This window comes from Arthrobacter jiangjiafuii (genome assembly GCF_018622995.1).
GTDB lineage: Bacteria > Actinomycetota > Actinomycetes > Actinomycetales > Micrococcaceae > Arthrobacter_B > Arthrobacter_B jiangjiafuii.
This window is the reverse complement of the sequence record NZ_CP076022.1, coordinates 3067375-3123707: the sequence shown is the minus strand read 5'-3', so window position 1 is coordinate 3123707 and position 56333 is coordinate 3067375. Positions and strand designations below refer to the sequence as shown.

Below are 56333 nucleotides of genomic sequence, written 5' to 3'. Positions count from 1 at the left end.
TACCGCTCTCCGCCTTGGTTTGGTGGCCGTCTTCTTCGCAGCATGTGTCTGGCTGGGCCTGGGCCTGGTGCTCTCGGCGATTGTCGGAGCCATCCTCGCCTGGTGCGTCACGTACCTGTTCTTCCGCGACATGCGCGATGCTGCCGCCCGGAACGTGCAGAAGCGCTTCCACGGCGACAACCCGCCCTCGCGCAACAAGGTGGAACTGGACGACGCCGGTGCCGAGGACAGCATGCTCGACGCCCACCCCAACGTCACCATCGACAACGACCGCAAGCCCCGCGAAAAGTAGGCCCCCGCGGGACGTGCTTGTCGCCGGTGGCCCGGCAGGCCTTAGGCGAGCAGCCGGGTCAGCACCAGGCCGAGGCTGAACAGCACGGCAAAGCCCAGGTTGATCAGGCCGGTCTGCTTCAGCACCGGGATCAGGCTGCGGCGTTTCTTCCCCTTGAGCATGAGCCAGCTGGGCATCAGGCAGGCCGGCAGCAGCAGCAGCACCAGCAGGACCCACGGGTAGTCAGCGGCCAGGAAAAGCGGCAGCAGGATCGCCAGCGCGAGCATCATGACGTAGCTGATGCGCGCGGCTTCGTCGCCCAGCCGCACGGCCAGGGTGCGTTTACCGGCCTCACGGTCGGTGGGAATGTCCCGGACGTTGTTGGCCATCAGCAGGGCCATGGCAATCAGCCCGGTCCCCACCGCGCCGATCAGCGCGGGAACGCTGACCTGTCCGGCCTGGGTGTACGTGGTGCCCAGAGTGGCCACCAGCCCGAAGAACACAAACACGAATACGTCGCCCAGGCCCATGTAGCCGTACGGGTTCCGGCCTCCGGTGTAGCCCCAGGCCGCCGCGATGCAGCCAACGCCCACCAGGATCAGGAACCAGCTCGAGGACAGGATGATCAGGGCCAGGCCAGCGGCCATGGCAGCCCCGAAGCAGCCGAACGCGGCGTATTTGACCTGTTCGGGGCTCGCGGCCCTGGACCCGGTCAGCCGCAGCGGGCCCACCCGGTTGTCGTCCGTTCCGCGGATCCCGTCGGAGTAGTCATTGGCGTAGTTGACGCCCACCTGCAGCAGCACCGCCACCACGGCCGCCAGCACTGCGTTCAGGGGCTTGAAGGATCCCAGGTCGTAGGCTGCCGCCGTACCGATAAGCACCGGCGCCACCGCCATCGGCAGAGTGCGGGGGCGGGCTCCTTCTAACCACTGCGCGGCTGTAGCCACAATCAACGTCCTCTTGTCTTAGTCATGGTTCTCTAACGATCTATTCTCCCGCAGCCTGAGCGGCGTGAAAGTGCGGCGCTCAGGGGTGGGTATGACCCGCGGCTGCCAGCAGGCGGCGGAGCCCTACCCGGTCGGTTTTGCCGTTGGGCAGCAGCGGCAGGGCCTCCAGCAGCAGCACCACCTTGGGCACCGCGGGCCCGCCGAGCACGCTGCGGACGATATCCTTCACCTTTTCCGGGTCCACGGAGCCGACGACGGCGGCGCCCACCACTGCGCCCCACTCCAGGTCGTCCACGCCCAGGACCAGGGCCTCGGAGACCTCCGGCAGCTGTTCAATCGCGGCGGAGACGGCAGCGGCGGAGATCTTGATGCCGCCGCTGACAATGACGTCGTCCAACCGTCCCGAGACACTGACCCGCCCATCGGCCACGCTGCCCGTGTCATCCGTGCGGAACCAGCGCTTGCCGGAGTTGAAGCGGAAGCGGTCGGCGGTCAGCTCCGGCTGGCCCATGTAGCCGTCCGCGAGGATGTCCCCGGCGATCCACAGTGCCCCGGACTCGACGGTGACATCGACGCCCGGCAGGGGGACGCCGTCGTACACGCAGCCGCCGCAGGTTTCACTCATCCCGTAGGTGGTGACCACGTTGATGCCCAGGGCCGCGGCATCGGCGAGCAGCCCGGCGCCGGCGGGCGCGCCGCCCAGCAGGATCGCGTTGAAGCGGCGCAGCACGCGCACCGTCTCAGGCTCGGGGTTAGTCAGGAGCCGGTGCAGCTGGGTGGGCACCAGGGAGGTGAAACGGTTCCGGTCCGTCATGTCCGCCGCCGCGGCGGTGAAGCGCGCAGCGCTGAAGGATCCGGAGGTGTCCATGAAGACCGGCTGGGTTCCTGCGTAGAGCGACCGGATCAGCACCTGGACGCCGGCTATGTAATGCGCCGGCAGGGCCATCAGCCACTGGCCGTCCGCCTGCAGCGCCATGGCGGTGGCCATGGAGGAAGCGGCGAGGGCATCGGTGCTGAGCATCGTCTGCTTCGGGGTGCCGGTGGAGCCGGAGGTGCTGATGACCAGGGCTATGTCGTCGTTGGGCAGTTCGCCGGGGAAGCCCTGGTGCGGGTCGGCATGCGGTGCCACCGCGGGGCCTTCACCGGCGAGGGCTGCGGCCAGCGGGGCCAGCAGTTCCTCGGCGTTGAAGCCGGCGGGGGTGTGGACGGTCAGCAGTTCCATCTAAAGGCCTAGAAGTAGTAGGGGAAGGAGGACCAGTCGGGGTCCCGTTTTTCGAGGAAGGCTTCCTTGCCCTCCACCGCTTCGTCCGTCATGTAGGCCAGCCGGGTCGCTTCGCCGGCGAAGACCTGCTGGCCGGCCAGGCCGTCGTCGGCCAGGTTGAAGGCGAATTTCAGCATCCGGATGGCCTGCGGGGACTGCCGGGCGATGTCCGCGGCGTATTCCAGCGCCACCTTCTCCAGGTTCTCGTGGTCCACTGCCTCGTTCACGGCGCCCATGGCCACCATGTCCTCGGCGGAGTATTCCCGGGCGAGGAAGAAGATCTCGCGGGCCTTTTTCTGCCCGATCTGCCGGGCCAGCAGCGCTGACCCGTAGCCGGCGTCGAAACTGCCCACCGTGGCATCGGTCTGCTTGAACTTGCCGTGCTGGCGGGAGGCGATGGTCAGGTCCGAGACCACGTGCAGGCTGTGCCCGCCGCCGGCGGCCCAACCATTGACGACGGCGATAACCACCTTGGGCATGGTCCGCATCAGGCGCTGCACCTCCAGGATGTGCAGCCGCCCGGCCCGGGCCGGATCGATGGTTTCGCGGGTTTCCCCCTCCGCATAGCGGTAGCCGTCGCGGCCGCGGATCCGCTGGTCGCCGCCGGAGCAGAAGGAATGCCCGCCGTCCTTGGCGGAGGGGCCGTTGCCGGTGAGCAGGACGGTGGCGACGTCGGGGGTCATCCGGGCGTGGTCCATGGCCCGGTACAGCTCGTCCACGGTGCCCGGCCGGAACGCGTTGCGGACTTCCGGACGGTTGAACGCGATGCGTACCGTCGGCAAATCGCGCACGATGCCGCCGTCGGCCGCGCGCTCCACCTGACGGTGGTAGGTCATGTCCTGCAGGTCCTCAAACCCGGAGACAAGACGCCACTGCTGCGGGTCGAAAATATCGGACACCTGTTCTGGAAGTTCTATGCTCACGGTTTCGAGTTTATCGCTCCACCCCAAACCGGCCGCCCGGACGGTCTTTTGCCCGTGAACCCTGTCCCGGCGCCCCTGTCAACGTTTACCTTGGCAGCATGTCTGTCTCCCCGGGGATTGATGGCCCCGCATCCGATGCTCTGCTCAAGCTCGGCCGGTTTTTCAGCCGCTGGGATGAGACCGCCGACGGGCGGGCGGTGTTCCGCGAAGGCGGCCGGAAAGGCGATTCCTTTTACCGGAACCGGTGGAGCCACGACAAGGTGGTCCGGTCCACCCATGGGGTGAACTGCACCGGGTCCTGCTCCTGGAAGGTGTACGTCAAGGACGGGATCATCACCTGGGAAGCGCAGGAGACCGACTATCCGACGGTCGGTCCGGACCGCCCCGAATACGAACCCCGCGGCTGCCCCCGCGGGGCCGCGTTCTCCTGGTACACCTATTCACCCACCCGGGTCCGCTACCCCTACATCCGCGGGGTGCTGCTGGAAATGTACCGGGCCGCGAAGCGTGAAACCGGCGACCCGGTGCTCGCCTGGGAATCCATCATCAACGACCCCGTCCGGCGCCGCAGCTACCAGCGGGCCCGCGGCAAGGGCGGGCTGGTGCGCTCCAGCTGGGCCGAGGCGCTGGAGATGACCGCCGCCGCGCACGTCTCCACGGTGAAGAACTACGGCCCGGACCGCTGCACCGGCTTCTCCCCGATTCCGGCCATGTCCATGGTCTCCCACGCGGCCGGTGCCCGGTTCATCAACCTGATCGGCGGGGTGATGAACAGCTTCTACGACTGGTACGCGGATCTGCCCGTGGCCAGCCCGCAGGTCTTCGGTGACCAGACCGACGTGCCCGAATCGGGGGACTGGTGGGACGCAACGTATCTGATGATGTGGGGCTCGAACATTCCGGTCACCCGCACCCCTGACGCGCACTGGATGGTGGAGGGCCGCTACCGGGGCACGAAGGTGGTCTCGGTCAGCCCGGACTACGCCGACAACACCAAGTTTGCCGACGAGTGGCTGCCGGCGCAGGCGGGGTCCGACGGGGCCCTGGCGATGGCGATGGGCCACGTGATCCTGAAGGAGAACTTCGTGGACCGGCGGGTGCCGTTCTTCGAGGATTACGTCCGGCAGTACACCGACCTGCCGTTCCTGGTTGCCCTGGAATCCCGCACGGACGGCACCGTGGTGCCGGGCAAGTTCCTGACCGCCGCTGACCTCGGCGGCGGCGAGGCCAAGGCCTCCGATGCGGCCTTCAAGACGGTGCTGCTGGACCGCGACGCCGGCACCCCGGTGGTGCCCAACGGTTCGGTGGGCTTTCGGTACAACGACGACGACGCCGGCAAGTGGAACCTTGACCTGCAGGGTGTGGTGCCGGCCCTGTCCATCGCCGACGCGTCCTGCTGGGAGCAGCAGACCGCGAGGGTCGACCTGCCCGCCTTCACCGATCCCACCGGCGTCGGCTCGGTCATGCGCCGCGGCGTGCCGGTGACCACCGTTGCCGGGCGGACCGTGACCACAGTTTTTGACCTGATGCTCGCCCAGTACGGGGTGGCGCGGCCGGGCCTGGTTCCCGGGGAGCTGCCGGGGGAGTGGGCAACGGGGTACGACGACGCGCAAACCCCCTACACCCCGGCCTGGCAGCAGGAAATCACCAATGTCTCGCCCGAAGCGGTGATCCGCACCGCCCGGGAATTCGCGGCCAACGCCGAAAAGTCGAACGGCCGGTCCATGATCATCCTCGGCGCCGGCATCTGTCAGTGGTACCACGGGGACGTCACCTACCGTGCGATCCTGGCGATGCTGATGCTGACCGGCTGCCAGGGACGCAACGGCGGCGGCTGGGCGCATTATGTGGGCCAGGAAAAGTGCCGCCCGATCACCGGCTGGGCGGCGATGGCCTCGGCCGGAGACTGGAACCGGCCCCCGCGGTTCATGATCGGGACGGCCTTTTGGTACATGCATACCGACCAGTTCCGTTCCGACGGCTATTCCTCCGATTCCATGCAGTCCCCGCTGGCGCAGGGGCATCTGCGCGGAATGCACACGGCGGATGTCATCGCGAAGTCCACCCGGATGGGCTGGATGCCGTTCTATCCGCAGTTCGACGCGAAAAACTCGCTGGACGTGGCTGATGAAGCCATTGCCGGGGTGTCCCGCGGCGAGGCCGACGACGAGGCCTCCTGGGTGGCCCGGCGGCTCAAGGACGGGCGGCTGCGGTTCGCCATCGAGGATGTGGATGCGCCGGAAAACTGGCCGCGGACCCTGGTCCTGTGGCGCTCGAACCTGCTGGGCTCCTCGGCCAAGGGCGAGGAGTATTTCCAGAAGCACCTGCTGGGCACGCTGAACAACGTGATGGGGGCGGACCACGGCGAATCCCGGCCCGCCGACGTCGTGTGGCGGGACAACGCCCCGCAGGGCAAGCTGGACCTGCTGGTGTCGGCGGATTTCCGGATGACCAGTTCCACCCTGCTCTCCGACGTCGTGTTCCCGGCAGCCACCTGGTACGAGAAATACGACCTGTCCTCCACCGATATGCACCCCTACGTGCATGCGTTCACGCCGGCCATCGCGCCGCCCTGGGAGGCCAAGACGGACTATGACCTGTTCCGCCTGCTGGCCGAGGAGTTCTCCCGCCAGGCCGTCACCCACCTGGGCGTGCGCCAGGACCTGGTGGCCACCGCCCTGACCCACGACACACCCGGCGAGATCGCCCAGCCCGGCGGCCACGCCCCGGACTGGAAAGGGACGGATATCCCCGCCGTGCCAGGAAAAAACCTGCCCGATCTGAAGATCGTGGAACGGGACTACACGGCGATCGGGGAGAAATTCGTCGCCGTCGGACCGCTGGCGGACAAGCTGGGACTGACCACCAAGTACGTGAAATACGACGTGGCCAAACCGCTGGAGGCGCTGGCCCGCAAGCACGGGGTCTTCGACAGCGGCGCCGCCGCGGGACGTCCGGCGGTGGACACCGACGCGCGGATGGCCGAGGCGATCCTGATGCTCTCCGGCACCACCAACGGTGCGCTGGCCGTGCAGGGCTTCAAGACCCTGGAGAAACGCACCGGCGTGCCGCTGGCGGATCTGGCCGAGGGGGCGGAGGACAAGCAGATCACCTTCCGCGACACCCAGGACCGGCCGACGCCGGTGATCACCTCGCCGGAATGGTCCGGCTCCGAGACCGGCGGCCGGCGCTATGCCCCGTTCACCATCAACATTGAACGGCTCAAGCCCTTCCACACCCTGACCGGACGGATGCACTTCTTCCTGGACCATGACTGGATGCAGGACATGGGGGAGGCCCTGCCCATCTACCGGCCGCCGCTGGACATGCACCGGCTGTTCGGCGAACCGGCGCTGGGCACCCGTGGCGAACTCTCCGTGGCGGTGCGCTACCTGACCCCGCACAACAAGTGGTCCATCCACTCCGAGTACCAGGACAACCTGCTGATGCTCTCGCTCTCACGTGGCGGAACCGCGGTGTGGATGAGCACCCAGGACGCCGCGCTGATCGAGGTCAACGACAACGACTGGGTGGAATGCGTTTCCACAAACGGGGTGCTGGTGGGCCGGGCGATCGTCAGCAGCCGGATGCCTGCCGGTGTCCTGTACGTGCACCACGCGCAGGAGCGGATCATCGACACCCCGAAGTCCGAAGCAACCGGACGGCGCGGGGGTATCCACAACTCGGTGACCCGCATCCTGGTCAAACCCACGCACATGATCGGCGGCTACGCCCAGCTGTCGTGGGCGTTCAATTACCTCGGCCCCACAGGCAACCAGCGCGACATTGTCACGGTGGTCCGCAAGCGTTCCCAGAAGGTGGTCTACTGATGCGGATCATGGCCCAGACAGCAATGGTGATGGCGCTGGATAAGTGCATTGGCTGCCACACCTGTTCGGTGACCTGCAAACAGGCGTGGACCAACCGGGCGGGTACGGAATACGTCTGGTTCAACAACGTGGAGACCCGCCCCGGGCAGGGCTATCCGCGCCGGTACGAGGACCAGGAGAAATGGAAGGGCGGCTGGGAGCTGAACAGCCGCGGCAAGCTCAAGCTGAAGGCCGGCGGGCGGCTGGCCAAGCTTTTCGGGATCTTCGCGAGTCCGGTCCAGCCGGAGCTGAACGACTATTACGAGCCGTGGACCTACGACTACGAGAACCTCATCAACGCCCCTGCGGGCAACGACTTTCCGGTGGCCAAACCCAAGTCCCTGATCACCGGCGAGGATATGAAAATCGAATGGTCCGCGAACTGGGATGACAGCCTCGGCGGCTCGGAACGGTCCGGGCAGCAGGACCCGGTGCTGGAGAAGATGCGCCGGGACGCCGAGGAGAAGGTGAAGCTGGAGTTCGATTCCACCTTCATGTTCTACCTGCCCCGGATCTGCGAGCACTGCCTGAATCCCTCCTGCATGGCCTCCTGCCCCTCCGGTGCCATCTACAAGCGGGAAGAGGACGGCATTGTGCTGGTGGACCAGGACCGCTGCCGCGGCTGGCGGCAGTGCGTCACCGGCTGCCCGTACAAGAAGATGTACTTCAACCACCGCTCCGGCAAGGCGGAGAAGTGCACGTTCTGCTATCCGCGGATCGAGGTGGGCCTGCCGACTGTCTGCGCGGAAACCTGCGTGGGCCGGCTGCGCTACATCGGGATTTTCCTGTACGACGCCGACCGGGTCACCGCCGCTGCCTCCGTCCCCAACGAGCAGGACCTCTACGAGGCGCAGCTGGACCTGATGATGGATCCCAACGACCCGGCGGTGATCGCGGCCGCCCGCGCCGAAGGCATTCCGGAGGACTGGCTGGACGCCGCCCGGCGCTCTCCGGTTTACGCCCTGGCCAAGGAGTTGCGGGTGGCCCTGCCGCTGCACCCCGAATACCGGACCATGCCGATGGTCTGGTACGTGCCGCCGCTGTCCCCGATCGTGGATGTCCTCCAGGAACAGGGGCACGACGGCGAGAGCGCGGACAATCTCTTCGGCGCCATCGAGGCACTGCGGATCCCGGTGGAATACCTGGCGGAGATCTTCACCGCCGGAGACACCGACCTGGTCACCGGGGTGCTGCGCAAGCTCGCCGCCATGCGCGCCTACATGCGGGACATCACCCTTGGCGACGCACCCGATGAGCGGATCGCTGCCGACGTCGGGATGACCGGGGCACAGATCGTGGCGATGTACCGGCTGATGGCGGTGGCCAAATACGAGGAGCGCTACGTCATTCCCAGCGCCCATCTGGAGGATGCGCACAACCTGGAGGAGATCGGCTGCTCGCTGGATGTGGAGGGCGGCCCGGGGATGGGCCAGACCGGTGTCTTCGGTGAAGCATCCGGACGCCCCACCCCGGTGGCAGTGGAGAACTTCGCGGCCCTGCAGGCACGGCAGCGCGGCGAGGATCCCACCGGCAACGGTGACCTGGGCGGGCGGGTGAACCTGCTCAACTGGGACGGCCGGGGCGCGCCCAAGGGACTGTTTCCGGCGAACAACAACCGCGGGGCACCGGACCCGGACGCAGGTGAGGGCAAGGGCGCCGGGTATGACCAGGCCGAAGGGGACGGACCGGCGTCGGGCCCAGGCAGGCAGGACACTGGCAGGCAGGACACCGGCGGGCCGGACCCGGGCGGGGACCCGGGTGAGCCAGGCCGTGGCCCGGGCGGAGCGGGGCGGCCGTGAGCCTGCTGGAGAGACTGCTCGGCAAACCCGGAAAGGGCACCTACGAGCCGGAGCCGTACCGCGACACCGATCCGCGGCGCAGCGCCGTCGTCCGGCAGGCCGCGGGGCTGCTGCTGGAGTATCCGGATGAACAGCTTGTGCGCGTGGTTCCGTCGATGCGGGCCGCGCTCGCCGAGGCCGGTGCGGACGCCGGGCCGGTCGAGGAACTGTTCACCCAACTCACCGCTAACCCGTTGCCGGAGCTCCAATCGTCGTATGTGCAGGAGTTCGACCTGTCCAAGCGGCACAGCCTGCACCTGACCTACTGGACGGACGGCGATACCCGCCGCCGGGGCGAGGCGCTCGCAGCCTTTAAGGAGGTGTACCGGGCGCATGGAGCCCTGCCCGAGGGCTCGGAGCTGCCCGATTACCTGCCGCTGGTGCTGGAGTTCGCCGCGAGGGTCTCCCCGGAAGACGGTTACGAGCTGCTGCAGCGCTACCGGCCCTCGCTGGAGCTGCTCCGCCTGGCCCTGCGTGATGACGGCCTGCCCTATGCCGGAGTGCTCGCCCTGGTCTGCTCCACCCTGCCCGGGGTCTCGTCGGAGGACCGGCAGACCGTCATGCAGACAGCCGGTTACGGCCCGCCCACCGAAACGGTGGGCCTGGAACCCTACAGCTCACGGCTGCTGCCGGTGCATGAAAGGAACTCCCCATGAGAGCGCTGGTTGTTCCCCTTGATGTTCCCCGGGAGGTTCCTTTGGACGTTCCGCCGCCGGCCAACGTAGAGGTGGGGCTGGCCGACGTGATGCTGTGGGGCGTGCTGCCGTACGTGGTGATCGCCGTGCTGATCCTCGGGTCGATCTGGCGGTACCGCTATGACCAGTTCGGCTGGACCACCCGTTCCTCCCAGCTGTACGAATCCCGGCTGCTGCGCATTGCCTCGCCGCTGTTCCACTTCGGAATCCTGGCGGTCATCGTGGGCCACTTCATCGGGCTGGTGATCCCCAAGTCCTGGATGGACGCCGTGGGCATCAACGAGGACCGTTACCATTTCTTCGCCCTCAGCATCGGCTCCATCGCCGGCTTCGCCACCCTCGTCGGCATCGTGCTGCTGATCTACCGGCGGCGCACCACCGGGCCGGTCTTCATGGCCACCACCGTCAATGACAAGGTCATGTACATCTTCCTGGTAGCCGCGATCCTTGCCGGGCTGGCCACCACGGTGTTCTCGGTGTTTGACCACGGGATCGTGAACTACCGGGACACCGTTGCTCCGTGGTTCCGCTCCATCTTTATCTTCTCCCCGGACATCGCGGGGATGACGGCCGCGTCCCTGTCCTTCAAGATCCACACCCTCTGGGGGCTGGCCCTGTTTGCCCTCTGGCCGTTCACCCGGCTGGTCCACGCATTCACGGCGCCGCTGCAGTACCTGTTCCGCCCCTACATCGTGTACCGCTCACGGGGGAAGCGGCCCGCTGCAGGGGCTCCGACACCCCGTGGGAGCTGGGCCCCGGTGGGAACACCGGACCGCGACCGCAAAGGCACTCCGCGCGCCTGAACCCATCCGCGACTCGTACCGCCCCAGGGAAGGACCGCCATGTCAGCCGCAACGCCGCCCCCGGCCGCAGCCGACCTCAAATCGGGTCAGCTGCGCAACCTGATCGTCGCCACCATCGCCTCCACCGTGGGGTTCTGGGCCTGGACCATCATCGGGCCGCTCTCCAGCCGGTACGCCGCAGGCATGGAGCTGGGTGCCGGGCAGACCTCGATCCTGGTAGCCATGCCCATCCTGGTGGGATCCGTGGCGCGGATCCCCGTCGGAGCGCTGACCGACCGGTACGGCGGCCGGATCATGTTCACCGTGATCCTGGGGGTAACGGCTCCGCTGGTGCTGCTCACCGGAATTGTGGGGCAGCTGGAGAACTTTCCGTTCCTGGTGGTGATCGCGTTCTTCCTGGGCATTGCCGGCACCGTGTTCGCCATCGGCATTCCCTTCTGCTCGGCCTGGTATGACCGCAGCCGCAAGGGCTTCGCCACCGGAGTCTTCGGGGCCGGCATGGTGGGAACCGCGGTGTCGGCGTTTTTCACCCCGCGGCTGGTCAACGCGGTGGGCTACATGGGCACCCACATCACCATCGCCGTCGTCGTGGCCGCCATGGCGCTGCTGAGCTGGCTGATCCTGCGCGAGTCTCCGGCCTGGTCGGCGCCGACCGCGCCGGTGCTGCCCAAGATCACCCACGCCTTCACTCTCCGGGTCACATGGCAGCTGTGCTTCCTGTACGGCGTGGTGTTCGGTGCCTTCGTGGCCTTCTCGAACTACCTGCCCACCTATCTGGGCAACGTCTACGACTACGACGCGACGGCGGCCGGCACCCGGACCGCCGGGTTCGCGGTGGCAGCGGTCATCGCCCGCCCAATCGGCGGCACCATCGCCGACAAGGTGGGCCCGAAACTGGTCACCCTGGCCTCCCTGGCCGGAACGGTGGTGCTGGCCGTGATTGTCGCACTGCGGCCCGAGGAGGAGCGGGTGTACGGAACCGCGTTCATCCTGATGGCGTTGTTCCTGGGCCTGGGCACCGGCGGGGTGTTTGCCTGGGTGGGCCGTGCCGCTCCGGCGCAGGACGTAGGGACCATCGGCGGGATCATCGCCGCAGCCGGCGGGCTGGGCGGCTATTTTCCGCCGCTGGTCATGGGCGCCACCTACGATCCGGCGAACCGCAGCTATTTTGTCGGATTGATGCTGCTCGCGGCCTTTGCCGCCGTCGCGCTGCTGCTGACCTTTACCGTGCGCAACGGCGGCAAGGTGGATGAGCGGACCCGGACCTGAGAGGGCGGACCAGCGCCTGTCACTCCTGCGGGTGGGCCCATGCAACGACCCAGTAGGGACCGGCATCGGCGGTTTCCACAGTGACCGTCATATCTCCGACTGCCTCAGCGGCGAATTTGCTGGTGAGCCTGGACCCGGTGGGGTTGTCACAGGGGATGGTCGAACCACCCTGAGGATTGTTGAGCCTGATGGTTATCTGACTGCCAGGCGAGCAGGACGCGGACATACTCAGGGCTTCCCCGGGCTCCAATGTGCCCGAAACTGCATGGGCGCCGGCACCTGTACCTTTCACCGAAAGGAGGGCGCGTGCCGCCGTGGGATTATTGTCTTTCCCGCGGGGTGGTGCGGGCTCAATCAGTTCCGACATTTCAACCGCAGATCCCGTGGGGAATGGCGCCGGCGGGGCGGCGTTTGTGGCAGGCGCAGGCGTCGCGGGTGAATTGGAGGAACTGGAAGAATCTGCGCTGCTGGCGCTGCCGCCTTCGGCGCTCCCGGTCTCTCCTGCCGAACAGGATGACAGAGCAAGAGCCGCCGAACAGGCCAGTAGGGTCCAGCCGGCCCGAAAACCCGAGCTGTTGCCCCGGCGCCGCGGTGAATTGGAAGGACCGGCTACGTCAGTTGCGCTTTCTCTCAATGAGGTTTCCATTAATGAGCCTAAACACAATCGGCTGCTGCAAATCAAGCAATTCCGAAAACCAATCCAACATTCTTTGGGTTGTGCAGGAAGTGGATTTGCCGTATGCGCAGAGGGTGCAGAATGCGAATTCTGCCGCATAATTCACGCTATTTCACGGGTGGTTCAACCGCCTGTTGGCCGGTTGCCGGCGCCCCAACCGGGCTGGTCCCTTCGATGGTGATTTGCCGCCGGGTAGAGTCTGAGGATGGGTGCAATCGAGCTGATCCTCATCCGCCATGGCGAAAGTGCCGGCAACGTTGCCGCGACGCACGCCCAGCGCTCCGGAGCCGAAGTCATAGATGTCGGCCTACGCGATCCCGATGTCCCGCTTAGCGATGCCGGGGTTCAGCAGGCCCGGGCACTGGGCCGCTGGCTGGCAAACCTGCCGCCGGACCAGCACCCGGATTCCGTGTGGTGCTCCCCGTACCGGCGGGCCCGGCAGACCGCCGAACTCACCACCATGCAGGACCCGGGCACGCCACAGGACATTCGCCTGGACGAACGACTGCGCGACCGGGAGCTGGGCATCCTGGACCTCCTGACCTCCACCGGCGTCGAAGCCCGGTTCCCGGAGGAGGCACGACGGCGCAGCTGGCTGGGCAAGTTCGCCTACCGTCCGCCGGGCGGGGAATCCTGGGCCGACGTGGCCCTCCGGCTGCGCTCGGTCCTCCGCGACCTGGATGAGGAGGAAGACGGCAAGCGGGTGGCCATCGTCTGCCACGACGCGGTCATCCTGCTGATCCGCTACGTCTGCGAACGCCTCGATGAGCAGGAGCTGCTGGACATTGCCGCGAGCACCAGCGTCCGCAACGCTTCCATTACCCGTTTGGTGAGGCCGGGCGGGGTCGGACGCTGGAGCATGGAAAGTTTCAACGCCGTAGACCATCTGTCTTCCGGCGGAGCACCCGTTACCGAGCATGCAGGAGATGAAGACCATGTCCACCCCCGCTGAAGCCATCACGCCGGCACTGCTGAAGGCCTGGCAGGTGAACCGCGAGGCCTCGGACAAATCGGACCGCGGCACCGTTGTGGTGGTCGGCGGTGCCCGGCGCTCACCGGGGGCTGCCATGCTCACCGGGCGGGCCGCCCTCCGGGTCGGGGCGGGGCGGCTGACCCTCGCCGTCACGGAGTCCGTCGCCGTTGCCGTCGCGGTGGCCGTGCCGGAATCGGGGGCCGTGGCCCTGCCGGAGGACGACGGCGTGATCTCCGGGAAGCGGGCCCCGCAGGCTCTGGGTACCGATCTGGAAACGGCCGACGTCGTCGTCATCGGTCCGGGGCTGGACGACGCCGATTCGACCAGGCAGCTGCTGCGCGGCATCGCTCCGCTGCTGAACGATATCGCTGCCGTGGTGCTGGACGCCTACGCGCTGGGCGTGCTGCCCGGGCTGCCGGAGGTCTATGGGCCGTGGGCCGGGCGCCTGGTGTTGACACCGAACCGGAAGGAAGCTGCCCGGTTGCTGGAAAAGGATCCGGACGCGGAACTGGATCTGGCGCACGCCGCTGCGGACATTGCAGCCAAGTACCAGGCCGTAGTCGCCGTCCAAGGGCTGATCGCGGCTCCGGACGGCCGCCTCTGGGAGGTGCCGGCCGGCAACGCCGGGCTCGGCACGTCCGGCAGCGGGGATGTCCTGGCCGGTGCGATTGGCGGTTTCCTGGCCCGTCAGGCCAGCCCGGAACAGGCTGCCTGCTGGGGAACCTATCTGCACTCCACGGCCGGAGACCGGCTGGCCGCGGCGCAGGGTCCGCTGAGTTTCCTGGCCGGGGAGCTGCTGGACGCGATGCCGCGCGTGATGGCGGAGCTGACGGTCTAGCGGTGGCGAGTATGAACCGGGCTGCGATCGCGCCCCTGCCCTACACCTTCAGCCGACGGGACGGTTTCGCGGCCGGCTTCTACGTGGTGTTTGTCCTGATCTTCAGCTACGCCCCGGGTCTGGGCATCCCCGGGCTGACCCGGCTGATTCCCGATCCGCTGCTGGCCGGCTACGTGGTGAACCTGGTCTTCTACCTCTGCGCCGGCGCGCTGGCGGTCTGGGCCTCCTGGCGCTTTGCGGTGCGGGAGGCCCGGATCCTGGCCACCCGCCCGTGGCTGACCCTGGCCATCATTCCCGGCGGCGTGTTTGCCATGCTGCTGCTGACCGCCGTCGCCGTGCTGGTTTCCGGACCGCCCGAAACCGCGGTGAACCAGGAAGCGGTGCAGGGTCTGGTGGTGTCCCTGCCGCCGCTGCTGATCATCCCCCTGCTGGTGGTGATCGCTCCGTTTGTCGAGGAGTACATCTTCCGCCACCTGCTTATCGGCAAGCTCAGCAGATACCTGAACATCTGGGCCTGCTGCGCCATTTCCGTGGTCTTGTTCGCCGGCATCCATGTCGCGGGCAAGGAGGCGCTGGCACTGCCGGTGCTGATGCCGTACCTGGCCATGGGTGCGGTGCTCGTGGGGATCTACGTCTGGGCGGGGAAGAACTTCATCCTCTCCTATGCGGTCCACGCCGCGAAGAACCTGCTGGCCGTGCTGCTGACCTATGCCATTCCTGCGGAGCTGTTGGGCTGAAGCCGTTTCGCCTGCTTGTGAATCGGCGGCATGTAACCGCCGGACCCGCCCCCTCGATGGAAAACCCTGGGCTGCTCTCCGAGAGTAGGGAAAATGCCGTTCGCGCGCGGTTATTCCGGCGCGAGCCCGACAATCGGCAGGGGGTTCGAACGCGAGCCCGACAATCGGCATGTCCATATCACTGAGTGTGCAGCTCTGGCGGGATTCGGCTGAACTCGTGGATCGAGAGCGCAGATATGGTGGCCAATCCCGTATTTCACCCGCCGGAGCTGCACTCTCGATGCGTGATCCTCCGGGTTACCCGCCGGAGCTGCACTGTCGATACCCGTTCTCGGCGGCATCGACCCGTTACCAGGCATGATCTCAACACTCAGCCCGGGGAGGCGGGACGGGATGCGGGCACGTGCCGGCCCCAGCCCCAAGAAGCAGCACCGGCCTCAATGCGCCGTCACCTGTTTGACCGGCCTGCCGCGTTCTGCGATTGTTTACAGAACGATTGGTCGGTAAATCCGGCACGGGCAGGCGGGCAACCGCGGCCGGCAGGCAAGCGAGCACGGGAGCAGACATGGCTGAAGCGTTTCTGGTGGGCGGAGTACGGACTCCGGTAGGCCGATATGGAGGAGCGCTCTCCAGCGTCCGCCCCGATGACCTGGCGGCACTGACGCTGCAGGAACTCGTGGCGCGCGAGGGACTGGATCCCGCCGTCGTCGACGAAGTGATCCTGGGCAACGCCAACGGTGCCGGCGAGGAAAACCGCAACGTGGCCCGGATGGCGGCCCTGCTGGCCGGCTTCCCCTCGGACGTTCCCGGAATCACCGTGAACCGGCTCTGCGCCTCGGGACTCTCGGCCATCATCATGGCCTCGCACATGATCAAGTCCGGTGCGGCCGACATTGTTATTGCCGGCGGCACCGAATCCATGAGCCGCGCCCCCTGGGTCACCGAAAAGCCCACCAAGGCCTTCGCCAAGCCCGGGCAGACCTTCGATACCTCCATCGGCTGGCGCTTTGTGAACGAACGGTTCACCACCGGGGAGCTCGCCCGCGACGGCAAGATGACCTACTCGATGCCGGAAACGGCCGAGGAACTGGCCGCTGTGGACGGCATCTCCCGCGAGGATGCCGATGCCTTCGCCGTCCGCTCGCATGAGAACGCCCTGGCTGCCATTGCCGCCGGCCGGTTCAAGGACGAGATCGTTCCGGTCACTGTCCCGGGCCGCAAGGGCGACACCGTGGTCGACGCCGACGAAGGTCCCCGCGCGGGCACCACCGCCGAGGTCCTGGGCAAGCTGCGCCCGGTGGTCAAGCCCGGCGGCATCGTCACCGCCGGCAACGCCAGCTCCCTGAACGACGGCGCCTCCGCCATCATCGTCGCCTCGGAACGGGCGATCCGTGAATACGGCCTCACCGCCCGCGCCCGGATTGTCGACGGCGCCTCCGCCGGAGTGCCGCCGGAAATCATGGGCATCGGTCCGGTCCCGGCCACCCAGAAAGTACTGGCCCGCAGCGGCGTCAAGCTGGCCGACGTCGGCGCCTTTGAACTCAACGAGGCCTTCGCCACCCAGTCACTGGCCTGCATCCGCCGCCTGGGCGTGAACGAGGACATTGTGAACAACGACGGCGGCGCCATCGCCCTGGGGCACCCGCTGGGCTCCTCCGGTTCCCGGATCGCCATCACCCTGCTGAACCGGATGGAACGTGAGGGCGCCTCCCGCGGCATCGCCACCATGTGCGTGGGCGTCGGCCAGGGCACCGCGATGCTGATCGAGGCCGTCTAAGTGGGCGTCGACTACAGCTCCTTCACCACCCTGCAGGTCACCGAAGGCGAAGGCCGCGTCACCGCCGTCCTGAACCGCCCCGAGGTCCGCAACGCCATCGACTCCGCCATGGTTCAGGAGCTGCACCTGCTCTGCGCCGATCTGGAGGAAAACCCGCGGATCCTGATCCTGGCCGGCAGTAACGGCGTCTTCGCCTCCGGCGCGGACATTGGCCAGTTGCGCGAACGCCGCCGCGACGACGCCCTGCGCGGCATCAATTCGACCGTCTTCTCGCGGATCGCGCAGCTGCCGATGCCCGTCATCGCCGCCCTGGACGGCTACGCCCTGGGCGGGGGAGCGGAGCTGGCCTTCGCCGCCGACTTCCGCATCGGCACTCCGCGGCTGAAAATCGGCAACCCTGAAACCTCGCTCGGCATCATGGCCGCCGCGGGCGCCACCTGGCGGCTCAAGGAACTGGTGGGCGAGCCGCTGGCCAAGGACATCCTGCTTGCCGGGCGCATCCTCACCGGTGAGGAAGCCCTGGCCGTGCACCTGGTCACCGAAATCGTCGAACCCGAACAGCTGCTGGCCGCCGCTGACGCCCTTGCGGACCTGATCGGCCGCCAGGATCCGCTGGCCGTGCGCCTCACCAAGGCCGTGTTCGCCGCTCCCGCGGCAGCACACCCCGTCATTGACACCCTGGCGCAGGGGATCCTCTTCGAATCCTCCGCCAAGTTCGACCGCATGGACGCCTTCCTCGAGAGGAAAAAGAAATGACAGTTCCTTCCAACGTCGGAGTCCTCGGCGGCGGCCGGATGGGCGCGGGAATCGCCCATGCCTTCTGCACCGCCGGAGCCACCGTGGTGGTGGTGGAGCGCGACGACGACGCCGCTGCCGCCGCCTACGAGCGTGTGGCCGCCAACCTCGCCAAGAGCGTGGAGCGTGGAACCGTCACGGAACCGCTGGAGGTTCTGCTGTCCAGGCTGAGCGTCTCCACCGATTATGCCGATTTCGCCCCGGCCGGACTCGTGGTCGAAGCCGTTCCTGAGGACTTTGCCCTCAAGGCTGCCGCACTGGTTGCTGTGGAGGAGCAGCTGGCCCCGGACGCCTGGCTGGCCTCGAACACTTCCTCGCTTTCGGTCTCGGAACTTGCGGAGAAACTCCAACGGCCGGAGCGTTTCTGCGGCCTGCACTTCTTCAACCCGGTGCCGGCCTCGGATCTGATCGAAGTGGTCCTGGGCAAGCAAACTTCCGAAGAACTCGCCGGGGCTGCCCGGACCTGGACCCAGGACCTGGGCAAGACACCCGTCGTCGTGAACGATGCCCCCGGCTTTGCCAGTTCCCGGCTGGGCGTCGCCATTGCCCTGGAGGCCATGCGGATGGTCGAGGAGGGCGTGGCCTCGGCGGAGGACATCGATGCCGCCATGGTCCTGGGCTACAAGCACCCCACCGGCCCGCTGCGGACCACTGACATCGTGGGCCTGGATGTCCGGCTGGGCATTGCCGAATACCTGGCCGCCACGCTGGGCCCGCGGTTCGAGCCGCCGCGGATCCTGCGTGACAAAGTGGCCCGCGGCGAGCTCGGCCGCAAAACCGGCACGGGCTTCTTCGACTGGAAGTAAACCGGATTCCCTGCCCTACCGCCCGGAGGGGCGCCTAAGCCGGCGCGACGGGCTGCTGCAGCTCGGTGACCCAGTCTGCTTGGTCATCAGAGACAGCGCGGACGTACAGCTCCCGGCAGGGTCCCGAGGGAACCAAGCCGCGGGCAAAGATCTCGGCGTGGACCGCCTGCCAACTCTCGGCGATGTGCTCCATGGTGCCCAGATGGACGCCGCAGACCGCCGTCGGAACGGGCGGAAGGTTGATGGCCTCCACGCCGTCGGGCAGTTGCCCGGAGCACGCATAGCCGGCGACGATCCGCATCCCGTCTTCGCCCATCTCATACTGCGCTACCGGGGTGTCCATCGGTGCGCCGGTGGATTTCAACGCGCGGGCAACGCTGTCGAACAATGGCCCGACGACGCCGGGAACCTCGGGCTGTTCCGAGACTACGGCGCTGAGAGCAACCAGACGGAGAGCGGGGAGCGACTTCTGGACGATTTCGATCTGTGGCATGGCTTTTTCCTTTTCGATGAGGTGGAGCCTTCGTTCCACATCGATGAGCCGTACGGTTGCCGTCCGCTGCTCGTCCTCGACCTCCGCACGCCGGATCCGCAGCATCAGGGCAAGACGCTGTGCATCAACACCGGATTCAAGCATGGCGGCGATGTCCTCGAGCCCGAAGCCGAGGTGGCGGAGGGCAACGATCCGATGCAGCCGTTCGAGCTGGGACGGGTCATAGGAGCGGTAGCCGCTGAACTCATCAACATGGGCGGGAACGAGCAGCCCGGAGGTATCCCAGTGCCGAAGCATGCGATGGGTAACCTGGCCGATCTGCGCGAACGCCCCGATGGATAACATGCTTCAGTTCTCCCGTCTGCCACAGTGTCAGGGTCAAGTATCACCCAGAGATTTTCCGCCACGTCCCGTAGAGTCCGGGAAATGCGCAGCCACAGGGACCACGCTGGAGACATGGATGTGAACACCGACGTGGAGTGGGACGGGGCCGGCAATGCCCGTGATCTTGGCGGGATTCCGCTGGCAGGCGGCGGCACCGTGGCACCGGGCCGGGTGTTCAGGATGGGCCGGTCCGAGTGGCTGACCGAACGCGGCTGGGCGCAGGCCCGTGCCGCCGGCGTGCGGACCGTCGTCGACCTGCGCAACCCGGAGGAGCAGGGCCGGCGGGACACCGATCCGCAGGTGCCGGCTGGCGCCGTCGTCGGCCTCACATTCCTGACCCGCCCCACCCAGGAAGCGACGGACCCGGATTTCACGGCGCTGACCGGGCCGTACATGGATTCGCCCAAGTTCTACCGCGAGAACCTGCGGCGCTGGCCGGAGAAGATTGCCGCCGTCGCCCGCGCTGTGGCGGACGCCGACGACGGCGGCGTGGTGATCCATTGCTCGGCTGGCCGGGACCGCACCGGCCTGATCGCCATGCTGCTGCTGCAACTGGCCGGCGCGGAACCGGACGCTATCGCGGACGACTATGAGCGGGCGGTCCGCGGAATCAGCGCCTTCCACGCAACGCAGGCGAATCCACGGGAGAAGCCGCTGACCGCCGCACAGTTGGAAGACCGGGTGGCCGAGGGCCGGAAGGAACTGCTCCGTGCCCTGGACGGTTTTGACGCGGAACAGTACCTGCGCTCAGCGGGGCTTAGCCCAGCTGAGATCGGGCGTCTTCGGAGTCGTTTGCGCTGATCCGCTTACACGGATGCACCCTTTCCGGCGTCGCCAAGTAGAAAAAAGAGCGTCTGGCTTCACTGGTGAAGCCGCCCGGAACCAGCAGCGAGGAATAGCGCGCGCACCACTGCGCCTGCCCTCCGGATGCGGCCAGGGCCAACGCCAGCGCGGGAATGTCGTGGAACCACATCAGGCGCTGCTCACCGTCCACCACCAGCTGGATCAGGTCCAGTTCAACGTCGGCATAGGCCTGGGCATCCACCCAGTCGTCGAAGCCGGCCAAGCGCTTGCCGTGGATGAGATGCACGTTGTGGCCGGGCGTGTAGCTGATGCAGCGGGCGTCACTGGAAATGCTCACAGTGTGTTCCTTTTCAGGTTGTCCTTGCCTGCGCCGGGCGGCGGCAGGCCGCTTCGTCATCCGAACCACCCGCCGAACAATGGGGTTGGTGTGAGGCCAGTCGGAGCTTTTATGGCCGGATCAGATCCGGCCAACGGCCACCTCTCGTGAAGCTGAGACCACCTTAGCGCACGGCGCCGACACTGGGAACCGCCGTCGTCGGCCTGGCCATGAAGCCGACGACGGCGCCTTCCTCAGCGCCAGCCCGCCGCCGGAGCGACCAGCTTGACGATGTTCTCCAGCAGCTGGGTGTTGTAGTCCACGCCCAGCTGGTTGGGGACCGTGATCAGCACCGTATCGGCGGCCTGCACCGCTGCGTCGGCGGCCAGCTGGTCGGCAATCACATCGGGTTCGCCGATGTAGCTCTTGCCGAAGCGGGCCAGGCCGCCGTCGAGCCGGCCCACCTGGTCCCGGGAATCTGCCTGGGCGCGCAGTCCGAAATACCGGCGGTCGTCGTCGGATACCAGGGGCACCACGCTGCGGCTGACCGAGACCCGCGGCGTACCGGCATGGCCGGCATCCGCCCAGGCGGCGCGGTACAGCTCGATCTGCTCGGCCTGCAGCTGGTCGAACGGAACACCGGTGTCTTCGGTCAGCAGGGTGGAGCTCATCAGGTTCATGCCCTGCTCTCCGGTCCATTTGGCGGTGGCCCGGGTTCCGGAACCCCACCAGATCCGCTCGCTCAGCCCAGGGGATTGCGGTTCGATCGCCAGCGAACCGGAACTGCCGGTCATCACCGGGTCTGCGGCGGCCAGCCCGGCGCCGGCAATCGCGGCACGGAAGACCAGGGTGTGCTTGCGTGCCTCGTCGGCGTCGGTGCTGCCGTCGGACGGAACATAACCGAAGGCCTCATAACCGCGCAGTGCCGGCTCGGGTGAGCCGCGGCTGAGGCCGAGCTGCAGCCGGCCGCCGCTGATCAGGTCCGCCGCCGCGGCTTCCTCCGCCATGTAGAGCGGATTTTCATACCGCATATCAATGACGGCCGTTCCCAGCTCAATCCGGCTGGTCCGTGCGGCCATGGCGGAGAGCAGCGGGAACGGAGCGGCGAACTGCGGGGCGAAGTGGTGGACGCGCAGGTACGCGCCGTCTATCCCCAGCTCCTCCGCCGCCTCGGCCAGGTCAATGGTCTGCAGCAGGGCGTCGCGGGCGGTTCGTACAAAGGAACCCTGCACGTCCCGGTAATGTCCAAAGGACAGGAAACCGATCTTCTTCATGTTCAGGCACAGCGCCTGTTTCCCAGTGGATATTCCCAGAATCGAGGTTCACGCATGCACCTGACCATGGTTCCCGGCATCGGCGGTTCCAACGAAGGCCACTGGCAAAGCCTGTGGCAGGCCGGTGCGCCGGAGATGTCCCGGATTTCGCCGTCGTCGTGGGAGGACCCCGACCTGGAGAACTGGATGGACGCGCTCGACGACGCCGCCGGGTCTCGGAACGGCGACACCATCCTGGTGGCCCACAGCCTGGGCTGCCTGGCTTCCGCGGAGTGGCTGCTGCGCAATCCGGACGGTGCCCGGGGCGTGCTGCTGGTTGCGCCGCCGGACCCGGCCGAGCCCGCCTTCCCAGAGCTGGCAGGCTCGTTCCGGGACCCGAGGCTGGAACCGCTGCCCGTGCCAGGGCTGCTGGTGGCCAGCGAGAACGATCCGTACTGCACGCTGCCGGGAGCCCGGCTGCTGGCAGGTGCCTGGGACGTTCCGCTGATCGACGCCGGGGCGCTGGTCCACATCAATGATGAAAGCGGCGTGGGCGCCTGGTCGCAGGGCCGGAACCTGCTGACTGCGTTCGCGGCTGGGCTGGGCGTCAGCATTCCCCTCGGCTGAAAGTCGGGTAAGAATGGGCGCATGAAGCTTCCGGTAAATCCGCCCGTGGCCCCGATGCTGGCCAAAGCCGTAAGTGCCCTGCCTGAGGGGGATTACTCCTACGAGCCGAAGTGGGACGGTTTCCGGTCCATCATTTTCCGTGACGGGGATGAGCTGGAGATTGGCAGCCGCAACGAAAAGCCGATGACCCGGTACTTTCCGGAACTGGTGGCGGCGCTCAAGGAGAACCTGCCGGAGCGCTGCGTGGTGGACGGCGAGATCATCCTGATCAGTGCCTCCGGCAAGCGCCTGGACTTCGAGGTGCTGCAGCAGCGCATCCATCCCGCCGCCAGCCGCGTGAAACTGCTGGCCGAGCAGACACCTGCTGCCTTCGCCGCCTTCGACCTGCTGGCCCTGGATGACACCAGCTACCTGGACCGGCCCTATGCCGAACGCCGCAGCGCCCTGGAAGCGGCCCTGGCCGGCGCGTCCGCTCCGGTCTACCTCACGACCCGGACCACCGACCCGGCCACGGCGCAGCGCTGGTTCGGTGAATTTGAGGGCGCCGGACTGGACGGTATCGTCGCCAAACCCCTTGGCGGCGTGTACCAGCCGGGCAAGCGGACCATGGCCAAGTTCAAGCACCAGCGCACCGCTGACTGTGTGCTGGCCGGCTACCGGGTACACAAGAGCGGGCCGGACGCGGTGGGGTCGCTGCTGCTGGGCATCTACAACGACGACGGCGACCTCACGAATGTGGGTGTGGCAGGCGCCTTCAGCATGGCCCGGCGGCGGGAACTGTTCTCTGAACTGCAGCCGCTGGTCTCGGACTCCGCCGATCATCCCTGGACCGCGGACAAGCAGGATGCCGGAACCCGCACGCCCCGGAATTCCGAGGGGAGCCGCTGGAGCGGGGACAAGGATCTGTCCTTTGTTCCGCTGCGCCCCGAGCGGGTGGTGGAGGTCAAGTACGACCACATGGAAGGGGAGCGGTTCCGGCACACGGCCCAGTTCGTTCGCTGGCGTCCGGACCGGAGCCCGGACTCCTGCACGTACGGCCAGCTCGAGGAACCAGTGAAATTCGATCTGGGCGAAGTGCTCACCGTGCCTGCGGGATCGTAGCCGCTCCGGCAGGAACGCGCGGCCGGTCCGGGCGCGGGGCGGGTCCTAGCGGGTCCTGGCCCCGGTGAGACGGTCAGCCGCGACCGTGGCCGCGGCAGTCGTCGTCGCCCTCGTTTTGGTTCAGCAGATCCACTGCTTCCGTGATGGCCGCCAGATATCCCTCCCGGTATCCGGCGGCGTTGGGGTGCAGGGCAAAGGGTGCGCCAATGGGAAGGATCCAGGGATCAGCGGACCCGATGCCGTGGCCTGTGAACACCTCGGTGACGTCCACGAAAGTGCCGTCCTCCCCGACCTGCGCGGCGACCACAGCGTTGAGCGCGTCGGTGCCAGCGTTGAACAGGTTCTGGGCTTCGATGCTCAACGCGCCCGGAACGGTCCCATCGAACAGATACGGATAACCGGCCACAACAAGTTCGGCCCCCGGCGCCGCTTCCCGGATGGCGGTAAAGCTGGTTTGGAGCTGAGGCACGACGGCGGTCTCGGCGTAGGCTTGCGCCGCGGCAATGGCCGGGGCACAGGTTTGCGGCAGGACAGCTCCGGCGCAGGCAGCGACGACGGATCCGAACTGGACGTCGTTGCCGCTGATGGTGACGGTGACCAGGTCGGTCTGACGGTTCAGCAGATCGGCTGAGACAGCGGCTGTAATCTGCTCGGGCAGGTCTACCGGGCCGGCCGGGGGAGCAGGTTCGGTGGTGAGGGCCGTGGCGCCGGCGCAGGCCTGGAAGCTATCCAATTCCACACGCGGAAGGGCATCCAGCAGGGTGGGGTACCCCTCGGCGGTGCGGCCGCAGGCGTCCAGCACCGGCCCGCCACCGTAGCCCGACGCATAGGAATCACCCAAGGCCACATAGTCGACATTCCGGTCACGGTCCTTGCCCTGTCCGTCACCGTGCCCGTGCCCGTCACCGTGCCCGTCACCGTGCCCGTGCCCGTCACCGTGCCCGCGACCGTCGCCATGTCCGCGGCTCTCACCATGTCCGCGGCCCTCACCGCCGCGTCCGTACCCTTGGTAATGCCCGGCGTCGCGCCCGGCGTCGCGCGCGGCATCACGGCCGCCCTCGCGCGCGGCATCACGGCCGCCCTCGCGCCCGGCGTCCCATCCAGCGGACTTCCCGCCGCTCCATCCGGAGGCTGCGTGCCTTGTCTCGGCGGCCGTGGCCGGAGCCGCCAGCGCCGCCGTTCCCGGCAGGAGGCCGCTCAGCGCCACGACCATGACGCCGATACCGCCGGCACGGCGGAGCCTGCGGGAAGAGGATGGCGGGGACGGCTGGACGGGTTCAGCGGCCTCGGTCGCGGCCGGAGGTATGGACTTGGACATGATCGCTCCTCTGCGTGACGGATGTGCGCACCAAAGTAGTCCTGCCGCCCGCCCGCAGACAGCTATCGGGCTGTCAGGAGCAGCTCGGGAGCCCGGAGACAGGTAGATTTCCCGTCATCTGCTGTGTGTCGCACCACATCCTCCTGTACGCTGAATTGTATTACCGACCGTCCGGTCAGTTTATCGGCGGGCTCCAGCCCTTCCGCAACTGCCGCAAGACGGGACCGCCCGCCGCGGTCAGGATCAACGTTGTGAAAGGACCCGTCGAAGATGACCTCCACCGCCATTGACGTCCAGATTGTGCCCAGCTATGTCCGCGATTCCTGGTGGACGCCGGAGCGCTCAGAACTCACCGCCGCCCAGCCGGCCGAAGTCCGCGATGCCAGCACCGGAGAGCCGCTGGCCCTCGTCAGCAGTGCCGGGCTGGACCTGGCCGCCGCCGTCGAACACGGCCGAACGGTGGGCCGGGCAGGGCTGCAGCAGCTCACCTTCCACCAGCGCTCCCTGAAGCTCAAGGAACTGGCCACCTATCTCAACGCGCACCGCGACGAGCTCTACGAGATCTCCGCCCGCAGCGGCGCCACCGCCAAGGATTCGCTGGTGGATATCGACGGCGGCATCGGCGTGCTGTTCACGTTCGGATCCAAGGGCCGGCGCGAACTGCCCAATTCCACCGTGTTGGTGGACGGCCCCGCGGAAACCCTGTCCCGCGACGGATCCTTCCTGGGCGAACATATCTTCACCTCCCTGCCTGGTGTGGCCGTGCAGATCAACGCCTTCAACTTCCCGGTCTGGGGCATGCTGGAAAAGCTCGCTCCGGCCTTCATTGCCGGCGTGCCGAGCATCGTCAAGCCGGCCACGCCCACCGGATACCTCACGGCCGCGGCCGTGAAACTGATCGTGGACTCCGGGATCCTGCCCGCCGGGTCGCTGCAGCTGATTTCCGGCTCCGCCCGCGACCTGCTTGATCACCTGGACTACCGCGACTACGTGTCGTTCACCGGTTCCGCCTCCACCGCCAAGCTCCTGAAGGCCCACCCTCAGGTGGCCGAGGGCGGCGTCCGTTTTACCTGCGAAACCGACTCCCTGAACGCCGCGATCCTCGGCCCCGACGCCGTTCCCGGCACCCCGGAATTCGACGCCTTCGTGAAGTCACTGGTCACTGAAATCACCGTCAAAGCGGGCCAGAAGTGCACCAGCATCCGCCGCGCCATCGTGCCCGCCGCCCTGGTGGACGACGTCGTCGCCGCCGCAGCCGCGCGCATAAACGAGCGCGTGGTCCTGGGCGACCCGCGGGCCGAGGGTGTGACCATGGGCGCGCTTGCCTCCACCGAGCAGCTCGACGGCGTGCGGTCCTCGGTGCAGGCCCTGCTCGACGGCGGCGCCGCCCTGGCGTACGGCTCGCTGGATGCTCCTGAGGTCCTCCTCTCGGACGGTACCCGCGGTGTCGCGGCCGACGGCGCGTTCCTGGCCCCGATCCTGCTCACCTGGGAAGATGCCAACGCGGAGGCACTGCACTCGGTGGAGGCTTTTGGCCCGGTGGCTTCGGTGATCGGGTATGACGACACCGCGGACGCCGTGCGGCTGGCCGCCCTCGGCAGCGGCTCGCTGGTGGCCACCGTATGCACCAATGATCCGGACACCGCCCGGGAGCTGACTCTCGGCATCGCCGCGCACCACGGCCGCGTGCTGATCCTGAACCGCGAAGACGCCCGCACCTCCACCGGGCATGGTTCGCCCGTGCCGCACCTCGTCCATGGCGGACCCGGCCGGGCCGGCGGCGGCGAGGAACTCGGCGGCATCCGCTCGGTGCTGCACCACATGCAGCGCACCGCGGTGCAGGGTTCCCCGAACATGCTTACGGCGCTGACCGGAATCTGGCATACCGGCGCGGACCGCAACTTCGACGGCACCCATCCGTTCCGCAAGGATCTCGCGGAGCTGAAGATCGGCGATGCGGTCCGCTCGGAACTGCGGACGGTCACGCTCGAGGACATCACCGCCTTCGCCAACAGCACCGGCGACACCTTCTACGCCCACACCAACCAGGAGGCCGCGGAAGCCAATCCGTTCTTCCCGGGCATTGTGGCGCACGGCTACCTGCTGCTCTCTTGGGCCGCCGGGCTGTTCGTGGAGCCCGCGCCGGGGCCGGTCCTGGCCAACTACGGGCTGGAGAACCTGCGCTTCATCACCCCGGTGGCGGCCGGGGACTCGATCCGGGTAACGCTTACCGCCAAGAAGATCACCCCGCGCGAAACCGACGAATACGGCGAGGTCGCCTGGGATGCGCTCCTGACCAACCAGGACGACGAGATTGTCGCCACCTACGACGTGCTGACGCTGGTGGAGAAGAACCGCGGCTAGGGTCTGCCGAGACCGCCGGCGCCAGGGTTCTGGCCCCGGCGGTTTTGCGCAGCCTGGTCCGCTGGGTCTCTGCGGGTAGCTGGCGCGTAGTTACCGGAAAAAGACGGGTATTTGTGGAGCCCGAAAGACCCCGTTTTGGGGCTCTTTCGGGCTCTTTTCGGCCCGGAAATGTCAGAGGCAGATGAAAGCCTGAAGACATGGATCAGAACGGATCTTTTCCCGACACCGAGGCCGGTACCAACGCGGGCAATAACGCCGGCGACGTCGCCGGCGACGTCGGCGACGACGGCGGGGGTGGGGCCGACGGCGGTTGTGGCGGGGCGGGCGAGACCGCGGCGGAGCGCAGCCGGTCGGGTTTCGACGCCGGCCTGGATTCCTTCACCGGATCCTTGGTCCTGCAGGGCGTCGAAATCCTGGATGAGGAGCAAGCCGGTGCGGTGTTGTCCCGGCTGGACCACTTGATCTGCTGGGCGCAGGCGCAGCAGGCGAAAGTCCTGCACCGGATGGAAGTTATCTTCCGGGACGAAATCCTGTTCGCATCAGGGAAACTCGAGCCCGGTTTGGCGTTCAGTCTCGCCGCCGAAGAGGCAGCCACCATTCTCGGGATTCCCACGGGCACGGCGGCGATGCGGATGAGCGAAGCCGGAACCCTCTGTGAAACGCACACTGCCACGCTGGCGAAGTTGGAGTCCGGGGCGCTGAGCTACGGACACGTGCAGACGGTGCTGGATCAGTCCCAGAGCATTCCCGCCGGCGAACTGCCGGGGTTTGAAGCGGAGCTGTTGGGGGTGGCTGTTGCGGGGCAGACGGGTTCCCAGTTCCGGGTCAAGGCCCGGCGGCTGCGGGAGAACAAGTATCCGGAGACGATTCTGAAGCGGCAGCGCACGGCGTTTGAGAAGCGCCGTGTGGTGCTGGAGCCGGATTGTGACGGGATGTCCTGGCTCTCGGCGTTCCTGCCCGCGGAGAAGGCGCAAGCGATCTTCACTCAGCTTTCGAAGGCCGCCCGGGGTGAGCGGTCCGCCGGAGACCCGCGGATGGTGGATCAGCTACGGGCAGACATTCTCGAGGATTTGCTGCTGGACCGTGAAGGTCGGGCTACCTCGGGCGGCAAAACCCCCAGCGGCGGCGGAAAGACCAACAGCAACCGGGCACGGGGCGAGATTCTGGTGCTGATCAACGCCGAAACCCTCTTTGGTGCCGATGAGCAGCCTGCAGAGCTGCATGGCTACGGACCCATCAGTCCGAAAACTGCCCGCCGGATGGCCCGGGAGGCAGCGAAATGGACTCCGGTCGAGCGGGATCCCGAGACTGAGGAAATCCTGAGGGTGGGCCGACGACGAAAGATCCCGGCCGGACTTCAACGCTGGCTGCGCGCACGGGACGGAACCTGCAGGTTCCCGGGTTGCCGGTCGAACGCCGTGATTTCCGAGATCGACCACACTCGACCGTGGGCACAGGGCGGGGCGACGGACCATGACAACCTTGAGCATTTGTGCCGGCGGCACCACATGTTCAAGACCGAAGGGTTCTGGAAGGCCTGCCAGCCGGCAGCCGGGGTTATCGAGTGGACCTCACCGGGCGGACGGACCTACCGCACCGAACCCCACCTGCAACTGGCATCTGCTCCAGCCGGCCCCGGCGTTAACGGATCCGGCCCCTGCGCTACGGGTTCAGGCACCGGCGCTACTGGAACCGGGTCAACCCTCGGATCCCGGCCCGGCGACGATCCCCCGCCGTTCTAGCGGTTGGTCTTGGACAAGGAGACGTGAGACTGGCCTCGTGGGATTCCGTCATGGCAGCTGCAGCAGGTTGTATCCCAGCAGGAATACCCCGATCAGTAGCACGACAATGGCCGTGATCGTGCGGCCGTTGCGCTGCATCCAGGCAGCGAGTGCCCTGAGATGGTCCTGCGCCCGGTCGGGGGAGCGCAGCCAGATCCCAATGGGGACGACGACTGCGGATTGGGCCACCGCGGCATACGCCAGAACGAGCATGGCAGCCTCTATTGGCGGCTGTCCGCGGACGCCGATCATGGTTCCGGCAGCGACGGCCAGCAAAATGGCCTTCGGCCGCAGGTTCAATCCCAGACCCAGGACGGCGAACTCCCAGGCCCTGGCGGTTTCGATGCGGGTCCGCAGTTTCTCCATTCTGCCCTTGTTGGGCGGGGCCTGCCTGCGGAACAGATAGGTGGCGTAGAGCGTGAGCCCCACACCGACCAGGATGCCCAGGAAAGCAGGCACCGACACCTGGTCCAACCGCGGCCTTCCCGGCAGGAGGTATAGCCCGGCAGCGGAAAGGCCCACCACAATGACGGATCCGGCAATGCTGGCGCACAGGAACAGCACGGCGCGGCGCCGGGGCGTGGGCGAGAGCAGGATCATGATCGTGACGCTCACCGGAACCGAACTCATTGCCCCGGCCACGGCGACGGAGACCAGGCTGGTGAGAAGACTCAGCATGGGTCAGGCCGTTGAGGCCCCGCCGGGACGGGGCCGGGCTGCCCCGCGCCGCGCCCGTCGCCCCTGGCGGGACCGGTGCGCCCGGATGGCGGCGTCTTCCTGCTGAAGGAAAGGCTCCAGGTCCTTCCGGTCACCGGTCATTGGACGCCACCAGGACAGCGACGGATCGGAGTCCAGGAGGATGGTCCTCGCCAGCAGGGTCAGTGGCACCGCCAGAATGGCGCCGACGGGTCCCAGGACCACGGCCCAGAACAGCACGGAGACAAAGGTCAGCGTCTCGCTGAGGTTCACTGCATTGCCGACGAACTTGGGCTGGATGATGGATTGGATGACGGCGTTGATCCCGCCGAAGACGATGACGACGGCGATCACTGTCGGCCAGCCTCCGGTGAGGTAGCCGAAAAATAATGGAGGAATGATCGCGATGAAGTAGCCGATATTGGGGATGAAGCTGCAGATGAAGGACAGTAGCCCCCAGAGCAGCGCCCCGGGAACCTGCAGGATGAGCAGGACCAGCCAATTGAAGAGCCCCTGGGCGATCCCCAGGATCGTGGTGGCAACCATGTAGCGGCGGACCCCGGTGGCGAACCCGTCCAATGCGGAAACCAGATCGGGGCGGTGCGCTTTCAAATGGGTCAGCAGCGCCGGGGTCCGGGAACCGTCCACAGCCATGAGGATGAGCAGGGTCAGGATGATGACCAGGGCGCCCACCAGATTGGTGATGTTGCCCAGCAGTCCGCCGACAAAGCCCACCAGCCGGCCGGGATTAAAGCTGTCCTGGACGGACTGCACCTGCTCCGGGCCGAATCCCGCCGCACTGAGCCACCCCGAGACGGAAGAACCCGCCTGGCTGAGCTGCGGACCGAACTGCGGCAGCAGTGCGGAGAATTGCGCCAGTGCTGCAACGAAGACACCTGCGAACCCGGCCAGCAGGGCAAAAACCGCCGCGATGGTGATGCCGGTGGCAAATCCCCGGGGCATTCCCCGCCGCTGCAGCCGTTGCCGCAGCGGGTGCACGCAGAGGGTCAGCACAAAGGCGAGGAACGCGGGGGTGAAAATCCCGCTGACCGCGGCAAGGCCGAAAGTGGCAACAGTCGCGCCCGCCAGCGTCAGCAGAATAACGGCGCTGCGGGGAATGGGCGGACGCGGACCGGGTAGGGGGTGTCCAGCTGGTTCGGATGCCATGGGCCCTCCTTCAGCTCCTGGACACAGTCTAGGAGTTGGGAAAGGCGGGACAGAAGGGCAGCACCGGTTTCCGGCAGCACCGGCCCGTGTTAGCAGGGCTTATTTCAGCTGGGCTTAACTGCTGTGCAGCCCGTGGAAGACCATCAGGATGATGTCGTCCGCCAGCTTCTCCGGCGAAATGGGGCCTCCGGGCTTGTACCACTCGACAATCGAGTTGATCGTTCCGAACAACAGCCGCGTGGTGGTGCGCGGATCGATATCGCTGCGCAGCGACCCCTCGCTCCGGGCCGCGTCCACGAGCTGTGCCACCCGGTGGTCAAATTCGCGCCGGCGGGCCAGGGCATCCCGTTCAATCTCGGTGTTGCCCCGCAGTCGCAGCAGCAGGGTCACGAACGGCAGGCGTTCGGTGAGGACCTGGATGGTGCCCCGCAGTACGAACTCCAGCTGCTCATCGGCCGGACCGTTGGAAGCCCGGGCATCATCCAGCACGGCCTCCAGGCCATCCAATGCGTTGTCCAGGGCCAGGCGCAGCAGATCGCCCTTGGACGGCACATGGTGGTAGATCGCTGACTTGGTGATGCCCAGGTTCTCCGCCAGGATCCCCATCGACGTGGCTTCGTAGCCGTGCTTGTTAAAAACGTCGACGGCGATGGTCAGGACCGACTGCTGGTCATAGCCGGGACGGCCGCGGCGGGTGGCGCCGGCAGCTGCCCCGGAGGCGGCGGATGGTGTGGAAGGCATGGGTCCTATTTTTGCACGAACGTTCGGGCGGCCTGGACGTTCGTGGCCGGGTCCGCTTTGGCGGTTGGGTTCAGTTCCGGAGGAATCAGCTCGGCAGCAGGCCGGCTTCCTTGCTGCGCAGGTCGTAGATCCGGCGGAGCTTTCCGCTGGAGCGCGCAAGCGTCCCCGGTTCAGCGACCAGGACGGTGCAGGAAGAACCCACATGGATCTTGATCTGGGCCTTGAGCTCGGCTGCGGCGCTGCGGCAGTCATCGGAGCTGGAGTCTTCGCGGCGTTCAATCTTGACCGTCAGCTCGTCCATCCGGTCCGGCCGGGTGATCTCCAGCAGGAAGTGCGGGCTCAGTGCCGGGATCTTCAGGGCAAGCTCTTCGATCTGGCTGGGGAACAGGTTCACCCCGCGCAGGATGATCATGTCGTCGCTGCGTCCGGTGATCCGGCCCATCCGGCGCATGCCCGGACGCGCGGTTCCGGGCAGGAGCCGCGTCAGGTCATGGGTGCGGTAGCGGATGATCGGCAGGGCTTCCTTGGTCAGCGAGGTGAACACCAGTTCACCGTGCTCGCCGTCGTTCAAGACCCGGGTCTCATCGAACGGGTCAATGATCTCGGGGCGGAAGTGGTCCTCCCAGATATGGGTGCCGTCCTTGGTTTCCACACATTCGCCGGCAACGCCCGGGCCCATGACTTCGGACAGGCCGTAGATGTCACAAGCATCAATGCCCATCATGACCTCCAGCTCATGGCGCATTTCCTCGGTCCACGGCTCGGCACCCAGGACTGCGTTCTTCAGCGAGGTGGAACGGGGATCGATTCCGGCCGAGCGCATCGCGTCGGCGATCGTCAGCAGGTACGTGGGCGTGCAAAGAATGGTGTCCGGCTCGAAGTCCTGGATCAGCTGGATCTGCCGTTCCGTCTGGCCGCCGGACATCGGAATCACGGTGCAGCCCAGCTTCTCGGCGCCGGCATGGGCACCCAGGCCGCCGGTGAACAGCCCGTAGCCGTAGGCATTGTGCACCTTATAGCCGGGCTTCACGCCGGAGGCGCGCAGCGAGCGGGCCACCAGCTGAGCCCAGCGGTCCAGGTCGCCTGCCGTGTAGCCGACGACGGTGGGGCGGCCGGTGGTGCCGGAGGAGGCATGAATCCGCGCAACCTTATCCTGCGGTACGGCGAACATGCCGAACGGATACGTCTGCCGCAGGTCCTCTTTGGTGGTGTACGGGAACTTGGACAGGTCTGACAGTTCCTTCAGATCCGACGGGTGCACACCGGCGTCGTCGAACTTCTGCGTGTACAGCGGCACCCGCTCATACGCATACGCCAACGTGTGCTGCAGCCGGGTGAGCTGGAGGGCTTCAATCTCATCCCGGCTCATCCGCTCTTCCGGGTCGAGTGATGCCGGGTCGGCTGCGGTGGTGTGGCTGGCTGCTGCAGTGGTTTTCAAAACGTGCCCTTTGACTAGCGGACCGGGATGGGACCCGGAACATGGGGAGGGGTGGGGGAGGAAGGAAGCCGGGCGGAAAAATCAGGCCCGGGAGTGGTGGCGGGGATTGGGAATGGAACGGGAACGGCCGCGGAACTCGGCAACCACGCGGCTGCCCTCGGGACCGGACGCGGTGATGGTTATGTCGTACAGGCCGCTGCGGCCGGCCGAAATCCGGTGTGTGGCGGCTGCCCGTAGAATCTCGCCGGGCAGGGCGGACGAAATGAAATTGATGTCGGCGCCGGCGGCGACGGTAATCAGTTCCATGTCTGCCAGGCTGGCGGCATCTGCAGGGTTGCAGGCGAGGGCGAAAGCCGTGTCGGCGAAGGCAAAGACAATGCCGCCGTGGGCAATGCTGAAGCCGTTGAGCATGTCGGCGCGCAGCTCCATGCTGATGGTTGCCTCACCCGGCCCAAGATGCTCGACGGCGAAACCCAGCCAGCGGGAGACGGCGTCGTCCTCCAGGATCGGATGAGTCAGTGCGTCCTGCACCTGGGCAGTGACACCGGTGTCAGCCATGGGACCCTCTCGTTTTATTTACCGAATGTTCATTAGGTAATCCTGTGAGGGCCGTCACTGTCAAGCCGGAGGGAGCTGCATTGACGAACATGACGCAGCACTATGGGCGGGCCCGGGAACGCACCGCTTTCGGCGGGCCCGGGACAGCCCCGACAGCCGTGCCGTAGGTTGAAGGGGTGATGATTTTCAACGCCGCGGCCGCGGCTGGGGGAACGGCCGGCGGGGCTGTGGTGTCCGATGCTGCCTGAGTGGCTGGATCCGCAGGTATTCCTGGCTGATCCTGCGCTGGGTCCATGGGTGGTGCTGGTGGTCTGCGGCATCGTTTTTGCCGAAACCGGGCTGTTGGTGGGGTTCTTCCTGCCCGGAGACACCCTGCTGTTCACTGCAGGTCTGCTGGTGTCCACGGGCACCATAGACGTGAATATCTGGGTGCTGGGGCTGCTGATCTCGCTGGCGGCGTTTGTGGGCGACCAGCTCGGATACTGGATTGGCCGGCGGGCCGGCCCGGCGGTCTTTACCCGGCCGGAGTCACGGATATTCCGGCGCGAGAACGTCGACCGTGCCGAACAGTTTTTCGCCCGCCACGGCGGCAAGGCGATCACCCTGGCCCGGTTCGTGGGGATAGTGCGGACCTTTACCCCGGTGGTGGCGGGAGTCGGCCGGATGCGGTACCCCGCATACGTTGCCTATGACGCAGCGGGCGCCCTGCTCTGGGGGCTGGGCCTGACCCTGCTGGGCTATGTCCTGGGGAACCGGTTCCCGTTTATCCGCGACCATCTGGACCTGATCATCGTGAGTGTGGTGCTGCTGACCGTTCTCACCATCGTGCTCACGCTGCTGCGGAAGTCTCCGGAGCGGAAGTCCCCGGAGCGGAAGGGTGCAGCGAGGAAGCCTGCGCCGAAGAGCAAGCCGTTAGACAATCCGGCCCCGGAGCCGGGCGACTGATCGCCCGGCCACGGGGCCGGCGGAATGCGGTGAACTAAGCCGTCAGTTTCCGGTGCTGCCCTGGCTGGCAGGGGCTGGAATCGGCTCGGTGGCGCCCAAGGCGTCCAGTACAAAGGCGTAGTCCCAGGCCCGGTCCTTCCAGGCCTCGTACCGGCCTGAGGCTCCGCCGTGTCCGCCGTCCATCTCGATCTTCATGACGATCGGCTCGGATCCGGTGGTCACCTCGCGCAGCTTGGCCACCCACTTGGCCGGCTCCACGTACAGCACCCGGGTGTCGTTGAAGGAGGTCACCGCGGCGATGCGCGGGTAATCCACGGCCCGGACGTTCTCATACGGGGTGTATTCCTTCATGTACCGGTAGACCTCGGGGTCGGTGATGGGATTGCCCCATTCCTCCCACTCCAGCGCCGATAGCGGCAGCTCGGGATCCAGGATGGTGGTCAGGGCATCCACGAACGGCACCTGCGCCACGATCGCCTTGTACTTCTCCGGGGCCAGGTTCGCGACGGCGCCCATCAGCAGTCCGCCGGCGGAACCGCCCATCGCCGCGATCCGGGACGGGTCGGCCCAGCCCGAGGAGGCAATGTAGTCGGTGGCGGCCACGAAGTCGGTGAAGGTGTTCTTCTTCTGCAGCTTCTTGCCCTGGTCGTACCAGGTCCGGCCCATTTCGCCGCCGCCGCGGATGTGCGCGACGACGAAGAGCACGCCGCGGTCCAGCAGGGACAGCCGGGCCACGTTGAAGGCCGGGTCCATGCTGATCTCGTAGCTGCCGTAGGCGTAGACGAGGGCAGGGTTGGTTCCGTCCTGCTTGAGCTCGGCCCGGCGCAGCACCGACAGTGGAATCTTCGTGCCGTCGTCGGCCGTTGCCCAGGCGCGCTCAGCAACGTATTCGGACGGGTTGTAGCCGCCCTTGACTGGGGTTTCCTTGCGCAGCTCCAGCTCGCCGGTGGCCAGCACATAGTCGTAGACGCGCGGAGGCGTCAGGTAGGAGGTGTAGCTCAGGCGGATGATCGGGGAATCAAACTCGGCATTGGCCAGGTTCGCGGTGTAGAGCTCCTCGTCGAAGGCCGGCTCCACGGGATCGCCCTGCATCTCGGTGCCCAGCCCCTCCAGCGGGAGCACCTGCACCCGCTCGGTGGTGTCCTTGCGGACCGAGACGATGACATGGGTTTTGGTGACGGCCGCGCCGTTGACGCGGACGGCGTCGTCGTGCGCCACCACCGTGTTCCAGTGCTGCTCGGCCAGCGGCAGCGCGAAGTCCGCCTCGGCCACGAGCGAGAGCATGGAGTTCAGGGCGTCCTTGTTGTGCGTGATCAGGTAGTGGCGCTCGCCGGCCAGGGTCACGGGCTCGGCCTCGTACAGGATCCGCTCGCTGCGCGGGATCAGGGTGCGGACCTCGCCGGCGGGATCCTCGAAGTCCAGGACCCGGTACTCGGAGTATTCGGAGTTGCTGATCCCGATCAGCAGCTGCTTGCGGTCCGCGGAAAGGTCAAAGCCCGTCCACATGGCGACGTCGTCCTCCTGGTAGATGACGACGTCGTCGCTCACCTCGGTGCCGAGGGTGTGGGCCTTGATTTGGTACGGGCGCCAGGAATCGTCGACGACGGTGTAGAAGACGCGGGAGCCGTCGGGGGAGAAGGCCAGGGAGTAGAAGACGTTCTCCACGGTGTCCGGCAGCAGCGTGCCGGTGCGCAGGTCCTTGATGCGCAGCGTGAAGCGTTCGTCGCCGGCGTTGTCCTCGGAGTAGGCCAGCAGGTTTCCGTCCTCGGTCACGGCCAGGCCGCCAAGGGAGAAGAACGGCTTGCCCTCGGCCTCGGCGTTGCCGTCGATCAGGATCTGCTCGCCGGGCACCGGAACGCCGGGCTCGACGACGGGCGGGGTCCAGTCCGCGTCGAGGTCGCCGGTGTCCTGCGCGGCGGTGCGGCAGTGGATCGCATACTGCTTGCCCTCTTCGGTGCGGGTGTAGTACCACCAGCCCTTCTTGCGGGCCGGGACGGAGAGGTCGGTTTCCTCGGTGCGGTTCTTGATCTCGTCGAAGATGGCCTGGCGCAGCTTCTCCTGATGCGCGGTGACCTCTTCCATGTAGGCGTTCTCGGCCTTGAGGTGGGTTACGACGTCGGGGTTTTCCTTCTCCCGCAGCCACTCATAGTCGTCAACGAAGGTGTCTCCGTGGTGGACGCGTTCGGTGGGGACCTTTTTGGCAACGGGAGGGGTGGAAGAAGTAGTCATCTGACGAATATATCGACCTGCCTCCGGGGGGCGAAGGGCCCCACACCGTTTATGCTGGCGGCTTACCGTGCCGCGACAGGGAGAAACTCATGACAGCAGGGGAACCATCCACCACCGGCAGGGCCTTGGTGCTCGGCGGGGGTGGGCTGAGCGGGATCGGCTGGGAGATCGGCCTGCTGCTGGGGCTGGCCGAGCGCGGCCTGGATCTGGGGGCGGCCGACGTCGTTATCGGCACCTCCGCAGGGTCGGTCGTGGGCACCCGGCTCCGCAGCGGCGTAGCACTGGAGGACGCCTACCGCCGGCAATTGGCGCCGCCCGGGGACGAGATCCCGGCGGCGCTTGGCCTGCGCAGCATCAGCAAACTGGTGGGACCCAAGCTGCTGGGCGGGTCCGACGCCGCGATTGGCCGCCGCATCGGCCGGGCGGCACTGAGGGCAAGGACAGTGGATCCCGAGGTGCGCCTGGCTGTCATCGAAAAGCGGATCGGCGGCGGCGGCTGGCCGGAGGCGCCGCTGATGATCACCGCGATCGATGCCGTCAGCGGCGAACGCCGGGTGTTTGACCGCAACACCGGGGTGGGACTGGTGGATGCCGTGGCTGCCAGCTGTGCCGTGCCCACGGTCTGGCCGGCGATTCCGATCGGCGGACGGATGTACATTGACGGCGGCTCGGTGTCCTCGACCAATGCGGACCTGGCCGCCGGTTGCTCCGCCGTGGTTGCCGTGGCGCCCATCGCCCAGACGGTGCGCCGGCGCTGGGGGATCCGGGCGGAACTGGCCGCACTGGGGCCCGGTACCCGAAGCATTGCGCTCACGCCGGACCGGGCGGCGCGGGCAACCATGGGCCGGCACTCCCTGGATCCGGCATGGCGGGCCGCTGCGGCGCGGGCCGGTTACGCCGGCGCGGCCGCGGTCGCGGAGCAGGTCCGTGAGGTGTGGGGCTGACTCGGCGGCCTGACTCAGCGCAGCAGGAACCAGGCAGCCATGGCTGCGGCGCCCAGGAAGAGCATCCAGTTGCCGAGGACCTCCAGCACCGTCAGGCCGAAGGAGCGGTGCGGCGGCCCGGACAGCGGATCCACGACCGGGTCATCGGTAGCTCCTTTCCGGAACTGGCCCCACAGCGAGGTGGAGAGCAGTACGGCTCCGCCAATCAGGGCGATGGGCACGGCAGGGAAGGTAAAGAGCACAACATCCCGGGCCAGCAGTCCGAGCGCAAGCTGGGCCGCGAACACTGCAGCTCCGGATAGGCCGGCCCGCCAGGCCGAGCCACGCACCAGGAAGCCCAGCAGCAGGGGTGCGCACGCCGCCAGGGCCAGGGCTGTCAGCACCAGCAGCAAACCGGGCACGGTGACGGCAACTCTGGCATCGGTGGAACTGACCGCGGCGGCCACCGCAAAGAATCCCAGCAGGCCCAGGCAGGTGGGAACCAGCACTGCAGCCAGGGCGGAACGGGTCCCCGGAGTGCGGGGCAGGTCCAGGCTGGCCGCATATTCGCGCGGGTTGCCGAAGGCCGCCTGCGGTGAGTCGCCGGAATCGGCGAGGAATTCCCGGACAGAGGCCACGGCGTCGCCAATCGCGTCTCCCGGAACATCGAGCATCCGCAGCTCCACGGTGAAATCGTCGAACCAGCGCCGCGTGGCTTTGTCCGGCTTCGCAGCGGGGGCGCCGTCACGGGTTTCCATCGGTCATCCCTTCGGGGTCTTCATCATGTTCCTGCCGGTGCAGGTGGGTTTTCACGGTGCCGGTGAACAGGTCCCAGAGCTGCCGCTGTTCGGCCAGTTCCCGCCGGCCCTGCCTGGTCAGCGAGAAATACTTGCGGCCGGGACCTCCGTCGCCGGCCTGCCACTGGATAGTGACCCAGCCGGCAGCCTCGAAGCGGGTGAGCAACGGATAGAGCGTTCCGCCCTTCACGGTGCCAAAGCCTTGTTCTTCCAGGGCAGAGGCGATCGCATATCCATAGGTGGCTCCGCCGTCGAGCGCCTTCAGGACGCACAGGCCCAGGGCTGCCCGCATCCAGTCGCTGGGCCAGGAAGTTGTCTGCACGGCTAGATACTGGCATTAACTAGTTCGGCTGTCTATCTAGTGACACATCTTGACGTGTCGGCGCTCACACGCATATCCTGAACGAACGGTCGGTAATTCACCGGGGCGCCTTGCGTCCGGTATTCGTTCCGCCCGCCTTCGCCCCCGCACAGTGAGGTGACTCCCATGTCATTGCAGACCGATGCATCCCCCGACCTGCAGGCCGTTCCGTCCGCAGGCTCCGGTTTCCCCAGCGGCTCCGGCCCCGACTCCCAGGGCCCGGAGGCGTACTTCGAGCACCTGCTGGCGGAGGACTCCCGGATCGAGCCGCGGGACTGGATGCCTGAGGCCTACCGCAAGACCCTGGTCCGGCAGATCTCCCAGCATGCGCACTCCGAGATCATCGGGATGCAGCCCGAGGCCAACTGGATCACCCGGGCCCCCTCGCTCAAGCGCAAGTCCATCCTGATGGCCAAGGTCCAGGATGAGGCCGGCCACGGGCTCTACCTCTACTCCGCAGCCGAGACGCTGGGCACGCCGCGCGAGAAGATGACCGAGGACCTGATTGCCGGCAAGGCCCGCTATTCCTCGATTTTCAACTACCCCACCCTGAGCTGGGCGGACATGGGTGCCATCGGCTGGCTCGTTGACGGCGCCGCCATCTGCAACCAGGTCCCGCTGTGCCGGGCGTCCTACGGGCCCTACGGCCGGGCCATGGTGCGGGTCTGCAAGGAAGAGTCCTTCCACCAGCGGCAGGGATTCGAGATCCTCCTGGAACTGGCCAACGGCACCGAGGCGCAGCGGGAAATGGCGCAGGATGCCATCAACCGCTGGTACGCCCCGTCACTGATGATGTTCGGCCCGCCGGACGATGATTCGCCCAACTCCAAGCAGTCCATGGCCTGGAACATCAAGCGCTTTTCCAACGACGAACTGCGCTCGCGCTTTGTCGGCATGATCGTGGAGCAGGTCAAGGCGCTCGGCCTGACCCTGCCCGATGACCAGATCCGCTACAACGAGGACACCAAGCAGTGGGAGCATGCGCCGCTGGACTGGGCGGAGTTCAAGGAAGTCCTCGCCGGCCGCGGGCCCTGCAACGCGCAGCGTCTGGCACGCCGCCGCGAGGCACATGAGAACGGCGCCTGGGTGCGCGAAGCAGCAGCCGCTTACGCGGCAAAACAATCAGCGGCACAGGCACGAAAGACCGAGGTGGCTTGAATTATGGTTTCCGGTTCAACAACGGGCGACGACGGCGCCAAGCCCGTCGGCACGCAGACTTCCGCTGAAGCGGGGACGGCGGCCGAAGCCGCAGCCCTGAGCTCGGCCTGGCCGCTGTGGGAGGTCTTTGTGCGCTCCTCGCGCGGGCTGTCCCACGTCCACGCCGGGTCGCTGCACGCACCAGACGCTGACATGGCGGTCCGCAACGCCCGCGACCTCTACACCCGCCGCAACGAGGGCGTTTCGCTCTGGGTGGTGCCGGCGTCGGCCATTATTGCCTCCGACCCCGACTCCAAGGGACAGTTCTTCGAATCCCCGCAGGGCAAGGACTACCGGCACGCCACGTACTACACCAAGTCCGAAGGAGTGAAGCACCTGTGAGCTCCGACAGCGCCACCCGCATCACCCCCGGCAACGCCCTGCGGCCCGAGGACATCAGCGCTTCCGGCACCAAGGCGCCAGCCGACGCCGCCGAGTACGCGCTGCGCCTGGGCGATGACTCCCTGATCCTGGCCCAGCGCCTGGGCTGGTGGATTTCCCGCGCCCCCGAGCTCGAGGAGGATGTGGCCCTGGGCAACATCGCCCTCGACCTGCTCGGGCACGCCCGGTCCTTCCTCACCTACGCCGGCTCGGCCACTTCGAAGACCGAAGACGACCTGGCGTACTGGCGCCGCGAGGGCGAATTCCGCTCCGCGCACCTGTTCGAGCAGCCCAACGGGGACTTCGGGCTGACCATCGCCCGCCAGCTGGTGGTCTCCTTCTACCAGTTCGAGCTGTACACTGCGCTGCTGTCCTCCACCGACCCCACCCTGGCTGCCATCAGCGCCAAGGCCGTCAAGGAAGTCGACTACCACCGCGACCACAGCGCCCAGTGGATCCTGCGCCTGGCCGGCGGCACCGAGGAATCCCGCCGCCGCATCAGCCGCGCGCTGGAACTGACCTGGCCGTATGTGGGAGAGCTGTTCGAGGACGACGACGCCGTGCGCGCCCTCGCCGGGAACGGCGTCGCGCCGCTGCCCTCGGCCCTGCGCGCAAACTTCGACGCCGGCATCGGCGCCGTCCTGCGTGAAGCAGGGCTCGAGGTTCCGCAGGTTCCGGCCGCCCCGGGCGGCGGACGCCGCGGACAGCACAGCGAACACCTGGGATACCTGCTGGCCGAGATGCAGGTCCTGGCCCGCGAGCATCCCGGCGCCAGCTGGTAGCAGCCATGACCGATCTGGAGCAGACCGTCGACGAACTCCGTCCCGTTGATCCGGCCGGCGCCAAGGCCTGGGACATTGCCGCCACGGTGTGCGACCCCGAGATTCCCGTGCTGACCATTGAGGACCTCGGTGTGCTCCGCGGCGTGGAACTGACCGGGCCCGGAGCCGTCACCGTGACGATCACGCCGACGTACTCCGGCTGCCCGGCCATGGATGCCATCCGAGAGGATGTCACTGCTGCGCTGAACACCGCCGGGTACGGGCAGGTGCGGGTGGACCTGGTCCTTGCCCCGGCCTGGACCACCGACTGGATGAGTGAGGCAGGCAAGGCCAAGCTCAACGCCTACGGCATCGCCCCGCCCACCGGCAAGGCCGCCGCCGGTCCGGTCCGGCTGGGTCTGAGCGTGAAGTGCCCGCAGTGCTCCTCCCTTAACACCCGTGAACTCACCCGCTTCGGCTCCACCTCCTGCAAGGCCCTCTACGTCTGCCAGGACTGCAGCGAACCCTTCGACTACTTCAAGGTGCTCTAACCCATGACAACTTCCCTTCCCGCCGAGACAGCCCTCGAGCCGGGCGCAGCGCCTGCCGCCGCACCTTCAGCGCCTGCCGCCGCGCCGTCGTCGTCGGCCGCCGTGCCGACCCGCCGCACGGCGTTCCACCCCCTGACCGTCGCGGAAGTCCGTCGCCTGACCGAAGATGCCATCGAGGTCACCTTTGCCGTGCCCGAGTCCCTCGAAGGCTCCTACGATTACCTGCCCGGGCAGTACGTGGCCCTGCGCACCACACTGGAGGGCCAGGAGATCCGGCGCAGCTACTCCATCTGCGCCGAACCGAAGCCCGGTGAGATCCGGGTCGCCATCAAGCGCGACCTGGGCGGGCTGTTCTCCAGTTGGGCCAATGAGTTCCTCAAGGCCGGCGACGTGCTGGACGTGATGAGCCCCTCCGGCGGGTTTATTTCGAAGCATCCGATGAACGGGCTGAACCACCCCGAGGACATCGACCTCAGCACCGAGGACGTCTTCGTGGCCGTGGCCGCCGGCTCCGGCATCACCCCGGTGATCTCCATTGCCCGCACCGTACTGGCCGCCTCCGAAACCGTGCGGTTTGACCTGGTCTACGCGAACAAGGCCGCCATGGACGTCATGTTCCTGGAGGAGCTGGCGGACCTGAAGGACAAGTATCCGTCCCGGTTCGCGCTGCACCACGTGCTCTCCCGCGAACAGCGCATCTCGCCGCTGCTCACCGGCCGGATCGATGCCGAGAAGCTTGCCGCCCTGATCGACTCCGTGCTGCCCACCCGCAACGTGGATGAATGGTTCCTCTGCGGGCCCTTCGAACTCGTGCAGATGTGCCGGGACACCCTCGCGGACCGCGGGGTCGAGGCTGAAAAGATCCGCTTCGAACTCTTCACCACCGGGCAGCCCAACCGTCCCGAGGGGCAGGCCGGCCGGCCGGTTGTCGCCGACCCCGGGGCCGAGGCATACGACATCACGTTCCGGCTGGACGGACTGCAGGGCAAGGTCGCCAGCCCCACCCATGCCCGTGAAACCATCCTCAACGCAGCGCTGCGCGTGCGTCCCGACGTGCCGTTCGCCTGCGCCGGCGGCGTCTGCGGCACCTGCCGGGCCAAATTGGTCACCGGCACCGTGGAGATGGAAGAGAACTACGCGCTGGAACCGGACGAGCTGGAGAAGGGCTACATCCTGACCTGCCAGTCCCGGCCCACCAGCTCCGACGTCACCGTCGACTACGACGCCTGAGCCCCCACGCTTAAGCCCCACGCCCCCAAAGAAGCGGAGCATCCCTTGATTGAGCTGCACATCAACGACGGCATCGCCGAAGTAGTCCTGAACGCGCCGCAAAAGCTGAACGCGCTGAACGAGGAGGCGCTGGCGGAGCTCTCCCAGGCGTACGACGACGCCGAAGCGGCCGGAGTGCGAGCCCTCCTGCTGCGCGGCGAGGGCCGGGCCTTCTGCGCCGGCCGCGACATCTCCACCGTGGACCCCGCCAACGACGACGCCTACGCCTACCTGGGCGGCCTGGTCACACCGCTGCTGAAGAAAATGGCGGCCTTCCCGGCCCCCACCTTCGCCGCCGCGCAGGGCGCCTGCCTCGGCGTCGGGCTCGGGCTGCTGGTGGCCGCCGACGTCGTCTATGTTGCGGAGAACGCCAAGATCGGTTCCCCGTTTGCGAACCTCGGCGCCACCCTGGATTCCGGCGGCCACTGGCTCTTCACCGAACGCCTCGGCGCACACCGCACCCTGGACCTGATCTACACCGCTGACCTGATGAGCGGATCCGAAGCCGTGGCGGCCGGACTGTTCAGCCGGGCCTTCGCCGCCGACGAACTGCTGGACCGCACCCGGGAGATCGTGGCGCGGGTGGCCACCGGTGCGACCGGGGCGTTCCTTGCCTCGAAGGAGCTGGTGGCGCAGATCCGCGACTCCCGGGTGGGGCTGTGGACGGCCATGGAAGAGGAAAACAAGGCCCAGGGCGTGCTCTGCGGCACCGATGACTACGCCGAGGGGTTCTCCGCCTTCATCGAGAAGCGCAAGCCGGTCTTCCAGGGGTAGATGTGGGGTGCGCTGCCTCCCGGCCCGCGCCCGTACCGTCACCCTTTAATCGAATGACGGGACGATGCGGCGTGCATCGTCTTATCCGGCTATGAGCCCGACACTCGCCCGGGCAGGGGAGCAGGATCCCGACACTCGCCCGGGCAGGGGAGCAGGATCCCGATACCCGCCGAGATGCAGCCCCTGCCGCGGCGTTCGACAACGTGTAGAAATACCGGAACAATATGACGTGCCGGAGCATCCATCTGTTTGCCCGGTCCACGCCGACCGGGGAGGGACCATGAGCACGCGCACCGCACGCCTGGTCCGCGGCTGGGCCGCAGCCCTGGCCGCGACGGCCGTAGCCGCAGCCTCCCACGTCCTGGCCGGCGGCGTGATTCCGAACCCCTCCATTGTGCTGTTCTGCCTGGCGCTTTCCGCCATGGTCTCCTGCGCACTGGCCGGCCGGGCGATGTCCCTGCCCGGAACCGCCGGTGCAGTGCTGGCCAGCCAGGGCATCTTCCATCTGCTCTTCACTGTCGGCGGCGCGGGGCTGCCTGCCTCAGGTGCCGGCGCCCGCGTTGAAGGCGCCGCCCACGCAGCAGCCCATGCTGCCCATGCTGTGCATGCGGACCCGGCGGCCCTGGCCCAACTGGGCGATGCTTCGCAGGCCGGCGCCGGAATGGCTGCAGCCAGCCACACCTCTGCCCTGATGTGGCTCGGCCACCTGCTCGCCGCTGCGGCAACCGTGGCGCTGATCCGCTACGGTGAAGCCGCCCTGCTGCGCATCGTCGAGGCCATGCGGCTCCGGATCACCGCTATCCTCCCGCTCTTCCTTCCGCTGCCCCTCGGCCCGCGGATTCCCAAGCTTTCGTTGCTGGTTCCGGCCGCACCGCTGCCGAGCCTCGGAGTGCCCCTCTTGGCGATGAGGCACAGGGGGCCGCCTGCTGCTGCGCTGACGTTCTAGGTTCCGCGCAGTTCCGCGCGGGACCCTTCATCCAGCAGCAGCGGCCGGCACCAGCCCGGCACAGGAAGCAGTTATGTCTCTCTTGTCGTCCCCTCAGTCCCCTTCAGCACGGCCCCAAGCAGCACGGGCCCAGGCAACACAGCCCCGTTCATCCCGCAGGCCCCTGATGGTCCGGGCCCTGCTTTTCGCAGCCCTGCTTTTCGCCGGTTCCGGTGCAGCTCTGGCCACGGCTCCTGCAGCCTTGGCCCATGACGAACTGGTCAGTTCCACGCCCGCAGCCGGAGAGCGCCTTAACGCTGCGCCGGCGGAACTGGAGCTCACCTTCAGCTCGGCCCTGATGGACCTGGGCAACCAGATCCAGGTCCTGGATGCCGACGGTCGGAACTGGGCTGAAAGCGCACCCGTCCTGAACCGCGAAACACTCGTCCAGCCCCTGCCCGTGGATATGCCTGACGGGGAATACTCGGTGCGCTGGCGCGCGGTGTCCTCTGACGGCCACCCGATTACCGGAAGTTTCGAGTTCCTGGTTGGAGCCGACGCGGTGGCCGGGTCCGCCGCCACGGCCACGCCTTCGGAAGCATCCGAGGCGCCCGACGCCGGTGCCTCCGAAGGTGCGGAAGAGACCGACACTGCTGATGCCTCCGACGACGGCGGGCTCCCGGCCTGGCTGGTTCCGGGCATCCTCGGCGGGGTCACCGGTCTGCTGATCTACGCCGTGTACACCGTGGTCTCCCGCCGCAAGCGCAGCCGGACCGAGTAAACCCCGGCAGCCTTCAGCGCTGCCCGCCACTGCTGCGCATCCCAGGCGCAGCTTCCCCAGGAGACGCCCGCGCGGCGTTCCTCCACCTTGCGGCGCCCAAAACACCCGGTTCCCTGCGAACCGGCGCGCCCGACCACAGGAGTAGAACCATGTCCTTTCATCCTTCCCGTCATTCATTCCACGGCTCAGCGCTGCTGGTCCTTTCCGCGGCAGTCCTGGCAGCCGCCGTGACAAGCGGCTGCACCGCCTCCCCGGAGACACCTGATCCGGTATCGGCCACAGCGTCCGGCACCGCCTCCGCCGCGGCCGGCCCGTCTGCCGGGTCCCCGGACGGAACCTCGGACGGAACCTCGGACCAGGCAGCTTCTCTGAGCATTGCCCACCCGTGGGTGAAGGCAACAGAGGGCGCGATGACCGGAGCCTTCGGCAGCCTTACCAACAGCGGCACCGAGGACCTGCAGGTGGTCGCCGCATCATCACCGCAAGCGGCATCCGTTGAGCTGCATGAAACCGTGCAGCAGGCCGACGGCACCGCAGCCATGGCTGAGAGCGGGGACGGATTTACCATTCCGGCCGGAGAGACCTTCCTGCTGGAGCCCGGAGCGAACCACCTGATGCTCATGGGCCTCGAAAAGCCGGTGCTTGCCGGCGAGGAAATCTCCTTCACACTGACACTTTCCGACGGGAGCACCGTCGAGTTCACGGCTCCGGCGAAGGACTTCGCCGGAGCCAATGAGAGCTATCACGGAGGATAACCGTGACCAGCGATGACAAGGCCCCGGACATCACTGCCGCTGAACCCGGGGACGAGGACGCAGGCAGGGACGCAGACAGGGCTGCAGGCAAAGCCGGCGGCTCCAGCCGCCCGGGCCTGAACCGGCGGCACCTGCTGCTCGGGGGCGCGGCAACCGGACTCGGTGCCCTGGCTGCCGCAGGCATCCAGCTGACCGGAGGCCGCCCCGGTTCCGGGCGGTCCGCTGCAGAGGACGCGGAGCACCGAGCGGAGGCCGCCGGCGCTGGGCTCGATACAACCGGCGCCAACGGCACATCGGTAGTGCCCTTCTACGGGGTAAGGCAGTCGGGAATCGAGACACCGGCGCAGGCCCACGCCGTGTTCCTGGCCCTCGACCTGAAACCGGACCTGACGGCCCAGCGGCTGGCGGCACTCCTGCGGCTCCTCACCGACGATGCCGCCGCCCTGACCCAGGGGCGCCCGGCCCTGGCCGACACCGAACCCGAGCTGGCCGTGCAGCCGGCGCGGCTGACTGTCACCTTTGGGTTCGGGCCGGCACTGGTGGCGCTGGCAGCACCGGAAAAGTCGCCGCCCTGGCTGAAACCACTGCCCGCCTTCGGCATCGACCGGCTGAAGGCGGAGTACACAGGAGGCGACCTGCTGATCCAGATCTGCGCCGATGATCCGGTGGCGGTGGCCCACGCCCGCAGGATGCTGCTAAAGGACAGCCGTTCCTTCGCCTCCCTGCGCTGGGTGCAGCAGGGATTCCTGCACGCCTACGGGGCGGGAACGGCGGGTGCCACTCCGCGCAATCTCTTCGGCCAGAAGGACGGTAGCGGCAACCCCCGGGTGGGAAGCGCGGAGTTTGAACGCGTCGTGTGGGGAGATTCGGCGGTCAAGCCGTGGCTGGAAAACGGCACGTCACTGGTCATCCGGCGCATCGCCATGAACCTGGACACTTGGGATGAACTGGACCGCCGCGGACGTGAAGAGAGCGTGGGGCGAACCTTGGCCAGCGGTGCGCCGCTGACCGGCACGGCAGAACATGACGAACCGGACTTCGCGGCCCGCGGCCCGCTCGGTTTCCCGGTCATCGCCGATTCCTCCCATCTGCGCAGAGCCCGGCCGGAAGATGCGCGGCAGCGCATCTTCCGGCGGCCATACAACTACGACGACGCTCCCGCTGCGGCGGACGGCGCCCCGGGCGGAATCTCGAATTCCGGGCAGATCTTCGTGTCCTACCAGGCCGACGTTGACCGGCAGTTTGTGCCGATCCAGCAGCGGCTGGACCAGCTGGACATCCTCAACGAGTGGACGGTCCCCGTGGGATCGGCGGTGTTTGCGGTGCCTCCCGGCGTGTTCGAAGGAGGATTCGTCGGCGAGCAGCTGTTCTCCTGAGGCCAACTCGGCCCGGTTGAATCAGCGCTCCGCCACGGCTAGGTTGGGAGTAATGATCAGCATGCTGATGTTCCACTGCCGTGTTCCAAGCGGCGGAACCGGCACCTGGTTCAACAAGCACCTGGTTTCTACGGTGAGATGGAGGCAGAAATGACGGACGGCTACGATCCGAACAATGACCCGGCCAACCCCGACAAGCCCAAGGACGCAGGTAAAAACCTGCAGGACACCACGCGGGAAGGTTCCGGCAACGCCGCGCCCAGCACGGAAAAGGGCGCACATGCCAACCCGGATCCCGCGGCCGGGAACATCACCGGGCTCGAGCCCGGCGGGGGAGTGCCACCGGGGGAGACCCCGCCGGCCGAGGACCAGATGAGCATGGACCAGGGGCACGACGAGGACTGACGCCCCGCAACCCCACTGCCGGAACCCCAAGCCCGGAACGAAAGCGGCGGCCGCCACCCGGATTTCCAGGTGGCGGCCGCCGCTTCATTTCGTCCCGGGTTTGATGTGCCACCCGGGCCGGATTCGAGCCCCCGGCCTACCGGGAATCCAGATCCTCGAAGACCAGGAAGGTCTGGGTGTCCAGAATGCCGGGCATGGACTGCAGCTGGTCGAAGATCACCTGCCGCAGGTGCACATTGTCCTGTGCCCGCACCAGCAGGATGACGTCGAAGGACCCGCCCACCAGTGCAATGTGGTGGATTTCCGGGACCGCCCGCAGCTGCTCCTTCAATTCCCGCCAGGAATGCTGGCGCACCTTGAGCGTGACGTAGGCGGAGGACCGCAGTCCGGCCTTCACCGGGTCGACGACGGCGGTGAACCGGCTCAGCACGCCGGTCTCGGTCAGCCGCGCAATCCGTGCATAGGCGTGCGCCCGCGAAATGTGCACGGCCTCCGCCACTGCGGTCACGGATGCCCGACCGTTGGCAGTGAGCTCGGCCAGAATCCCATGGTCGATATCGTCCAGGCGCCGTACCCCGGCTGCTTCCATGACGTCCTTCGCCATAACGTCCACACCCCCTGAGAGTAATCCAGCTCACATCTTCAATCTGTCTGCCAGCGTAGCCGAAAAGGACGGCATCATCCACGATTACGGCATTAGGTGGATACGAATAAGGGTCCGTCAGCATACTGGCATAACAGAACATCCACGGGTGAAGGCGCCTGCGGAATGGCAGCTGATGGAGGCACCATGACTATCTCGACCGGCAACCCGCCCCCCGGCGCTATGCAGGATCCGCACCGGAACGCGCATCCCCAGGCCCCCGGCAGCGCAGGCCTGCTGCCCTCGGAACAGCCCGTCCAGCTCGTGGACCCCGACGGCGTGCACCGCCACGACGACCGCTATCCGCTGCCCGACGGCGAAGCCCTGCTGGCAGCCTACGCCCGGCTGGTTCTCGGCCGGCGTATCAATGACCAGGCCAACGCCCTGGTCCGGCAGGGCCGGCTGGCCGTCTACCCCTCCTCCCACGGCCAGGAAGCCTGCCAGGTGGCCGCCGCCGTCGTCCTCGAAGACCGCGACTGGCTTTTTCCCACCTACCGCGACACCGTCTCCGTGATCACCCGCGGCGTGGAACCGCTGCAGGTGCTGACCCTGCTGCGCGGCGACTGGCATTCCGGCTACGACCCCTACGAACACAACACCGCCCCGCAGGCCACGCCCCTGGCCACCCAGCTGCTGCACGCCGTCGGCGTCGCCCACGCCGCCAAGCTCAAGGGCGAGGACACCGTGGTCCTGGCCATGTGCGGCGACGGCGCCACCAGTGAGGGCGACTTCCACGAGGCGCTGAACTTCGCCGCGGTGTTCCATGTTCCGGTGGTCTTCTTCGTGCAGAACAACGAATACGCCATCTCCGTGCCGCTGAAGAACCAGTCCGTGGCGCCGTCGCTGGCGCACAAGGCGATCGGCTACGGGATGCCCGGCGAGCGGGTGGACGGCAATGACCTGGCCGCGCTGCTCGCGGTGCTCGGCTCCGCCGTCGACCGTGCCCGCGAAGGCCACGGCCCCTCCCTGGTGGAGGCCCACACCTACCGGATGCAGGCGCACACCAACGCCGACGACGCCACCCGCTACCGCACCCAGCAGGACGTTGAGTCCTGGGTGCCGCGCGATCCCATCACCCGGATGCGCACCTACCTGCGCGGGCTGCACCTGCTCGACGACGACGCCGAAGCCCGCTTCGCCGCCGACGCCGAGACCACCGCGGCCCACATGCGCGAGGGCCTGAACACCGACGTCGACCCCGACCCGCAGGAACTTTTCGCCCACGTCTACACGCAGCGCACCACGCAGCTCGCGGAACAGAGCGCCCAACTGCGCGACGAACTCTCGCGCACCGACGGCTGAAAGGCAGCAACCATGACTGTTACCCAGACCCGGGAAGCTCCCGCAGCCGCCGCGGCCCAGCGCGAATCGCTGACCTTCGCCAAGGCCCTGAACACCGCGCTGGCCGATGAAATGGCCGCCGATTCCGCCGTCATCATGTTCGGTGAAGACGTGGGCCCGCTCGGCGGCGTCTTCCGCATCACCGACGGCCTGACCGCCCGGTTCGGCGAGGAGCGCTGCTTCGATACGCCCTTGGCCGAGTCCGGCATCATGGGCATGGCCGTGGGGATGGCCATGAACGGCCTGCGGCCCGTGGTGGAGATGCAGTTCGACGCCTTCGCTTACCCGGCCTTCGAGCAGGTGGTCAGCCACGTCGCCAAGATGTCCAACCGCACCCGCGGCAAGGTCCGCCTGCCGCTGGTCATCCGGATTCCCTACGCCGGCGGCATCGGCGGAGTGGAACACCACTGCGACTCCTCCGAGTCCTATTACGCGCACACCCCGGGGCTGACCGTCGTCGCTCCCGCCACCGTGGCCGATTCTTACACGCTGCTGCGCGAAGCCATCCGGCTGAACGATCCGGTGGTCTTCCTGGAACCCAAAAAGCTGTACTGGACCAAGGAGGACGTGGATCTGGCGGCGCTGCGCAGCCGCTTCGACGCTTCGGGCGGTGATGCTTCGGGCAGCGCAGTTTCAGCGCCCGACGCCGGCCGCCTCCCGGGCGGGATCGGCACCGCTGCCGTGGCCCGGGCCGGTACCGATGCCACCCTGATTGCCTACGGCCCGTCTGTGTCCACCGCGCTGGCCGCAGCCGAAGCCGCCGCAGCGGAAGGCCGGTCGCTGGAAGTGATCGACCTGCGCTCCATCGTGCCGTTCGACGACGAGACGGTGACCGCCTCGGTCCGCCGGACGGGACGCGCCGTAGTCATTTCCGAAGCCCCCGGCTTCGCATCGGTGGCCTCCGAGATCGTCGCCCGCGTGCAGGAGCGCTGCTTCCACTCGCTGGCCGCACCGGTACTGCGGGTCACCGGCTTCGACATTCCCTACCCGGCGCCCAAGCTCGAGCACTGGTTCCTGCCCAGCGTGGACCGCATCCTTGACGCCGTGGACGAACTCCAGTGGGAGGACCGATGAGCGTGCGTACCTTCCTGCTGCCCGATCTGGGCGAAGGCCTGACCGAGGCCGAACTGGTTACCTGGCTGGTGGCCGTCGGCGACGAAATCCTGGTTGACCAGCCGGTCGCCGAGGTGGAAACCGCCAAGTCCCTGGTGGAGGTCCCGTCGCCGTATGCCGGCACCGTGGCCGTGCTGCACGGCGAGGCCGGGCAGACGCTCGACGTCGGGCGGCCGCTGATTTCCGTGGCTCCGGCCGGCGGGAGTGGTTTTGGCCAGGCACCCGATGCAGCTTCCGAGGCCGTTGGAGACACCGGCGCTGCCGCTGACACCGGAGCTGCGCCCGTGGGTCAGAGCGATCCTGCCGGCGAAGCCTACCGTCAGGAGGAGAAGGCAGGATCGGGCAATGTGCTGATTGGCTATGGCACTCCCGGCGGCCTGGCCGTGGCCCGTCGCACCCGCCGGTCCCGGAATGTGGCTGCCGCACCTGCCGGACCTGTAGCTATGCCTGCACCCGCAGCTGCGCCGGCCCCCTTGCCTGTGCCGGCTGCCCCGCCGGCCGAGGCGCCGCGGTGCATCTCGCCGCTGGTCCGCAAACTCGCCCGCGACGGCGGAGTCCGGCTTGGGGGCCTCAGCGGTTCGGGCGCCAATGGACTGATCCTGCGCAGCGACGTGGAAGCAGCCCTGGCTACAGCCATGCCGGCTGGATCCGGCACTTCCCCGAGCATCATCACCAAAACCGACACCGCCGCCGTCGACCCGCGCACCGGCCTGGCCATCGCCTCGCAGACACCGGTCAAGGGACTGCGCAAGACGGTCGCAGCGAACCTGGCCGCCAGCCGCAGCAACATCCCCGAAGCCACCGTCTGGGTGGATGTGGATGCCACGGCCCTGCTGGAGCTCCGCGCGGACCTCAAACGGCGCGACCCCGGGAACACCCCGGGACTGCTGGCTTTCCTGGCCCGCTTTGTCGTGGCCGGGCTGGCGAAATTCCCCGAGCTGAACGCCCGGTTCGACCAGGAAGACAGCGGCGCGCAGATCACCGCCTACGACGGCGTCAACCTGGGCTTCGCCGCGCAGACCGACCGCGGCCTCGTGGTGCCCTCGGTTCGCCGCGCCGATACGATGAGCGCCCGCCAACTGGACGTCGAGATCCGCCGGCTCACGGCGTCGGCCCGGAACGGCAAGGCCACTCCGGCGGAGCTGTCCTCGGGCACCTTCACCCTGAACAACTACGGGGTGTTCGGCGTGGACGGAAGCGCCGCGATCATCAACTATCCGGAATCGGCGATCCTCGGCGTCGGGCGCATCATCGACAAGCCGTGGGTCGTTGACGGGGCGCTGGCGGTGCGGAAAATGACTGAGCTGACCCTCGTGTTTGACCACCGGATCTGCGACGGCGGCACCGCCGGCGGCTTCCTGCGCTACGTGGCGGACGCCATCGAGAATCCCGGCAGCGTGCTCGCCGACCTCTGACCGCAACAATCGCCGCCGGGCACACCATCCATGCACGGCCCGCGATAGGTTGGAGGCAACAAAGAGCTCACCAAACCAAAGGACCGACTCATGACGGACGCAGCAGGGCAGGACACCGCAACGTGGCGGGAGGTCGCCCCGCGGGTGCTGGTCCGCACCAACCCCGGGTACTCGATGAACACGGGCCTGGTCATCGGCGACGAGTGTGCCCTGGTTGTTGACACCGGCGCCGGCCCGCGGCAGGGCCAGGCCATTCTGGCGGCCGTCCGGGAACGCACCGATCTGCCGCTGATCGCGGTCAATACTCACGCGCACTTTGACCATTACTTCGGCAACGCCGTCCTCGCTGCCAATGGAGTGGAGGACATTTGGGCCACCAGCCGCTGCGCCGCCGTCATCGCGGAATCCGGCGACTCCCAGCGTCCCGCCGTCGCCGGCCTGGAACCTGAGATGGCCGCCGGACAAGGCAAGTACACAGATATTGTCGTACCCAACCAGCTGGTGGACGGTGCCCCCGTTGACCTGGATCTGGGCGGCATCTCCGTGACGCTGTTCCATCTGGGCCGCGGCCATACCGACCATGACCTGCTGGTGGGAGCCGGCGAGGTGCTGTTCACCGGAGACCTGCTGGAACAGGGTGCGGATCCGAACTTCGATGATTCCTTCCCGAAGGAATGGATCCGCACCCTGGGCAAGGTGGCGGCGCTGGACGATCTCTACAACGTGTTCGTGCCCGGCCACGGCGCTCCGGTGACCGTGGACTTCGTGACCACGCAGATGAACAAGATGCGTACCGCCGTCGCCGTGACCCGCAGCGCCATGGAACAGGCGTCAGTGGATATGACCAAGGCGATTCCGATCCTGCCCTATGGCCCGGAGCAGTCCAGGGCGCTGTTGATGCGGCTGCGGACCCTGGCCCGGTGGAAGTGGCTGAAGCAGTAACGGCGGTACCCTGAACCGGTGCCTGCCGAATCCTTCAGCCTCAAAACGATAGCCGTTCCGGCCTTCGGGCCGACCCTGCTGTACGGCCTGGCCACCGGCGCCATCCTGCCGGTGATCGCGCTGACCGCCCGGGACCTGGGGGCCAGCGTGGCGGTGGCAGCCCTGGTCATCACCCTGACCGGCATCGGCTCCCTGCTCACCAATGTCCCGGCGACCGTGCTGACCACCCGGTTCGGCGAGAAGTGGGCGCTGGTGATTGCCGCGCTGTGGTGTTCGGCAGCCATGGCCACCGCCGCCCTGGCCCCGGTGCTGTGGCTCTTTGCCCTGGCCGTGTTCATGGTGGGCATGGCCGGCTCCGTCTTCGGCCTGGCCCGGCAGAGCTACCTGACCGAGGCCGTCCCGCTGTATTACCGGGCCCGGGCACTGTCCACTCTTGGCGGGGTGAACCGGATCGGCGTGTTCGCCGGCCCCTTTGCCGCCGCCGGCGTCATCCACTTCGCCGGTACCTCCGGCGCCTACTGGGTGGGTGCCGGAGCGGCTCTGCTGGCCGCCGCCATCAGCCTGAAGGTGCCCGAGCTGCGGGTTCCGGCCGGCGTCGGCCGTGCCGGTGCCGGTGGCGGCGGCGGACCCGGCGGTCCTGCAGCCAGCCGCGCCGGAACCGGTTCCGGAGCTGTCCTGCCGGCGCCCACCGTGCGCTCCGTGCTGCGCAGCCACGGCCGGGTGTTCCGGACCCTGGGCCTTGGCATCCTGCTGATCGCCGCGGTGCGCGCGTCCCGGCAGGCAGTGATTCCCCTCTGGGCCCAGCACATCGGCCTGGACCCCACCCAGACCGCGCTGATCTACGGGCTCTCCGGCGCCATCGACATGCTGATTTTCTATCCGGCCGGCAAGGCCATGGACGCCTGGGGTCGACGCTGGGTAGCCGTGCCCTGCATGCTGATCATGGCCGCCGGGCTGGGTCTGATGCCGCTGACCGGCGACAGCACGGGGTTGCTGCTGGTGTCCCTGCTGATCGGCTTTGGCAATGGCATCGGCTCCGGGATCGTGATGACCCTGGGGGCCGACTTCTCACCCTCCCCGGGACGCCCGCAGTTCCTGGGGATCTGGCGGCTGCTCGCGGACAGCGGCACCATGGCCGGGCCCGCGCTGCTCTCGGCGGTCACCGCCCTGGCCTCGCTTTCGGCTGGCATCGGCGCAACGGCGGTGTTGGGCCTGCTCGGTGCGGTGGCGCTGTGGCGCTGGGTGCCCAAGGGCAAGCCGGTGTATGGGCAGGCTGCCGGCACGCAGACCGGCACCCGGCCAGGGGTTACCGGGCCGGATCGCCCGCCTGCATAGAAAACAAAGCGCAGGCCAGGGCGCTGAGGACGTACCCGACGCCCACGATCAGGCCCAGTCCGGACCAGAAGTACAACTGCAGGGTGCCGCTGCTGCCCAGGATCGTGGTGCCGCTGATCGCGTACACGTACGTCCCCACGCTCATCAGCAGCGCCAGCAGTCCCGGGATCCAACAGACCGCGGCAAATATCTGGACACCGCCGCGCCTCCGGCCTCCGGGCGGCCAGTAGTTCCAGTCCGGCGCAGTCCGCATCATCACGAGCCCGCCGATCAGCGTCCACGCGCCCACCACCAGGAAGGAGGCGACGACGTCGGCCGGGCGGTGCCACAGATTTACGAACGTCGCCGCGCCGGCAAGCACCGCGTAGCTGCCGCCGACCGCCGCAACGGCGGGCCGCCAGCGCGGGGAGGCCAGCAGGAACACGACCGCCGCAGCGGAGGCCGCCAGCGTCGTGTGGCCCGACGGCAGCGAGTTGAAGTCCAGGGTGGCGACGCCGCGGTCGGGACGGTCCAGGAACAGCCGCTTCAGCAGCTGGCTGGTGATGTTCGCCGCCGCGAAGGTACCCAGCGCAATTACTGCGGGGGCCAGGCGCCGTCGTCGGATCGTCACTATCAGCATCACCGCGCCGGCGATGAACACGGAGAGCATCGGCAGCTCGTCCAGGAACGCCAGGACGGGCAGCTGCGCGGCGGGGGCTGCCACCTCAGCCTCGCGCCACGCTGTCTCATCGGCCAGCTGACCCGTAGTGGTGCGGACAAATGCCCAGTAGGTTACAGCCACCCCGGCAGCGCACAGCAGGGCTCCGAACAGGAACATAGCGATGTTGTGGGCAGGCGGACGCTGGATCGGAGCACGGCTGTTCAGGAGGTTGCGGGTATTCATTGCCTCCTAGTCTGCCATTGGAAGATGGCTCTTGCCTGAACGTGTGTCGGGGCCTTCGCTCATGCCGGTCCGGGCGGGCTCCGGGACTAGGCTGAAAGGGTGGCTATCCCTGAAATTTCCCCGGTGTCCGGTCCCCGCCCCGAGCTGGCCGAGCTGCTGGCAGCGGCCCGGGTGGTTTCCGTTCCGATGCGGGTGCGCTTCCGCGGCATCCTGCACCGCGAGGCGCTGCTGATCCCCGGCCCCGCCGGCTGGGGCGAGTTCTCGCCGTTCCCTGAATACGACGACGTCGAGGCCGCGCCCTGGCTCGCGGCCGCCCTGGAAGCGGCGGGGGAGGGCTATCCCGAACCGGTCCGTGACTCGGTGCCGGTCAACGGCACGGTACCCGCGGTCGGGGTGGAGCAGGTCGAAGCCGTGCTGGCCCGGTTCGGAGCCGTCCCGGCGGTGAAGGTGAAGGTCGCCGAGCGCGGCCAGACCGTCGCCGAGGACCTGGCCCGGGTGGCCGAGGTCCGCCGGCTGCTGCCCGACGCCGGGATCCGGGTGGATGCCAACGGCGGCTGGGACGTGCCCACCGCCGTCGGCGCCCTGGAAGCCCTGGCCGAAGCCGGACTGGAATACGCCGAACAGCCGGTTCCTGACATCGCCGGGCTGCGGGCCGTGCGGCTGGAACTGGCCCGCCGCGGGATTCCGGTGCTGGTCGCCGCCGATGAAAGCG

At 67.5% G+C, this 56333-nt stretch carries 53 protein-coding genes and 1 riboswitch (2 of these 54 only partly in view); of the genes, 36 read left to right on the top strand and 17 right to left on the bottom strand.

What is annotated here, in order from left to right; translation table 11 throughout:
- Window positions 1–292, top strand: the 3' portion of a protein-coding gene (locus tag KKR91_RS14640; RefSeq protein ID WP_210227710.1) for a DUF4229 domain-containing protein. It extends 17 nt beyond the left edge of the window; the window shows 292 of its 309 coding nt (coding positions 18–309); the start codon falls outside the window, past its left edge; its stop codon occupies window positions 290–292.
- A gap of 41 nt (window positions 293–333) precedes the next feature.
- On the opposite strand, the gene KKR91_RS14635 is transcribed toward KKR91_RS14640, so the two are convergent.
- The 3 genes from KKR91_RS14635 to KKR91_RS14625 form a co-directional block, all read right to left on the bottom strand.
- Window positions 334–1218 carry a 1,4-dihydroxy-2-naphthoate polyprenyltransferase gene (locus tag KKR91_RS14635; RefSeq protein ID WP_210227711.1) on the bottom strand — a complete coding sequence of 295 codons (885 nt, stop codon included), beginning with the start codon at window positions 1216–1218 and terminating at the stop codon, window positions 334–336.
- A gap of 79 nt (window positions 1219–1297) precedes the next feature.
- Window positions 1298–2440: an AMP-binding protein gene (locus tag KKR91_RS14630; protein WP_210227712.1), complete on the bottom strand. Its 1143-nt coding sequence runs from the start codon at window positions 2438–2440 to the stop codon at window positions 1298–1300.
- An 8-nt stretch (window positions 2441–2448) separates the two neighbouring features.
- A complete protein-coding gene (locus KKR91_RS14625) occupies window positions 2449–3402 on the bottom strand; it encodes a 1,4-dihydroxy-2-naphthoyl-CoA synthase (RefSeq protein ID WP_210227713.1) in 954 nt (317 codons plus the stop codon).
- A 98-nt stretch (window positions 3403–3500) separates the two neighbouring features.
- Here KKR91_RS14625 and KKR91_RS14620 point away from each other — a divergent pair, with 98 nt between their 5' ends.
- The 11 genes from KKR91_RS14620 to KKR91_RS14570 all read left to right on the top strand — a co-directional run bounded on the left by KKR91_RS14620 (window position 3501) and on the right by KKR91_RS14570 (window position 18478).
- Complete coding sequence (locus tag KKR91_RS14620; RefSeq protein WP_210227715.1) at window positions 3501–7232, top strand: nitrate reductase subunit alpha; 3732 nt, start codon at window positions 3501–3503, stop codon at window positions 7230–7232.
- On the top strand, window positions 7232–9070 hold the full coding sequence (narH, locus tag KKR91_RS14615; protein ID WP_210227717.1) for a nitrate reductase subunit beta: 1839 nt from the start codon (window positions 7232–7234) through the stop codon (window positions 9068–9070). The genes KKR91_RS14620 and narH overlap by 1 nt, the downstream gene beginning before the upstream one ends.
- Complete coding sequence (gene narJ, locus KKR91_RS14610; RefSeq protein ID WP_210227718.1) at window positions 9067–9765, top strand: nitrate reductase molybdenum cofactor assembly chaperone; 699 nt, start codon at window positions 9067–9069, stop codon at window positions 9763–9765. Before narH ends, narJ begins: the two co-directional genes overlap by 4 nt.
- A complete protein-coding gene (gene narI / locus KKR91_RS14605) occupies window positions 9762–10607 on the top strand; it encodes a respiratory nitrate reductase subunit gamma (protein ID WP_210227719.1) in 846 nt (281 codons plus the stop codon). The genes narJ and narI overlap by 4 nt, the downstream gene beginning before the upstream one ends.
- Before the next feature lie 39 nt (window positions 10608–10646).
- A complete protein-coding gene (locus KKR91_RS14600; RefSeq protein ID WP_210227720.1) occupies window positions 10647–11876 on the top strand; it encodes an MFS transporter in 1230 nt (409 codons plus the stop codon).
- Window positions 11877–12757: 881 nt separating this feature from the next.
- Window positions 12758–13504, top strand: a complete 747-nt coding sequence (locus KKR91_RS14595) for a histidine phosphatase family protein (protein WP_210227721.1) — start codon at window positions 12758–12760, stop codon at window positions 13502–13504.
- Window positions 13488–14363, top strand: coding sequence for an NAD(P)H-hydrate dehydratase (locus tag KKR91_RS14590; protein ID WP_210227722.1), 876 nt, complete (start codon window positions 13488–13490; stop codon window positions 14361–14363). Before KKR91_RS14595 ends, KKR91_RS14590 begins: the two co-directional genes overlap by 17 nt.
- Before the next feature lie 11 nt (window positions 14364–14374).
- A complete protein-coding gene (locus KKR91_RS14585) occupies window positions 14375–15100 on the top strand; it encodes a CPBP family intramembrane glutamic endopeptidase (RefSeq protein WP_210227723.1) in 726 nt (241 codons plus the stop codon).
- Window positions 15101–15665: 565 nt separating this feature from the next.
- Complete coding sequence (locus tag KKR91_RS14580; protein WP_210227724.1) at window positions 15666–16877, top strand: thiolase family protein; 1212 nt, start codon at window positions 15666–15668, stop codon at window positions 16875–16877.
- The gene (locus KKR91_RS14575; RefSeq protein WP_210227725.1) at window positions 16878–17633 is read left to right on the top strand and encodes an enoyl-CoA hydratase/isomerase family protein; all 756 of its coding nucleotides are present in this window, start codon (window positions 16878–16880) and stop codon (window positions 17631–17633) included.
- Window positions 17630–18478 carry a 3-hydroxyacyl-CoA dehydrogenase family protein gene (locus KKR91_RS14570; protein WP_210227726.1) on the top strand — a complete coding sequence of 283 codons (849 nt, stop codon included), beginning with the start codon at window positions 17630–17632 and terminating at the stop codon, window positions 18476–18478. The genes KKR91_RS14575 and KKR91_RS14570 overlap by 4 nt, the downstream gene beginning before the upstream one ends.
- Before the next feature lie 34 nt (window positions 18479–18512).
- On the opposite strand, the gene KKR91_RS14565 is transcribed toward KKR91_RS14570, so the two are convergent.
- A complete protein-coding gene (locus KKR91_RS14565) occupies window positions 18513–19316 on the bottom strand; it encodes a MerR family transcriptional regulator (protein WP_210227728.1) in 804 nt (267 codons plus the stop codon).
- A gap of 81 nt (window positions 19317–19397) precedes the next feature.
- Here KKR91_RS14565 and KKR91_RS14560 point away from each other — a divergent pair, with 81 nt between their 5' ends.
- Entirely contained in the window at window positions 19398–20156 is a 759-nt protein-coding gene (locus KKR91_RS14560; RefSeq protein ID WP_237687394.1) for a tyrosine-protein phosphatase, read from the top strand.
- Here KKR91_RS14560 and KKR91_RS14555 read toward each other — a convergent pair.
- Both KKR91_RS14555 and KKR91_RS14550 read right to left on the bottom strand, forming a co-directional pair.
- Window positions 20113–20496 carry a hypothetical protein gene (locus KKR91_RS14555; protein WP_210227729.1) on the bottom strand — a complete coding sequence of 128 codons (384 nt, stop codon included), beginning with the start codon at window positions 20494–20496 and terminating at the stop codon, window positions 20113–20115. The genes KKR91_RS14560 and KKR91_RS14555 overlap by 44 nt on opposite strands.
- 15 nt (window positions 20497–20511) lie before the next feature.
- A riboswitch (SAM riboswitch) is annotated at window positions 20512–20648 on the bottom strand.
- Between the two features lie 81 nt (window positions 20649–20729).
- Window positions 20730–21749, bottom strand: a complete 1020-nt coding sequence (locus KKR91_RS14550) for an LLM class flavin-dependent oxidoreductase (protein WP_210227730.1) — start codon at window positions 21747–21749, stop codon at window positions 20730–20732.
- 54 nt (window positions 21750–21803) lie between these two features.
- Here KKR91_RS14550 and KKR91_RS14545 point away from each other — a divergent pair, with 54 nt between their 5' ends.
- Together KKR91_RS14545 and KKR91_RS14540 are read left to right on the top strand one after the other, a co-directional pair.
- A complete protein-coding gene (locus KKR91_RS14545; protein ID WP_210227731.1) occupies window positions 21804–22355 on the top strand; it encodes an RBBP9/YdeN family alpha/beta hydrolase in 552 nt (183 codons plus the stop codon).
- A 21-nt stretch (window positions 22356–22376) separates the two neighbouring features.
- Entirely contained in the window at window positions 22377–23456 is a 1080-nt protein-coding gene (locus tag KKR91_RS14540; protein WP_210227732.1) for an ATP-dependent DNA ligase, read from the top strand.
- Between the two features lie 73 nt (window positions 23457–23529).
- Here the strand turns inward: KKR91_RS14540 and KKR91_RS14535 are convergent, their stop codons facing one another.
- Window positions 23530–24774 carry an SGNH/GDSL hydrolase family protein gene (locus KKR91_RS14535; protein WP_210227733.1) on the bottom strand — a complete coding sequence of 415 codons (1245 nt, stop codon included), beginning with the start codon at window positions 24772–24774 and terminating at the stop codon, window positions 23530–23532.
- A 270-nt stretch (window positions 24775–25044) separates the two neighbouring features.
- Here KKR91_RS14535 and paaZ point away from each other — a divergent pair, with 270 nt between their 5' ends.
- Window positions 25045–27138 (top strand): phenylacetic acid degradation bifunctional protein PaaZ, encoded by a 2094-nt coding sequence (gene paaZ / locus KKR91_RS14530; RefSeq protein ID WP_210227734.1) that lies wholly within the window; start codon window positions 25045–25047, stop codon window positions 27136–27138.
- Between the two features lie 197 nt (window positions 27139–27335).
- Window positions 27336–28880, top strand: a complete 1545-nt coding sequence (locus KKR91_RS14525) for an HNH endonuclease signature motif containing protein (protein ID WP_210227735.1) — start codon at window positions 27336–27338, stop codon at window positions 28878–28880.
- Between the two features lie 48 nt (window positions 28881–28928).
- On the opposite strand, the gene KKR91_RS14520 is transcribed toward KKR91_RS14525, so the two are convergent.
- The 5 genes from KKR91_RS14520 to KKR91_RS14500 form a co-directional block, all read right to left on the bottom strand.
- Window positions 28929–29597 carry a GAP family protein gene (locus KKR91_RS14520; RefSeq protein WP_210227737.1) on the bottom strand — a complete coding sequence of 223 codons (669 nt, stop codon included), beginning with the start codon at window positions 29595–29597 and terminating at the stop codon, window positions 28929–28931.
- 3 nt (window positions 29598–29600) lie between these two features.
- Window positions 29601–30782, bottom strand: a complete 1182-nt coding sequence (locus tag KKR91_RS14515; protein WP_210227740.1) for an AI-2E family transporter — start codon at window positions 30780–30782, stop codon at window positions 29601–29603.
- A gap of 114 nt (window positions 30783–30896) precedes the next feature.
- A complete protein-coding gene (locus KKR91_RS14510) occupies window positions 30897–31523 on the bottom strand; it encodes a TetR/AcrR family transcriptional regulator (protein WP_210227742.1) in 627 nt (208 codons plus the stop codon).
- Between the two features lie 85 nt (window positions 31524–31608).
- Window positions 31609–32892 (bottom strand): phenylacetate--CoA ligase PaaK, encoded by a 1284-nt coding sequence (gene paaK, locus KKR91_RS14505; RefSeq protein ID WP_210228301.1) that lies wholly within the window; start codon window positions 32890–32892, stop codon window positions 31609–31611.
- 150 nt (window positions 32893–33042) lie between these two features.
- Window positions 33043–33519 carry a hotdog fold thioesterase gene (locus KKR91_RS14500; RefSeq protein ID WP_210227744.1) on the bottom strand — a complete coding sequence of 159 codons (477 nt, stop codon included), beginning with the start codon at window positions 33517–33519 and terminating at the stop codon, window positions 33043–33045.
- A gap of 237 nt (window positions 33520–33756) precedes the next feature.
- On the opposite strand from KKR91_RS14500, the gene KKR91_RS14495 reads away from it, so the two are divergent.
- Window positions 33757–34464 carry a VTT domain-containing protein gene (locus KKR91_RS14495; RefSeq protein ID WP_210227746.1) on the top strand — a complete coding sequence of 236 codons (708 nt, stop codon included), beginning with the start codon at window positions 33757–33759 and terminating at the stop codon, window positions 34462–34464.
- A gap of 42 nt (window positions 34465–34506) precedes the next feature.
- Here the strand turns inward: KKR91_RS14495 and KKR91_RS14490 are convergent, their stop codons facing one another.
- Window positions 34507–36693, bottom strand: coding sequence for a S9 family peptidase (locus KKR91_RS14490; protein ID WP_210227748.1), 2187 nt, complete (start codon window positions 36691–36693; stop codon window positions 34507–34509).
- 89 nt (window positions 36694–36782) lie between these two features.
- Here KKR91_RS14490 and KKR91_RS14485 point away from each other — a divergent pair, with 89 nt between their 5' ends.
- Window positions 36783–37637 carry a patatin-like phospholipase family protein gene (locus tag KKR91_RS14485; RefSeq protein ID WP_210227749.1) on the top strand — a complete coding sequence of 285 codons (855 nt, stop codon included), beginning with the start codon at window positions 36783–36785 and terminating at the stop codon, window positions 37635–37637.
- 14 nt (window positions 37638–37651) lie between these two features.
- Here KKR91_RS14485 and KKR91_RS14480 read toward each other — a convergent pair whose 3' ends face one another.
- A complete protein-coding gene (locus KKR91_RS14480; RefSeq protein WP_210227750.1) occupies window positions 37652–38374 on the bottom strand; it encodes a hypothetical protein in 723 nt (240 codons plus the stop codon).
- On the bottom strand, window positions 38361–38735 hold the full coding sequence (locus KKR91_RS14475) for a PadR family transcriptional regulator (protein WP_237687393.1): 375 nt from the start codon (window positions 38733–38735) through the stop codon (window positions 38361–38363). The genes KKR91_RS14480 and KKR91_RS14475 overlap by 14 nt, the downstream gene beginning before the upstream one ends.
- Window positions 38736–38900: 165 nt before the next feature.
- Between KKR91_RS14475 and paaA the strand changes: the two genes are divergently transcribed.
- From paaA to KKR91_RS14420, 11 genes are all read left to right on the top strand, one after another.
- Entirely contained in the window at window positions 38901–39932 is a 1032-nt protein-coding gene (gene paaA, locus KKR91_RS14470; protein ID WP_210227751.1) for a 1,2-phenylacetyl-CoA epoxidase subunit PaaA, read from the top strand.
- 3 nt (window positions 39933–39935) lie between these two features.
- Complete coding sequence (paaB, locus tag KKR91_RS14465; protein WP_210227752.1) at window positions 39936–40313, top strand: 1,2-phenylacetyl-CoA epoxidase subunit PaaB; 378 nt, start codon at window positions 39936–39938, stop codon at window positions 40311–40313.
- Window positions 40310–41134 carry a 1,2-phenylacetyl-CoA epoxidase subunit PaaC gene (paaC, locus tag KKR91_RS14460; protein WP_210227753.1) on the top strand — a complete coding sequence of 275 codons (825 nt, stop codon included), beginning with the start codon at window positions 40310–40312 and terminating at the stop codon, window positions 41132–41134. Before paaB ends, paaC begins: the two co-directional genes overlap by 4 nt.
- A gap of 5 nt (window positions 41135–41139) precedes the next feature.
- Window positions 41140–41664, top strand: a complete 525-nt coding sequence (paaD, locus tag KKR91_RS14455; RefSeq protein WP_210227755.1) for a 1,2-phenylacetyl-CoA epoxidase subunit PaaD — start codon at window positions 41140–41142, stop codon at window positions 41662–41664.
- 3 nt (window positions 41665–41667) lie between these two features.
- Window positions 41668–42894 (top strand): 1,2-phenylacetyl-CoA epoxidase subunit PaaE, encoded by a 1227-nt coding sequence (gene paaE, locus KKR91_RS14450; protein ID WP_210227756.1) that lies wholly within the window; start codon window positions 41668–41670, stop codon window positions 42892–42894.
- Window positions 42895–42939: 45 nt separating this feature from the next.
- Window positions 42940–43707 (top strand): enoyl-CoA hydratase/isomerase family protein, encoded by a 768-nt coding sequence (locus KKR91_RS14445; RefSeq protein ID WP_210227757.1) that lies wholly within the window; start codon window positions 42940–42942, stop codon window positions 43705–43707.
- Window positions 43708–43987: 280 nt separating this feature from the next.
- A complete protein-coding gene (locus KKR91_RS14440; protein WP_210227758.1) occupies window positions 43988–44653 on the top strand; it encodes a hypothetical protein in 666 nt (221 codons plus the stop codon).
- A gap of 73 nt (window positions 44654–44726) precedes the next feature.
- On the top strand, window positions 44727–45413 hold the full coding sequence (locus KKR91_RS14435; RefSeq protein WP_215057244.1) for a copper resistance CopC family protein: 687 nt from the start codon (window positions 44727–44729) through the stop codon (window positions 45411–45413).
- Window positions 45414–45562: 149 nt separating this feature from the next.
- Window positions 45563–46168: a copper chaperone PCu(A)C gene (locus KKR91_RS14430; RefSeq protein WP_210227761.1), complete on the top strand. Its 606-nt coding sequence runs from the start codon at window positions 45563–45565 to the stop codon at window positions 46166–46168.
- Between the two features lie 2 nt (window positions 46169–46170).
- Complete coding sequence (locus KKR91_RS14425) at window positions 46171–47544, top strand: Dyp-type peroxidase (RefSeq protein ID WP_420481401.1); 1374 nt, start codon at window positions 46171–46173, stop codon at window positions 47542–47544.
- A gap of 150 nt (window positions 47545–47694) precedes the next feature.
- Window positions 47695–47949, top strand: coding sequence for a DUF6480 family protein (locus tag KKR91_RS14420; RefSeq protein ID WP_210227762.1), 255 nt, complete (start codon window positions 47695–47697; stop codon window positions 47947–47949).
- Between the two features lie 136 nt (window positions 47950–48085).
- On the opposite strand, the gene KKR91_RS14415 is transcribed toward KKR91_RS14420, so the two are convergent.
- Window positions 48086–48553: an Lrp/AsnC family transcriptional regulator gene (locus KKR91_RS14415; protein WP_237687392.1), complete on the bottom strand. Its 468-nt coding sequence runs from the start codon at window positions 48551–48553 to the stop codon at window positions 48086–48088.
- A 186-nt stretch (window positions 48554–48739) separates the two neighbouring features.
- Between KKR91_RS14415 and pdhA the strand changes: the two genes are divergently transcribed.
- From pdhA to KKR91_RS14390, 5 genes are all read left to right on the top strand, one after another.
- Window positions 48740–49894 (top strand): pyruvate dehydrogenase (acetyl-transferring) E1 component subunit alpha, encoded by a 1155-nt coding sequence (gene pdhA / locus KKR91_RS14410; RefSeq protein WP_420481400.1) that lies wholly within the window; start codon window positions 48740–48742, stop codon window positions 49892–49894.
- Window positions 49895–49906: 12 nt separating this feature from the next.
- Entirely contained in the window at window positions 49907–51007 is a 1101-nt protein-coding gene (locus KKR91_RS14405) for an alpha-ketoacid dehydrogenase subunit beta (RefSeq protein WP_210227763.1), read from the top strand.
- Complete coding sequence (locus KKR91_RS14400) at window positions 51004–52461, top strand: dihydrolipoamide acetyltransferase family protein (protein WP_210227764.1); 1458 nt, start codon at window positions 51004–51006, stop codon at window positions 52459–52461. The genes KKR91_RS14405 and KKR91_RS14400 overlap by 4 nt, the downstream gene beginning before the upstream one ends.
- 90 nt (window positions 52462–52551) lie before the next feature.
- A complete protein-coding gene (locus KKR91_RS14395; protein ID WP_210227765.1) occupies window positions 52552–53403 on the top strand; it encodes an MBL fold metallo-hydrolase in 852 nt (283 codons plus the stop codon).
- Between the two features lie 18 nt (window positions 53404–53421).
- The gene (locus KKR91_RS14390; protein ID WP_210227766.1) at window positions 53422–54738 is read left to right on the top strand and encodes an MFS transporter; all 1317 of its coding nucleotides are present in this window, start codon (window positions 53422–53424) and stop codon (window positions 54736–54738) included.
- Here the strand turns inward: KKR91_RS14390 and KKR91_RS14385 are convergent.
- On the bottom strand, window positions 54710–55621 hold the full coding sequence (locus KKR91_RS14385) for a phosphatase PAP2 family protein (RefSeq protein ID WP_210227767.1): 912 nt from the start codon (window positions 55619–55621) through the stop codon (window positions 54710–54712). The genes KKR91_RS14390 and KKR91_RS14385 overlap by 29 nt on opposite strands.
- A 99-nt stretch (window positions 55622–55720) precedes the next feature.
- Between KKR91_RS14385 and KKR91_RS14380 the strand changes: the two genes are divergently transcribed.
- Window positions 55721–56333, top strand: partial view of an o-succinylbenzoate synthase gene (locus tag KKR91_RS14380; RefSeq protein WP_273544900.1) — the 5' portion only. The gene runs 407 nt beyond the window's last position; the window shows 613 of its 1020 coding nt (coding positions 1–613); the start codon lies at window positions 55721–55723; its stop codon lies off the right edge, out of view.

Bases quoted from the DNA above. Each gene is read 5' to 3' on its own strand.
- paaE (WP_210227756.1), top strand. From the start codon at position 41,668: ATGACAACTTCCCTTCCCGCCGAGACAGCCCTCGAGCCGGGCGCAGCG.
- KKR91_RS14595 (WP_210227721.1), top strand. From the start codon at position 12,758: ATGGGTGCAATCGAGCTGATCCTCATCCGCCATGGCGAAAGTGCCGGC.
- KKR91_RS14560 (WP_237687394.1), top strand. From the start codon at position 19,398: ATGCGCAGCCACAGGGACCACGCTGGAGACATGGATGTGAACACCGAC.
- paaD (WP_210227755.1), top strand. From the start codon at position 41,140: ATGACCGATCTGGAGCAGACCGTCGACGAACTCCGTCCCGTTGATCCG.
- KKR91_RS14485 (WP_210227749.1), top strand. From the start codon at position 36,783: ATGACAGCAGGGGAACCATCCACCACCGGCAGGGCCTTGGTGCTCGGC.
- pdhA (WP_420481400.1), top strand. From the start codon at position 48,740: ATGACTATCTCGACCGGCAACCCGCCCCCCGGCGCTATGCAGGATCCG.
- KKR91_RS14430 (WP_210227761.1), top strand. From the start codon at position 45,563: ATGTCCTTTCATCCTTCCCGTCATTCATTCCACGGCTCAGCGCTGCTG.
- KKR91_RS14395 (WP_210227765.1), top strand. From the start codon at position 52,552: ATGACGGACGCAGCAGGGCAGGACACCGCAACGTGGCGGGAGGTCGCC.
- paaA (WP_210227751.1), top strand. From the start codon at position 38,901: ATGTCATTGCAGACCGATGCATCCCCCGACCTGCAGGCCGTTCCGTCC.
- KKR91_RS14550 (WP_210227730.1), bottom strand. From the start codon at position 21,749: ATGAAGAAGATCGGTTTCCTGTCCTTTGGACATTACCGGGACGTGCAG.
- KKR91_RS14385 (WP_210227767.1), bottom strand. From the start codon at position 55,621: ATGAATACCCGCAACCTCCTGAACAGCCGTGCTCCGATCCAGCGTCCG.
- KKR91_RS14490 (WP_210227748.1), bottom strand. From the start codon at position 36,693: ATGACTACTTCTTCCACCCCTCCCGTTGCCAAAAAGGTCCCCACCGAA.
- KKR91_RS14415 (WP_237687392.1), bottom strand. From the start codon at position 48,553: ATGGCGAAGGACGTCATGGAAGCAGCCGGGGTACGGCGCCTGGACGAT.
- KKR91_RS14565 (WP_210227728.1), bottom strand. From the start codon at position 19,316: ATGTTATCCATCGGGGCGTTCGCGCAGATCGGCCAGGTTACCCATCGC.
- KKR91_RS14630 (WP_210227712.1), bottom strand. From the start codon at position 2,440: ATGGAACTGCTGACCGTCCACACCCCCGCCGGCTTCAACGCCGAGGAA.
- KKR91_RS14440 (WP_210227758.1), top strand. From the start codon at position 43,988: ATGAGCACGCGCACCGCACGCCTGGTCCGCGGCTGGGCCGCAGCCCTG.
- narH (WP_210227717.1), top strand. From the start codon at position 7,232: ATGCGGATCATGGCCCAGACAGCAATGGTGATGGCGCTGGATAAGTGC.
- KKR91_RS14510 (WP_210227742.1), bottom strand. From the start codon at position 31,523: ATGCCTTCCACACCATCCGCCGCCTCCGGGGCAGCTGCCGGCGCCACC.
- paaB (WP_210227752.1), top strand. From the start codon at position 39,936: ATGGTTTCCGGTTCAACAACGGGCGACGACGGCGCCAAGCCCGTCGGC.
- KKR91_RS14400 (WP_210227764.1), top strand. From the start codon at position 51,004: ATGAGCGTGCGTACCTTCCTGCTGCCCGATCTGGGCGAAGGCCTGACC.
- KKR91_RS14600 (WP_210227720.1), top strand. From the start codon at position 10,647: ATGTCAGCCGCAACGCCGCCCCCGGCCGCAGCCGACCTCAAATCGGGT.
- narI (WP_210227719.1), top strand. From the start codon at position 9,762: ATGAGAGCGCTGGTTGTTCCCCTTGATGTTCCCCGGGAGGTTCCTTTG.
- KKR91_RS14590 (WP_210227722.1), top strand. From the start codon at position 13,488: ATGTCCACCCCCGCTGAAGCCATCACGCCGGCACTGCTGAAGGCCTGG.
- KKR91_RS14570 (WP_210227726.1), top strand. From the start codon at position 17,630: ATGACAGTTCCTTCCAACGTCGGAGTCCTCGGCGGCGGCCGGATGGGC.
- KKR91_RS14500 (WP_210227744.1), bottom strand. From the start codon at position 33,519: ATGGCTGACACCGGTGTCACTGCCCAGGTGCAGGACGCACTGACTCAT.
- paaK (WP_210228301.1), bottom strand. From the start codon at position 32,892: ATGAGCCGGGATGAGATTGAAGCCCTCCAGCTCACCCGGCTGCAGCAC.
- KKR91_RS14545 (WP_210227731.1), top strand. From the start codon at position 21,804: ATGCACCTGACCATGGTTCCCGGCATCGGCGGTTCCAACGAAGGCCAC.
- KKR91_RS14620 (WP_210227715.1), top strand. From the start codon at position 3,501: ATGTCTGTCTCCCCGGGGATTGATGGCCCCGCATCCGATGCTCTGCTC.
- KKR91_RS14580 (WP_210227724.1), top strand. From the start codon at position 15,666: ATGGCTGAAGCGTTTCTGGTGGGCGGAGTACGGACTCCGGTAGGCCGA.
- KKR91_RS14540 (WP_210227732.1), top strand. From the start codon at position 22,377: ATGAAGCTTCCGGTAAATCCGCCCGTGGCCCCGATGCTGGCCAAAGCC.
- KKR91_RS14515 (WP_210227740.1), bottom strand. From the start codon at position 30,782: ATGGCATCCGAACCAGCTGGACACCCCCTACCCGGTCCGCGTCCGCCC.
- KKR91_RS14480 (WP_210227750.1), bottom strand. From the start codon at position 38,374: ATGGAAACCCGTGACGGCGCCCCCGCTGCGAAGCCGGACAAAGCCACG.
- KKR91_RS14405 (WP_210227763.1), top strand. From the start codon at position 49,907: ATGACTGTTACCCAGACCCGGGAAGCTCCCGCAGCCGCCGCGGCCCAG.
- KKR91_RS14495 (WP_210227746.1), top strand. From the start codon at position 33,757: ATGCTGCCTGAGTGGCTGGATCCGCAGGTATTCCTGGCTGATCCTGCG.
- KKR91_RS14585 (WP_210227723.1), top strand. From the start codon at position 14,375: ATGAACCGGGCTGCGATCGCGCCCCTGCCCTACACCTTCAGCCGACGG.
- KKR91_RS14435 (WP_215057244.1), top strand. From the start codon at position 44,727: ATGTCTCTCTTGTCGTCCCCTCAGTCCCCTTCAGCACGGCCCCAAGCA.
- KKR91_RS14420 (WP_210227762.1), top strand. From the start codon at position 47,695: ATGACGGACGGCTACGATCCGAACAATGACCCGGCCAACCCCGACAAG.
- KKR91_RS14535 (WP_210227733.1), bottom strand. From the start codon at position 24,774: ATGTCCAAGTCCATACCTCCGGCCGCGACCGAGGCCGCTGAACCCGTC.
- paaZ (WP_210227734.1), top strand. From the start codon at position 25,045: ATGACCTCCACCGCCATTGACGTCCAGATTGTGCCCAGCTATGTCCGC.
- KKR91_RS14520 (WP_210227737.1), bottom strand. From the start codon at position 29,597: ATGCTGAGTCTTCTCACCAGCCTGGTCTCCGTCGCCGTGGCCGGGGCA.
- KKR91_RS14525 (WP_210227735.1), top strand. From the start codon at position 27,336: ATGGATCAGAACGGATCTTTTCCCGACACCGAGGCCGGTACCAACGCG.